A 53836-nucleotide genomic window follows, 5' to 3' on the forward strand; every position below is an offset into this window, starting at 1 on the left:
CGGGCTCCGGCTCCGGGTCCGGGTCCGGGTCGGGCTCCGGGTCGGGCTCGCCCTCGGCGTCGGTCGGGCACTCGCTGACCGGCACGTCGCGCGCCTGCTCCCCCACGTTGGCGAAGCGGAGGGCCAGGGAGTCGTGGGCGTCCGGGAACTGCCAGGGAAGCGTCACGCCGTCCCAGCCCGTCAGCGTGTTGATGCTGACGATCACGATGTGGTCGAGCACACCGCCCGGCGTCGAGACGTACTTGCAGACGACGACCTTCTTCTCGTTGACGTCGTCCTGGACCGCGGCGGCCGCGACCTGCCGCGCGCCCTGCTCGGCAACCTCGCCGGCCGGCGGGGCGTCGGCCTCGGGGGCGGGGTCGGGCTCGGCATCCTGCGCGGCCGGAGCCGGGTCGGGCTGCGGTGCAGGGGCCGGGTCCGGCTCGGGAGCCGGGTCGGGCTCCGGGGCCGGCTTCGGCTCGGGCTCGGGGGCGGCCTTCGGCTCCGGCGCGGCCTCGGGCTCGGGCGCCGGGGTCTCCACCTCGGCCGAGGCCGCGGCGCCACTGGTGTCGGCGTCGTCGGCGTGGCCGGGTGCGGTCAGGGCCGTGACGGCCAGGAGGGCGGCCGGGAGCGTGAGTGCGACACGCATCCCCAGGCCGCGCCGCGCGGGCGCGCGGCGGAGGGTGCGGCCGACAGGCCGCGGTGACTTCATCATGTTGTTGTCCCCATGTCGTGGTGTCGGCCGTGCTGCAGCACGGCCTCGGGAGCTTCCGGTGACGGGTTCGGCCGAAAACCGACAGAGGGAGCGTCGAACCAGGGCCTCGCCGATCGGGCGCGACCCAGTCCAGCACTCCCTCCCACCGACCACGCCCCACGCGCAGCCGGCCCCGCGTCGGAGACTAGGGGCCTTTACCCGGCCGTCAAGGCCGAATTCGGCGATCTTTACCGAGCACGACGTCCTCACATCCGATGGTTGTCGGATGCATCACACACCCGCGCGACCGCCGGTCTGCGTCTCGCTCAGGCCAGCCGGTCCTCGGGGCCGCGCGGCAGGAACTGCTCGGTGAGCACCGGCCAGGCGTGGTCGATGAGCTCCTCCATGTCGAGGTGGGTGGCGCGCTGCACGTAGGGCTTGGCCAGCTCGGTGTCGATGACCTTGAGCACGAACCGGCGCAGCTCGGAGTCGAGCCCGGTCATCCGGCGCAGGATCGCGCCGCGCCGGGTGTCGGTGCGCAGCTCGAGGCCGATCTGGTCCTCGGTCGGGGTCCGCAGCTCCAGGCGCAGCCGCAGCGGGTCCTCGGTGTGCACGACGAGCACCAGCGGCACCTGCACGTCGGCGGCGAAGTGGAGCTGGTCGAGCGGCAGGTCGAGCTGGAAGACGACGCTGATCGGCAGGTTCAGCGCGTAGGTGAGCAGCTCGGCGGGGACCTCCTCGCCGGTGGTCGGCCCGAAGGTGCCGGTGAAGCTGACGCTCGCGAACGCCCGGCCGGGGCCGGCACCGATCGGCCCGAGCGAGATCTGGTCGCCGAGGACGGCGTCCACGGTGCGCAGGATGCGCTCCTTGTGCAGCACGCGCCGCACCCACTGCACCCCGAAGCGCTGGTAGGACGCGGGGCCGGCTGCCACCTCCACCCGGGTGTCGACCACGGCTCCCCCTTGCTCGTTGTCGGTCCTGCGGGCAGCAAAGCCGCGCCAGGACTGGCGATTCTCGTACATCCTGCCTGACAGGGAGGCGCCGGGGTGGCAGGCGCCGCGCCCGTCGTACCGGCCTTCCCCGGCTCGGTCCGGGCGGTGCCCTCGTGGCAGGATGGGCCGCTCGCCGACGACAGGAGCCCCCGGATGACCGAGGCCGTGGCCGTGCGCTACCCGACGCCGACCCTGGTCAGGACTGCGGACTGCATGGCGAAGGGTCTGCTGGTGGTGCTGCTGCTGGCCGCGGTGGTCGACCCCGAGGGCAGCAACCTGCGCAACAAGGCCGCCGAGGCGCGGGCGATCGGGTACCCGCTGCTGTCGTTCACGATCCCGCTGATCTGGCTGCTGGCGTGGAAGGACCGGGCGTCCTTCCCGTGGCTGGCCGACCTGCTCGTCACGCTGACCTGCTTCACCGACGTCCTCGGCAACCGGATGGACCTCTACGACTCGATCGTGTGGTTCGACGACCTCATGCACTTCGCGAACACCGGGCTGATCGCGGCGGCCGTCGTGCTGCTCACCCTGCACCGCAGCGCGCCGCGCTGCCGCGTCATCGAGCGGGCGCTCGCCGTCGGTGCGACGGCTGCCATCGCCTGGGAGGTCGCGGAGTACTACGCGTTCATCAGCGGCCACGCCGAGCGTGCCTTCGCCTACGAGGACACGCTCAGCGACCTCAGCCTCGGCGTCCTCGGGTCGCTCACCGCCGCGCTGGTCATCCACCACCTGTGGCGGCGCGGCCAGCTGCGCGAGGCCGCGCCCCAGCTGGACGACCGCAGCCTCGTCTGACCCCCGGGTCCCGCCGGCGGTCCCTCACCCCTCGACGGCGACGGGCACGTCCATCGCCCGCGCGGCGGCAGCGATCTGCTGCGCCAGGGCGACGTCCGCGTCGGTGACCGTCCCGGTGTCGTGGGTCCCGAGCCACACCTCGACCTCGGGGTAGCGCAGGGTCACGTCGGGGTGGTGGTTGGCCTCCTCGGCCAGCCGCCCGATCTCGTTGACCAGCGCCAGCCCGGTCGCGAAGCTCCCGGTCCGGAAGCGCACGGTCGCCTGGGCTCCCTCGACGCGCCACTCCGCGAGACCCTCCGCGGCGGTGAACTCCTCAGCGGTCACGGTCTGGTAGCTGCGTGCCATGCTCCCGACCGTACCCCTGGATCTCCGCCGTCACCGGCGGCCGACCCGCAGCGAGGCGTCGACCTGCCGGCCCTCCTCGAGCGGGTCGAGGCCGGCGTCGCGGCGGGCGGTCACCTTCAGCGGCACCAGGTAGCGACCGTCCTTCGGGAAGAGCGCCGTGGTGAACTCGTGGCCGGCGATGGTCACGACGACGGGGACCTGGCCCCAGTACTCGATGCCGCGGGCGGCGTCCTTGATGTCCTCGCTCTCGTCCTCGGGCACGGAGAGGAACCAGTACGGCGCCGGGCCGCGCCACTCCACGACGGTGCCGGTGAAGGAGATGTCCACCCTGCAGTCCTAGCCCGTCGCGGGCCGCGCGGCAACGGGTTCGAGGAGCAGGGCGAGCGTGGGGAGGCCCAGGGGCTTCATCGCGTCGGGTCCGTGACGACCTCGTAGGGGCCGGACGCGACGGCCTCGTCGAACTTGCTGTCGACGTACAGCACGCGTCCGCGCAACGTGGCGGCCGTCGTCAGCACGCGGTCGGCGGCGGTGGCCTGCTGGTCGAGGGCGACCAGGCTGCGGCCGTCGGCGGAGACCCGCAGGGTGGCGACCGCCTTGCTGAAGTTGCGCACGACGGTGAGCCGGTTGCCCTGCCGCACGAGCCCGTCGGCGTCGACGAGGTCGGTGCCGGTGGCGAGCTCGCCGACCGCGCCGGTGCGGGCGTCGAAGCGCCACATCCGGCCGGTGCTGCCCTGCGCGACCACGAAGGCCGAGCGGTCGGCGGTGAGCACGATGCCGCCGAGGTTGAAGCCCTCCTCGCGGGTGATGGTGCCGGTCGCGTCGGCCCACAGCGTCGCCTCCCAGCCGTGCGCGCCGCGCGCGACGCGGAAGAGCTGGGGGTCGTTGGAGTTGGTGAAGTACGCCGCGCCATCGGGGCCGATCGTCACGTCGTTGAGGAAGGCGTCGGTGGTGCCGGGAACGCGCAGCGCGGCGAGCAGCTCGCCGTGGCGGTCGTAGACCCAGAGGTCGGGCCGACCGGTGCCGATGCCGTTGGGGCCGCCCGCGACGTAGACGTTGCCGGCGTCGTCGACGGTGATGCCGCGGGCGGTGAACCGGCCGTCGGTGCCGTCACCAGCCAGCCACTCCTCGGTCGTGGCCGACTGCGCGGTGCCGCGGTGGATCTCCCCGCCGGTCACCTCGCTGACGTAGAAGACACCGCGCCGCTCGTCGGCGCCGATGCCCTCGAACTTCGAGCCGACCGGGCTGTCGGCGTCGCCCTGGAGCAGGTACGACGCCGGGCGGCCGCCGGCGTCGGCAGCGGCGGTCGTCGTACCGGCGAGGGTGCCGGTGGCGGCGGTCGCGAGGGTGAGCAGGAGGGTCGGGAGGACGTGGGTTCGCTTCATGGCTCCAGCCTGCGGCGCGGCGGGCCGCCCGGACGTGGGGTGTGCTGACCGCGGTCGCGCCGTCCTTCGCGTGGTGCGCGGTGCCCGTCGCCTTCGCCGTGCTGCAGGTGCTGCCGTTCGCGTGGGCGGTGGGCTGCGTCGTCGCGATGACCGCCCTCCTGACAGCGGCCTGGCAGCGGATCACCGACGGCGTCGACCCGGTGCAGGTCGCCGGTCCGGTCGGCGTCGGCCTGGTGACCGTGCTGGCCTACCGCGCGCTCGACCTCGAGTCCCGCGCCCGTCAGGCCGTGGCCGGGCAGCTCGCCGAGGAGCAGCACCGCACCGGCGCGCTGGCCGAGCGGACCCGCCTGTCGCGGGAGATCCACGACTCGGTCGGGCAGGGCCTCTCCAGCATCAACCTGCTGCTGCAGGCCGCCGAGCAGGCGTGGGAGGAGCAGCCCGCGACCGCGCGGGAGCACGTCCGGACCGCGGCAGCGACCGCCCGCGGCGGGCTCGAGGAGGTGCGCCGCGTGGTGCGCGACCTCGCCCCGGCGGAGCTGGCCGACGACGCCGGCGGCGCAGCGCTGGCCGACGCCCTGCACCGGGCGGCCGAGGAGTCCGCCCTGGGCTCGACGTGCGGTCTCGACGTCGCGGTGCGCGTGCACGGCGAGCCGGTGCCGGTGGAGGTCGCCCCCGGGATCCCCGTCGACGGCCCGGTCGACGAGCTCGCCGAGCAGGTGCGCGCGCTGCACGTGCGCTACCACCGGGGCCAGCCCGGCTGAGCCGGCTCAGCCCAGCCGGCCGAGGATCTCCTCCGACTCGACGAGCCCGGCGTCGCTCGGCGCCTGCCCCCGGCCGAAGACCCGTTCGTGCTGCTGGCGGCGCCACGCGAGGTGCGCCTCCGCCGGGCGCTCGAAGCCGTGGCGCTCCCGCGCCTCGGCGGGCGTGAGCACCTCCGGGGAGACCGGGGGCACGCCCAGGAGGACCGGGGCCACCACCGGCACCGTGCTCGGCGAGAGCATCCCGAGCACGCGCAGCTGCAGGCGCTTGCTGGTCGACAGCGCGGCGAAGGTGGCGCGCAGGACGGGCCGTGCGGCCAGGTCCATCACCCTGGGCTGCTGGACGTCGCCCATCTCGCGCATCCAGTGCGGCAGGGTCGCGATGACGCCGGCGCGGAAGAACCTGCCGACCACCCACTGCGCGGGGCGCAGCACGAGGGGCGCGTCGACGAGCTGGTCGACGTCCATCAGGTGGCGCATCGCGCGCCGTGCGATCGGTGAGCCGGACATCACCGGGCGCATCCGTTCGTAGTAGGCGTGCAGCTCAGCGCGCGAGCGCGGCACGTCGGCCGGGTCGCAGGTCTGCATCTCGGCCGCGACCGCGCACTCGGCCCAGTACTGCGCCTCCTCGGCCTCGGACAGCTTGCCGGGGCCGTACATCTCGTACGCCTTGAGCACCGAGTGCCAGCCGGTGACGAGGATCCACAGCTGCGAGTCGGGGTCGTTGGCGTCGTACCGCCCGCCGCCGTAGGGCTCGAGGCCGATCGCCTTGCTGTGCACCTTCACCAGCACATCGGCGGCCTGCAGCGTGGTGCGGCTGTCACCGAAGGCGACGAGGGCGAAGTAGCGGATCGTCCGGTCGTAACGGGTCCGCGGCCGCCGGTAGATGTCCTGGGTGCGGTCCACCGAGGCGACCAGGTTCGGGTCGAGCTCCTCGACCACCACCGCCCGGCTGAACCCGATCGTCAGCGACGTCGGGTAGCCCCAGACCCGCCAGGTCACCGAGTCAGGTCCGAAGAACCCGTGGTCGGCGGCGGGCTCGACCTCGGAACGAGTGCGCTTCAGCATGGCGACATATTGCTACACATGTGTAGTAATTGGAAGGCCCTAGGGTGGCGGCGTGTCCCAGCAGCCCCGCAAGCGACGTCCCTACGCCGCGCGGATGCCCATGGAGGAGCGGCGCACCCAGCTGCTCGACGCGGCGCTGCGGGTCATCGACCGCGACGGGTACGACGGCGTCTCCATCGACGCGATCGCGAAGGAGGCCGGGGTCACCCGGCCGGTGGTCTACGGCGCCTTCGACGGCCTCGGCGCGCTGCTGCTGACCCTGCTCGACCGCCAGCAGGCCCGGGCGGTCGGCCAGCTGTTCGCCGCGCTGCCGTCGGGCGAGAGCACCGACCCGGTCGAGGTGGTGGAGCAGGCCTGCCCGGCGCTGCACCGGATGCTGCTCGACGACCCGGTGACCTGGCGCGCGATCCTCCGGTCCCCCGCCAACGTGCCCGACGCGGTGCGCAGCCGGATCGAGGGCGACCGCCAGCAGGTGCGCGAGTTCGTCGAGGGCCTGGTCACCGCCGTGCTCGGCGAGGAGGTCGACGCCGAGGTGGTGGCGCACGGGATCATCGCGCTGCTCGAGCACTTCGGCCGGCTCGTGCTCGAGGACCCGCTGCGCTACGACGCCGCCCGGCTCACTGCCACCGCCCGCTCCCTCGCGGCATCATGGGTCAGGTGACCGGTCGCACCGTCCGCCTCGCCACCCCGGCCGACGCCGGGGTCGTGGCCCGGCTGCTCTTCGACTTCAACACCGAGTTCGAGTCGCCCACGCCGACCGCCGAGGACTTCACGCCGCGCTTCGCACGCCTGCTGGCCCGCGACGACGTGCTCGTGGTGCTCGCCGAGGAGGACGGGCGACCGACCGGCTTCGGCTACCTGACCCTGCGCCCGACCCCGTACGGCGACGGTCCGCTCGCCCAGCTCGAGGAGCTCTACGTCGTACCCGCGCTGCGCGACGGCGGCATCGGCACGGCGCTGCTCACCCGCGCGGTCGACGAGGTGCTGGCCCGCGGCGCGATCGAGATGCACATCAACGTCGACGAGGTCGACACCGACACCCGGCGGTTCTACGAGCGGCACGGCTTCACCAACATCCAGCCGGGCGAGGACTACCGGATGCTCTGCTACATCCGGGAGCTCTGAAGCCGTCCGGGCACCGACTGTCGGTGGGCCGGTGCACGCTGGGTCCATGAGCACCAGCACCTCCCCCATCACCGAGCTCCTCGCCGTCTGCCTCGACACCTCCGACGCCGCGCGGCTGGCGCAGTTCTACGCCGACCTGTGCGGCGGGAAGGTCACCGGCGTCTACCCGGAGTACGGCTACGCCAGCGCCGAGGTCCTCGGCACCACGCTGAACTTCCAGACCGTCGAGGGCTACCGGCGCCCGGAGTGGCCGGGCCAGGACCAGCCGCAGCAGTCGCACCTCGACTTCCGGGTGCCCGACCTAGACGCCGCCATCGAGCATGCCACCGCGCTGGGGGCGACCGTGGCCCCGGGGCAGGACGACCAGCCCGACTGGATGACCTGGCGGGTCATGCTCGACCCCGACGGCCACCCGTTCTGCCTCTGCCCGCCGCAGGGGTGACGCTCAGCCGGTGCGGCGGAGCACCAGGTGGGTGACGTGCGGCGTGTGCCGCACCGACACCGCCTCCATCGCACCGGCCGGCACCCCGTCGAAGAGGCGGGAGCCGGCGTGCCCGTCGGCCACGGAGAAGCCCGACACGTGCGGCGTCACGTGCCAGCGCAGCTCATCGAGCAGGCCGGCGGCCAGGCAGGCGTTGACGGTGGTCGCGCCGCCGGCGACGGCGACGTCGCGCCCGCCTGCCGCGTCCCGGGCGCGGTCCAGCGCGGCCTCGAGGCCGTCGGTCACGAAGTGGAAGGTCGTGCCGCCCTGCATCTCGAGCGGGTCGCGCGGGTGGTGGGTCAGCACGAAGACAGGGGCGTGGTACGGCGGGTCCTCGCCCCACCACCCGCGCCACGAGAGGTCCCACCCGCCCCGGTGGGGGCTGAACATGTTGCGGCCCATGACGAACGCGCCCGCGTCGACGATCGCGTCGACCTCGGCCCGGCTCTCGTCGCCGTGGTCGAACATCCACGCGTGCAGCGGCTGCTCGTCGAGGTCGCCGAACGGTCGCTCCAGCCGCTGCCGCGGCCCCGAGGCGAACCCGTCGAGGGTGGTGGAGATGTCGGCTGTGACGATGCCCATGTCGTGCAGACCGTCCCGCCCGCGGGAATTCAGCGCGCCCGCGGCCTGCGCCGTGGCAGCATCTCTCCGTGCTGGGCATCACCGACCTCTCGACGTACCTCGTCGGCCTGGTCCTCATCATCCTGCTGCCCGGTCCGAACTCGCTCTACGTCCTCTCCGTGGCCGCCCGCCGCGGCGTGGCCGACGGCTACCGCGCCGCCGCCGGGGTGTGGACCGGCGACGCGGTCCTGATGTTCCTCTCCGCAGCTGGCGCGGCGTCGCTGCTGAAGACCAACGAGGTCGCCTTCGCGGTCGTGAAGTACGTCGGCGCCGGCTACCTCGGCTACCTCGCCTTCACCATGCTGCGCGGCGCGTTCGCCCTGTGGCGCGAGCGGCGTCGGGCGGTGCAGGTGGTCGAGGACGGGGCACCGCCGCCGGTCCCCGGCGAGCGCCCCTACCGGCGGGCGCTCGTCATCAGCCTGCTCAACCCGAAGGCGATCTTGTTCTTCGTCGCCTTCTTCGTGCAGTTCGTCGACCCGGCGTACGGCAAGCCGGCGGTGTCCTTCCTCGCCCTGGGCACCCTCGCCCAGCTCGCCAGCGTGCTCTACCTCTCCGCCCTGATCTTCGGCGGCGCCCGCCTCGCCGAGACCTTCCGCCGGCGTCGTTCGCTCTCGGCCCTCGGCACCTCCGCGATCGGCGCGGTCTTCCTGGGCTTCGCGGTCAAGCTCTCCCTCGCCAGCGCCTGACCCGGACCTGACCCGGACCTGACCCGGCAGGGTCACCAGCTGACGTCGTCGCACGCGTCCGAGCGGTGGCCCTCGACCTGGAGGGTGGCGTGCTCGATGGCGTGGTCCTCGCGCAGCGCGGCCTGCCCGGCCCGCAGCGTGGCGGCGGCGTCGGCGCCCTCGGTGAGGACGAGGTGGGCGGTGGCGACGTTCATCCCCGACGTCAGGGTCCAGACATGGAGGTCGTGCACGTCGCACACCCCCGGGACCGCGGCGAGCGAGGCGGTGACCGCGTCGATCTCCATCCCGGCGGGCACGTGCTGGCCGAGCACCGCGAGCACCTCGCGGCCGAGGAGGACGGCCCGCACGGCGACGAAGGCGCCGATGAGGAAGGCGACGGCGGTGTCCCACACGCCGCTCCCGGTGGCCGCGACGAGGACGCCCGCGGCAATCACGCCGACGCTGCCGGCCGTGTCGGCGACGACCTCGAGGTAGGCGCCCTTGACGTTGAGGGACTCCTTCGCACCGGCGCGCAGGAGCAGCAGCGCGACGAGGTTGACCGCCAGGCCGAGGGCACCGACCACGAGCATCGCGCCGGTCTCGACCTCGACCTCCTCGCCGACCCGCCCCACCGCGGCGACCACGACGTAGACCGCGACGCCGAGCATGATCAGCACGGCCAGCCCGGAGGCGAAGACCTCGGCCCGGTAGGAGCCATAGGTACGACGTCCGGTGCTGTCCGCGCGGGTGGCGATCCGCGTCGCGACGAGTGCCGCCCCGAGGGCCACGACGTCGGCGGCCATGTGCCCCGCGTCGGACACCAGGGCCAGCGAGCCGCTGAGCAGGCCGGCGACCAGCTCGACGACGAAGAAGGCCGCGACCAGCGCGAACGAGACCGCGAGCCGCCACCGGTGCCGCCCGCCCGCATGGCCGGCGGGGCCGCCCGCTGGCGGGTGGCCGTGCCCGTGCCCGACGCCCATCAGGACGCCTCGTCGCCGTGCAGCGCGGCGGGCCCGAAGTTCTCACAGAGGACGACGGCCTCCCCCGTCGCCTCCAGCAGGCGCTCGGTCGCGCGCAGAACCTCCGCGGTCGCGGCCGGGTGCGCGAGGGAGAACATCGACGCGCGGCCGCTCGGTCGCGACACCACCAGCCCGCAGTCGCGCAGGCAGGCCAGGTGCTTCGACACGGTCGACTGGGCGAGGCCGAGGTGGTCGGTCAGGTCGACGACCCGGTGCTCACCGAGGGCCAGGTGCTGCAGGATCGCCAGCCGGTTCGGGTCGCTCAGCGCGTGCAGCAGGCACGCCGCCGCGACGAGCGGCTCCACCTCGCGCTCCAGCTGATTCATCGCCATGTGGCGATGTAAGCACCCTTCGGCGTCGTTGGTCAACCGGTCTATGCTCCCCTGCGTGCTGATGCGACCGGCGGAGCTCGAGGCCATCCGGGAGGGACGGGTCGACCTCGCCTTCCGGCGGTGGGACCGCCCGCGGGTGAAGGTCGGCACCCGCCTGCGCACGGCCGTCGGCCTCGTCGAGGTGGTCAGCGTCGAGCAGGTCCCGTTGTCCTCGCTGCGCGCCGAGGACGCACGGCGGGCCGGGGCGCACTCCCTCGCCGCCCTCAAGGACGTGCTCGCCGCCCGCGCCGAGCGGCCGGTCTTCCGGGTCGGGCTGCGCTACGCCGGCGTCGACCCGCGCGAGACGCTGCGCGGGCAGTTGCCCGACCCAGCGGAGGTGGTGGCCATCCTCGCGGGCCTGGACCGCCTCGACGCCGCCTCGCCGGTCGGCCCGTGGACCCGCGACACCCTGCGCCTCATCGACCGCAACCCGGAGGTCCGCGCGCCCGAGCTCGCCGCGCGGCTCGGCCGCCCCACCGCGGAGTTCAAGCGCGACGTGCGCAAGCTCAAGGAGCGCGGACTGACCGAGTCGCTCGCCATCGGCTACCGCCTCTCCCCGCGCGGCGAGGTGGTCCTCGACCACGAGGACGGTCCCCGCGAGCGCGCCCCGCGCCGGGAGGGCACGCCCCTGCCGCGCACCATCGGCGCCCCGGCCACCCGGGCGCTGCGCGCGGTCGACCTGCACACGCTCCAGGCGGTCAGCACGTGGACCCGGCACGACCTGGCCGCCCTGCACGGGGTCGGCCCGATCGCGCTCGACCGGCTGGAGGCCGCGCTGGCCCAGCTCGGGCTGTCGTTCGCCGACCGCCGCCCCGGCTGACCCGCGGGCCGGCCGCCGGACCTGTGCCAGGGTTCAGGTGAGGAGCACCGGCATCAGGTCGTGCACCCGGTGGCGCAGCTCGTCGAGCACGCCCTCCTTGTCGCAGAGGTGCCCGAGCAGGGCCTGCTGGAAGAGGCCGTCGAGGATGCCGTAGGTGACCGCCGAGGCCATCGCGGGAGCGCGCCCCGACAGGTCGGCGTACGTCGTGACCACGCGCCAGACCATGTCCTCGAGGGTCTGGTCGATCTGCAGCACCGCCTCGCGCAGCGACTCCTCGAACATGCTCTGGGAGCGCAGGTCGTACCAGAGCCGGTGCATCGGCGCTTCCTCGACGATCGTCTCGACCAGCTTGTCGGCGAAGCCGGCCACGAGCTCCTCGGGGGTGCGCGAGGTCTCCACCACCTCGTCGTACCGGTGGACGCAGCGCGCCTTGTACTCCCGCACGCAGTAGACGATCAGCTCGAGCTTGTCGCGGAAGTAGTAGTGGACGACGCCGTGGGAGAACTCCGAGTTGTTCGCGATCTCGCGCAGGCTCGCGCGGGCGTAGCCCAGCTCGCCGAGGGTCCGCAGCGCGGAGTCGGCCAGTGCTTGTCGACGCTCGTCGTGCCTGTCGGCGGGGGTACGACGAGCCTGGGCGGTCGTCATCCCTTCGAGGCTACCCCCGGACCCCGCTCCCTGACCCCCGGGCGATGGGCAACAACTGGGCATCCGTCAAGGCAGGTCTTGACGAGTGTCAAGCATCCGGGTTTACCTAGAGGTGCCACTTCGTGGCGAACCCCGGGCACGGCGCGTCGAGCCCTACCGACCGCCGGGCCATCCGGCCGCCCGCGGCACGGACGGCCGTCATCAGCGGGAGTCCCACCCCGCTGATGATGGTCGCCGTCCGGCCCCTGGTCCCTCTTCGCGACGCAGCACCGTCCCGTGTCACACGCGGGCGGTGGCCGGTGTCTCCATGCCAGAACCCGCCAGGAGCGACCTGGCCGACCGAGGAGGAGACACCATGGCCACCACCCCCCGCATCCCCGCCAAGCCCATCACTGGCGTCTACGGCGCGCTCGTGAAGAAGTTCTCCGCCAAGATGTTCGGCCACGTGCCGGAGTCCCTCGGCGTGATGTGGCACCACCTGCCCGCGCTGAAGGCGAGCATGAGCTACGGCCAGAAGCTGCAGAAGTGGGACGAGTGCGACGAGACGCTGAAGACCTACGCGCACATGGCCGTCGCCTCGCTCGTCGGCTGCTCGTGGTGCCTCGACTTCAACTACTTCATGTCCCGCGACAAGGGCCTCGACGAGGACAAGGCCCGCGAGGTCCCGCGCTGGCGCGACTCCGAGGTGTTCAGCCCGCTGGAGCGCCAGGTGATGGAGTACGCCGAGGCGGCCAGCATGACGCCGCCGACGGTCACCGACGAGATGGTCGAGCCGCTGCTCGCCGCACTCGGCCCGGCCGGCCTGCTCGAGCTGACCACCGTCATCGGGTTCGCCAACATGACGACCCGCTCGAACACCTCGCTGGGCATCGAGTCGGAGGGCTTCGCCGCCGCCTGCGGCATGAAGCCGCTCGCCCAGCCGGGCCCGTCGGCGGTCGTAGGCTCGCAGGCATGACGTCTCGGGACACCGACCCCTTCGTCGCCCACCGCAACCTGCTCTTCACGGTCGCCTACGAGATGCTCGGCTCCGCAGCCGACGCCGAGGACGTCGTGCAGGAGACCTGGCTGCGGTGGGCCGCGGTGGACCACGCCGAGGTCGTGGACCCCCGGGCCTACCTCGTCCGCATCGTCACCCGCCAGTCCCTCAACCGCCTGCGCACCCTCGCCCGCCGGCGCGAGGACTACGTCGGCGAGTGGCTCCCCGAGCCCCTGCTCACCGCCCCCGACGTCGCCGAGGACGTGGAGCTCGCCGAGAGCGTCTCGATGGCGATGCTGACGGTGCTGGAGACGCTCGGCCCGACCGAGCGCGCGGTGTTCGTGCTGCGCGAGGTCTTCGACATGCCGTACGACGAGATCGCCGCTGCCGTGGGCAAGACGTCCGCCGCCGTGCGCCAGGTCGCGCTGCGGGCCCGCAACCACGTCGCCTCCCGCCGGCCCCGCAACGAGGTCGACCGCCGCGAGCAGCAGGCCGTCGTGGAGCGGTTCATGGCGGCGGTGCAGACCGGCGACGTGCAGTCCCTGCTCGACGCGATGGCCCCCGACGTGCTGCTCCGCGCCGACGGCGGCGGCATCGCCAACGCGATCCGCAAGCCGCTCTCCGGCGCCGAGCCGGTCGCCCGCCTGCTGGCCAGCTTCACCGTCCTCGCCCCCGACGCCACCCTCGACCTGGTCTGGCTCAACGGTGCCCCCGCCGCGCTGATCCGCGCCCGCGGCGAGCTCACCGCCGTCAGCTTCGCCATCGAGGACGGCCGGGTCACCCACATCTACGTCGTCCGCAACCCGCACAAGCTGACCGCCCTGGACAGCGAGGCGGTGCTGAGCCGGGAGGGGTGAGCCGGCCCCGCGCCTTGACCCGCCCACCATGCTGGTCCCCATGCGCGCCGTGATGCACCACGAGTTCGGAGACCCGACCCGGGTCCTCACCGTCGAGGACGTGGCGGTCCCGGAGCCCGGGCCCGGCGAGGTGCGGGTGCGCACGCTGCTCGCGGCGGTGCACAACCACGACCTGTGGACGATCCGCGGGTCCTACGGCTTCAAGCCGGATTTGCCGGCGCGGGCGGGGACCGAGGCGGTCGGGGTCGTGGAGGCGCTCGGCGAGGGCGTCGCGGGGCTCGAGGTCGGGCAGCGGGTCGCGTCAGGTGGCAGCTTCGGGGCGTGGGCGGAGCACTTCGTCGCCCGCGCGGGCGGGCTGCTGCCGGTGCCCGACGCGATCCTCGACGAGGTCGCCGCCCAGCTGGTGTCGATGCCGTTCAGCGCGATCGCGCTGCTGGAGTCGCTCGACCTCCAGCCCGGCGACTGGCTGGTGCAGAACGCCGCGAACGGCGCGGTCGGGCGGATGGTCGCCCAGCTCGGCGCTGCCCGCGGGGTCAACGTGCTCGGCCTGGTGCGCCGGGCGGACGCGGTCGACGAGCTGGCCGCCCTCGGCATCGGGCAGGTCGTCGCCACGGACGGCGACGACTGGCGCGACCGGGTGCAGGAGATCACCGGCGGCGCGCCGGTCGCGGTCGGCGTCGACTCCGTCGGCGGCCGCGCGAGCGGCGAGGTGCTGTCGCTGCTCGCGGAGAACGGGCTGCTGGTCGTCTTCGGTGCGATGCAGTCGCCGACGATGGAGCTGTCGTCGGGCGACCTGATCTTCAAGCAGGCCAGCGTGCGGGGGTTCTGGGCGAGCACCGTCGCCCGGACGATGCCGGCCGAGCAGCGCAACGCGCTCTACGCCGAGCTCGCGCAGCGCATCGGCGACGGTTCGCTGACGCTGACGCTGCCGGTCGACCGGGTCGTGGCGCTGGAGGACGTGCGCGACGCGGCCGCCGCCAACGCGGAGCCCGGCCGGTCGGGCAAGGTGCTGCTGCGGCCCTGACGAACCCGTCAGGAATCGAGAAGCACCCGAGCACCGACCCCGACGGGTTCGCGTGGGAGCCCGCCGGCGCGGGCGAGCGTGCCGAGCGCTAGAGCCGCTCGAGCACGGCCCGCATCCGGTCCACCTCGGCGCCCTGGCCGATGACCATCTCCTCGGCCATCTCGGTGACCCGCACGTCGCTGCCGCGCCGGGCGACGGCGTCGGCCATCTCGATGGCGCCCTGGTGGTGCTGGATCATCCCCTCGAGGAAGAGGCGGTCGAACTCCGCCCCGCTGGCGGCCTCGAGGGCGCGCATCTGCTCGTCGCTGAGCATCCCGTGCATCGTGGCGTGCCCGTGCTCGCCGTGGTCGTAGGCGCTGGGGTCGTCGGCAGCGGTGGGCACCGAGAAGCCCTTCTCCTGCAGCCACGCGGCCATGGTCAGGATCTCCGGGCGCTGGGCGGCGGAGATCCGGCGCGCGAGCGCCTTCACCTGGCGCGACTCGGCCCGTCCGGGCGCGAGGTCCGACATGACCAGCGCCTGCGCGTGGTGCGGGATCATCATCTGCACGAAGGCGACGTCGTCGTGCGAGAAGTCGCCCTCCGCAGCACCGGCGTCCGGTCCGACGGTCTGCGCCTCCTCGCCGGGGCCGCCCGGCTGGAGCACCACCGGCGCCGGGTCGGACTGCGCCCGCCCGTCGTCCTCGTGGTCGAGGCAGCCCCCGAGGGCGAGCGCTGCGAGCACCGCTGCGGCAGCGAGGACGGCAGGCGGAAGCGACCGAGAACGAGACACCGAGAACTCCTCAAGAGGTCTTGTGGGGCGTCCTCACCATAGGACAGCATCGAGGGCACGGAGCCGTACCAACCTTCTCGGGAGTGAACATGGCGATCCCTGTCCCCCTGCGCCTGCGCAGGCTCGGCGTCTCAGCGCTGGGCGTCCTGGCGCTCGGCCTCACGGCAGTGACCCTGCCGGCCGTGGCCCACGACGACGGCCACGAGGCGCCGGCGAAGTGTCCGCCCGGCCAGGAACGTGCCGCCGAACGGGCCGGCGACAACTTCGACCTGGCCTGCCAGCCCGGCCAGGACCTCGCGCAGCTCGACGACGCGGCGGCGACCCTCGCGCCGGGCGAGGTCGACAAGAGCAAGAACATCAAGCTGCTCGCGAACATCCCGAAGTCCGGGGCGTTCGCCGCCGAGGGCGCGTTCCAGACCGACCTCGCCTTCCAGGGCGACTACGCCTTCCAGGGCAACTACGACGGCCTGTCGGTCTACGACATCCGCAAGCCGCACGAGCCGCAGCTGGTGACCCAGGTGGTCTGCCCCGGCTCGCAGAACGACATCTCCGTGTACGGCGACCTGCTGGTGCTCAGCGTCGACTCGAGCCGCAGCAACGACACCTGCGACAACGTCGGCCAGTCCGCGACGATCAAGGAGTCGTGGGAGGGCATCCGCGTCTTCGACATCAGCGAGCCCACCGCACCGCAGTACGTCGCGTCGGTCGAGACCAGGTGCGGCTCGCACACCCACACGCTCGCCCCGTCGAAGGACGGCAAGGACGTCTACGTCTACGTGTCGTCGTACTCCCCGAACGCGAACTTCCCCGACTGCCAGCCGCCGCACGACCTGATCAGCGTGGTGAAGGTCCCGGTGGACGCGCCGGAGACGGCGGCGGTCGTCAGCGAGCCGGTGCTCTTCCCCGACGGCGGCAACCCGTCCGGCGGCTACTCCAGCACGACCTCGGGCTGCCACGACCTGACGGCCTACCCGGCCAAGGACATCGCCGCGGGTGCCTGCATGGGTGACGGCGTGCTGATCGACATCTCCGACCGGGAGAACCCCGTCGTGACCGAGCAGGTGCGCGACACCGAGAACTTCGCGTTCTGGCACTCGGCGACCTTCAACAACGCCGGAACCAAGGTGGTCTTCACCGACGAGCTCGGCGGTGGCGGCGGCCCGACCTGCAACCCGACGGTCGGTGACGTCAAGGGCGCCGACGGCATCTACGACATCGTCGGCGGCAAGCTGGAGTTCAGGTCGTACTTCAAGATCCCGCGCACCCAGGCCAACACCGAGAACTGCGTCGCCCACAACGGCTCGCTGATCCCGGTCAAGGGCCGCGACATCATGGTGCAGGCGTGGTACCAGGGCGGCATCTCCGTGTGGGACTTCACCGACTCGGCGAACCCGGAGGAGATCGCGTGGTTCGACCGCGGCCCGCTGTCGGAGGAGCGGCTGATCCTCGGCGGCTCGTGGTCGGCGTACTGGTACAACGGCCACATCTACTCCAGCGACATCCAGATGGGCTTCGACGTCTTCAAGGTCAACGACCCGCGCGTGGCCCGGGCCAACGGCGTGACGAGCGACGAGCTCAACGTGCAGTCCCAGACGTCGTACTGACCGGCAGCCCGGCAGCACGACACCGGCAGCACGAGACCGGACCTCCTGGCCCCTCCAGGAGCGGAGCCCCCGTCGACCCGACGGGGGCTCCGTTGCGTCCGGGGGGCGTCCGGCGAGCGGCCGGCGTCAGAGCCAGCCCGTGCCGTCCGCCACGAGCAGGAGGCCGAAGAGCGCGAAGAGTGTCGCGGCGCCATAGGCGATGACCTTCTCGGGCAGCCGCTTGCCGAGCATCGCCCCGACCAGGATCGCCAGCGCGTCGGCGGCGACCATCCCCAGCGTGGAGCCCAGCCAGGTGCCGAACCAGCCCTCCTGGGTGGCGAGGGTGATCGTGGCGAGCATGGTCTTGTCACCGAGCTCGGCGAGGAAGAACGCGACGCCCACGGCGAGGATCGCGGCACCGGTGGCGTTGCGGGCCTTGTCGGCCTCCTCGTCGGTGAGCTCGTCGCCGCGCAGCGTCCACAGCGCGAAGCCGATGAAGGCCAGGCCGGCGACGACCGAGATCGTGCCCTGGTAGTCGGCGAACGCGTCGCCGATCAGCGCACCGATGCCGACCGAGGCGAGGTGGACGAGCGCGGTGGCGGCGGTGATGCCGATGAGCACGTCACGGGCGCGGTAGCGCGCCGCGAAGGTCATCGCCATCAGCTGGCTCTTGTCGCCGAGCTCGGCGACGAAGATGACCGCGGTGGACAGCAGGAAGGCGTACATGGGGTGGATTTCCTCTCGGCGCCGGCCGAGGGGAGTCCGCTCCGGACGCTCTCGACCAGGCGCCCGTCAGGGTCGGCGATCTGGTCGAAAGTCTCGTCCGCCACCTGACTCACCGGTGGCCTGCCGCACCGGACCCGGAGGTCAGTGTGTCGACGCGGCTGTTGGGGACTACTCCCTTTCGCCGTCCACCCTAGCCGGTGCCTGCCGTCGCACCGGAATCACCACGGCAGCCCCGGACGGGTCAGCGGATGGGCAGGCCCTGGATCCGCTGCGCGGTGTCGCCGGAGACGCGGCCGCGCTCCCACTCCGGGAAGGTGGCCCTGGCGTCGAGGTCGGCGCGCGGGTTGGCGCGCAGGTAGTCGGCGACCGCCCGCTCCGGGTCGATCCGCTCACCGTTGACGATGAGCCTCCGGTAGGCGACCAGCTGGCGGACGGACCACGCCCGTCCCGCCTCCATCCGTCGATGATCCCGAGTCATGGGCAGCACGCTAACCGACCGCGTGCGCTCTTCCCAGCGGGGATGGGAGGCTTGGTCACCATGCAGGACGAGCAGCACGCGTACGACGCCGCCGGCACCGGCCCCCGGCTGGCGGCCTGGCTCGAGGAGCTCGGCCTGGCCGGCCAGCTGGCGGAGGCCGGCCTGCCGACCTTCGAGCGCGACCTCGGTGGTGCGGTGCACTGGCGCGACCCCGGCACCGGCGCTCCGCTGACGCCCGAGCAGCTCGCCGACCTCGACCGCGTGCTGCGCCAGGACGGGGACGACCCGGCGCACGCCGTGCCGGTCACGCTGGTGCAGCTGCGCCGCAAGGCGCAGGTCCGCGCCGCGCTGCTGGCCAGCCCCTGCCACACCTACGCGAGCCTGGCCGAGGTGCGCGGCACCTCGGAGAACGCTGCCCGGTTCGCGGTGCACAAGGCGGCCGGGCGCAACGCGCTGCTGGTGGTGCCGCACGAGGGCGGCACGCTGGTGCCGGCCTTCCAGCTCACCGACGCCGGCGAGCTGCGCGACGAGCTCGCGCCGGTGCTCGAGCCGCTGCTGGCGGCCCGGATGGACCCGTGGCAGGTGTGGGCGTGGCTGACCCAGCCGGCTGCGCTGCTCGGCGGCGCGGTGCCGCACGAGGCGGTGCGTGACGAGGAGGAGGCAGCGATCGTGCGCCACGCCGCCGTCCGGCTGGCGGAGGTCTCGGCCGCACCCCAGCGCGGAGGCGCCGCCGGCTGACCCGCAGACCGCCGCCTGCTCAGCCGCGGACCTGCCAGCGCAGCACCTCGAGCGCGACCCAGACCCGCAGCGGGTCCTCCGCGAGCGGGCGGGGCAGCAGCTCGTCGACGCGGGCGAGCCGACGCAGCACCGTGTTGCGGTGCGTGAACAGCCGGGCCGCGGCGGCCGAGGCGTTGCCGAGCTCGGCGAGGTAGACCCGCACCGTCTCGTGCAGCTCGTCCGGGGCGTCGGCCAGCTCGCCGAGCACCTGCGCGACGTACTCCGCCGCGCGGGCCTCGTCGCGCGTCACCAGCGTCGCCAGCTGCACGTCGGCGAAGGCGACGAGCTGGTCAGCGGTGCCCAGCCGCGCCACGAGGCGGCGGGCCTCGACGGCGTCGTGGTGGCTGCGCCGGAAGCCTTCCACCCCGCGGGCCGGCCCACCGAGCGCGACCCGCACCTCCGGGGTGCGCCGCAGGGCGGCCACCAGCTGGTCGCGGTCGGGCTCGGTGGCGACCGGCAGCCACACCCACAGCGTCCCGGCGGCCGCGAGCACGGTCAGCCGCTGCCGGGCACCGCACGCGCGCATCACCGTCTCGGCCGCCCGCTCGAGCCGGCCGAGGTCGCTCTCGGGGTCGGTCGTCCAGACCACCGCCGCCGTGTGGTCACCGTCGAGCGGGTGCGCGAGCACCGACTCGGCCCGGGTCAGCGAGACCGGGGCGCCCTCGAGCACCAGCGCCACCATGTCGCGCCGCTCAGCCTGCGACCCGCGGGTCAGCTCGTCGCGCTCGGCCGCCATCCGCTCGGTCACCGCCTCGATCGTCTCGTCGACGAACGCCGAGATCGACGCGGCGGAGACCTGCAGCAGCTCCTCCAGCTCGTCGGAGTCGCGGGTCAGGCCGAAGCAGATCCGCATCCACGACTCCCACGCCACGTTCTGCCCGGTGCGGTAGGCGTCCAGGCCGACCGCGTCCAGCCCGCGGCGCACCAGATCGCGCGCGACGTCGAGCTGCACCGTGCTGGTGTTGGCCGGCACCGGCTCGCCCGGGGCGCGGACGTTGGCGCTCGCCCAGGCGAAGAGGTTGTCGAAGTTCGCCCGGCGCAGGGCCTCCGCGAGCGCGGGGTCGGCGGCGATCGCGGCGGTCGAGGGGGCGGACAGCGTCGCCTCGTGGACGGCTTCGACCCACTGCTCCTGCGACTGCACCGCCGCCTCCGCAGCCTGCCGGATCAGCTCCCGCGTGCGCGGCGAGGGGTCCGGCCAGCTCATGGCGGGAGCATAGGGCCCGCCGGCCCCGGTCAGGGGGCGCGGAAGACCACGCTGACGAAGACGGTGCCGCTGCCGTCACGCCAGGCGCCGACGCCGGCCTGCCGGAACTTGCGGGTCAGGATCACGTCACGGTGGCTGCGCGAGTGCATCCAGGCGCGGACCACGACGGCCGCCTTGTTGAAGCCGCGGCCGCGGGCGATGATCTCGCCGACGAGGCGGCCTCCGCAGCCGGTGAACACCCGGCGCAGGCCGGGGTAGTGCACCATCCGGTTCTCGTTCGCCATCCGGCGGGCGCGGCTCTCGGCGTACCGGTCGACGCAGGCCGAGGCCTTGACCCCCCGCATGCCGTTGTTGGCACGCCGCTTGTTGATGTGCCGCATCACGTTGCGCTCGTAGGTGTTGCTCTTGGCCACGACGGTGCGGGCCTCCGCGGCGGGAGGCGCGGCGTCAGGCGCCGCGACCAGCGCGGCGGACGCCATCAGGCCGACGGCAGCGGAGCGGAGAAATCTGGTCATGCGAGGTGTTCCTTTCCGAGTCAAGTCCCACCTGTCCCCCCCGGGCATGTCCCTCCGGCGGTACCCGACACCCCCGCGTCGGGAGTCGGGGGCGCACCCGATCGGGTGCACTCCGCACCACCTGCAGGGCGCACACGGGGCCAGATGACCTGCCGTCGTCCACGCAGCGGGACGCACCATGGAGACATGACCAGCAGCCCCGAACACCTCGACGTCCTCGTCGTCGGCGCCGGCATCTCCGGCATCGGCGCGGCGCGCTACCTGCTCACCGAGCGGCCCGGGACCACCTTCGCGGTGCTCGAGGCGCGTGGGGCGTCCGGCGGCACATGGGACCTGTTCCGCTACCCCGGCATCCGTTCCGACTCCGACCTCCACACCTTCGGCTACGAGTTCAAGCCGTGGACCGACCCGAAGTCGATCGCGAGTGCGGACCGGATCCTCGCCTACCTGCGCGAGACGTCCGAGGAGTACGGCGTCGAGCCGCACGTGCGCTACCACCACCGGGTCGTCGACGCCGCGTGGTCGACCGCGGACGCCCGCTGGACGGTGCGGGTCGAGCGCACCGACACCGGCGATCAGCTCACCCTGACCGCGGGCTGGATCTTCGGCGCGACCGGCTACTACGACTACGACGCCGGCTACGCGCCGGACTTCCCCGGACGCGACCGGTTCCGCGGCGAGGTCGTGCACCCGCAGCACTGGCCCGAGGACCTCGACCATGCGGGCAAGCGGGTCGTCGTCATCGGCTCCGGCGCCACCGCGGTCACCCTCGTCCCGGCGCTGGTCGCGGAGGGCGCGGCCCACGTGACGATGCTGCAGCGCACGCCGACGTACGTCATGCCGGTGCCGTCGGAGGACAAGCTGGCCAACCGGCTGCGCTCGGTGCTGGGCGAGCAGCGCGGCTACGCGCTGGCGCGGCGCAAGAACATCCTCAAGCAGCGCCTGGTCTGGCAGTTCTGCCAGACCTTCCCGCGCACCGCGCGGACGCTCATCCGCACGGTCAACGAACGCGCGCTGCCCGACGGGTTCGACGTCGACACGCACTTCAACCCGCCGTACGACCCGTGGGACCAGCGGCTGTGCGCCGTCCCGGACGGCGACCTGTTCCGCACCATCCGCGACGGCCACGCCGACGTGGTCACCGACCGGATCCGCACCTTCACCGAGGACGGCATCGAGCTGGAGTCCGGCGAGCACCTCGCGGCCGACGTCGTCGTCACCGCGACCGGGCTCAACCTGCGCCTCTTCGGCGGCATCGCCATCACCGTGGACGGCACGCCGCTGCACGCGCCCGACCACGTCGCCTACAAGGGGATGATGCTCAGCGGCGTCCCCAACCTGGCCTTCGCGATCGGCTACACGAACTCGTCGTGGACGCTCAAGGTCGGCCTGCTGTGCGAGCACTTCTGCCGCCTGCTGGCGCACATGGAGGAGCACGGCCACGACGTGTGCGTGCCCGAGGCGCCGGAGATGGAGACGCGGCCCCTGCTCGACTTCGCGGCCGGCTACGTGCAACGCTCCATCGACGACCTGCCGCGCCAGGGCGACCGCTACCCGTGGCTGATGTCGATGTCGTACGCCGAGGACGTGCGCCTCGTGCGCGGCGGGCCCGTGGTGGACGAGCACCTGCGCTTCGCCACGCGCGAGCGCGAGGCGGTCACAGCCGGCTGAGCCGGGGGCCGGTCAGGCGGCCTGCTTCGCCGAAACCCGGGCCGGCCACCAGAACCGGTCGCCGAGCAGCACCCCGAGCGCGGGCACGAGCACCGTGCGCACCAGCAGCGTGTCCAGCAGCACACCGAGGCAGACCACGACGCCGAGCTGGGCCAGGACCACCAGCGGCAGCACGCCGAGCACCGCGAACACCGCACCGAGCAGCACGCCGGCACTGGTGATCACGCCGCCGGTCGCCGCCAGGGCGCGCAGCATCCCGTCGCGGGTGCCGTGGGTCCTGGCTTCCTCGCGCGCCCGGGTGACGAGGAAGATGTTGTAGTCGACGCCCAGCGCCACGAGGAAGAGGAAGGCGAACAGCGGCACCGACACGTCGAGCGCGTCGAACCCGAGCGGTCCGGTGAACAGCCACCACGACGCGCCCATGCTCGCCGCGTAGGTCGCGAGCACCGTCGCCACCAGCAGCACCGGCGCGAGGATCGAGCGCAGCAGCAGCACGAGCGCGACCAGCACCACGCCGAGGATCAGCGGCAGCACGACCTTGCGGTCGCGGGAGGCGCCGTCGCGCTCGTCGACCGCGGTCGCCTCCTCCCCCGCGACGTGGGTGTCGTCGAAGTCGGAGAGCGCCTCGCGCAGGTCGCCGATCGCCGCGCGGGCGTCGGCCGTTCCGGGACGGGCGTCGAGCACGACGTCGATCCGGGTGATGCCGTTCCCCTCGCCGGCGACCTGGGCAGACGAGACACCCGGGGCGTCCTCGATCGCGCCGAGCACGGCGTCCGGCCGTTCCCGGGTGAGCACCTCGGTCGGGCTGGAGGTTCCGGCCGGGAAGGACTCCGCGAGCCGCTCGCCGGCGGTGATGGCCTCCGGGGTGTCGAGGAACTGGTCGTCGCGGTCGAGCCCGGTCGAGACGTTCAGCAGGCCGACGGACAGCACGGCGAGCAGCGCGACGGTCAGGCCGGCGAGCAGCGCCGGGCGGCGGCGGACCAGGCCGCCGACGCGGTGCCACAGCGAGGTCTGCTCGGCGAGCGGGGTGGTGCCGACCTTGGGCGTCCGCGGCCAGAAGATCCACCGGCCGAAGAGGACCAGCGCCGCCGGCAGCACCACGAGCACGAAGCTCGCCGCGACCACGATGCCGATCGCGCAGGCCAGGCCCAGGCCGCGGGTGCTCGGCGTGAGCGAGAGCAGCAGCGTGAGCAGGCCGACGATGACCGTGGTCGCGCTCGCGAGCACCGGCTCCGCCGTACGACGCAGCGCGAGGGACATCGCCTCGTGGCGCGACTCGTGGCGACCGAGCTCGTCGCGGTAGCGGGAGATGAGGAGCAGGGCGTAGTTGGTGCCGGCGCCGAAGACGAGCACCGACAGGATGCCGACCGTCGACTCGTTCCACGCGACGTCGAGGGCCGCCATCACCCTGGTGGCGAGGATCGCGGCGAGCCGGTCCGCGATGCCGACGACGGTGAGCGGGACCAGCCACAGCACGGGGCTGCGGTAGGTGATCACGAGCAGGAACGCGACGACCGTGGCGGTGGCCAGCAGCAGCCGGGTGTTGGCGCCGTCGAAGACGTTCGCGAGGTCGGCCTGGATCCCCGCGGGGCCGGTGACGGCCGCGGTGACGCCGTCGGGCACGCCGTCCTCGAGCTCGCCCCGCATCTCCTCAACGAGGTCGGCGGTCGCGCTGGCCGAGGACGCCTCGACCGGCACGATCACGAACGCCGCGCTGGCGTCGTCGGCGACGGTGAGGCTCGGCGGGACGCCGCCGATGGCCTTCACGACCTCCTGCAGGCTGCCGGGGTCGACCTTGCCGCCGTCCTCCGCCGTGAACAGCACGACCGCGACGCTCTGCTCCTCCTCGCCGAGCTCGTCGTCGAGGTCCGCGGCCAGCGCGCTGTCGAAGCCGCGCGGCAGGGAGTCGGTGGGCTGCTGCTCGCGCTCGCCCTCCCCGACCATGCCGATCGCGAGGATCGCCAGCACCAGCGGGACCAGGGCGACGAACCACGCGGTACGCCGCCGGAGCTGCGGGAGGACAGCAGGGCTGCGGTCGACGTCGGTCATGCGGGGAGCTCCTCGGGGTCGGTGTCTGTTGTTAAGATACTTGATAGTCAAGAAAGTGAGACACCTGTGGTGGACGAGAGCCCGGAGGTACCCGCGAGCCGGCCGTGGCATGCGACCGAGTCACTGGAGACGTTGCGCACGCTGCTCGAGGCCGCAGCCCGGCTGCGGCACGTCGTCGCCCGGCGTGCGGGACTGAGCGAGGTCGAGCTCGCCGCGCTCGAGCGGCTCAGCCACGGACCGGTGGGACCGGGGGCCCTGGCCCGCCACCTCGACGTCACCAGCGCCGCGGCGACCGGCATCGTCGACCGGCTCAGCCGCCGCGGGCACCTCGACCGGGTGCCGGACGAGACCGACCGGCGTCGTACGCAGCTGCACATCACCGACAGCGCCACCGCGGAGGTGCAGCGGCACCTCGCGCCGATGTTCGCCGGCCTCGCCCGCCTCGACGCCGGGCTCTCCCCCGACGAGCGCGCGGTCGTCGAGCGCTACCTGCGCGGCGCGCTGGAGTGCATCGAGGTCGTGGTCGCCGACCCCGCCCCGAACAAGGGGGACCGGGGCGGAGCCGACGACGGCTGACGCGACGGCAGGGCCGTCGGCTGCGGGGATCGGCGCCGTCAGGCGCTGTGGAACCAGGGGTGGTGCAGGTCGTGGAAGGTCGCGTCCTTCAGGGCGTAGGCGAGCTCCTGCTGCACCTCGGCCGGCGGCTCGACCTTCTCGCCGGCACGGGCCGCCTCCTCGCCGGCACGGGCCGCCTCCTCGCTGGCGAACGCGACGGTCTCGATGAAGCTGCCGTCCGCCTCGAGCGCGAGGGTCGCGCCGATGATCTCCGGCCGCATCTCGTGCAGCGTCTCGGTGTCGGTCATCATCGCCTTGAGCCGGGACGGGTCGTCGACGCGCCCGCGGATGACCTGGACGAAGCCGGCGTCGTCGGAGCCGCCGTCCAGCATCATCGTGACGTCGTCACAGTCGTGGTACTCCAGCGATCCGTCCATGAGCGCCGTGAAGCGCGCGGCCCACGCACCCTGCTCCGGACGGTCGGAGCTCGCCCGCGCGTCCTCGCGGGACGCGAAGCGGACCACGGCCATCAGCTGGTCGTCGTCGGTGAAGCCGTAGGTGCCGCCCAGCCAGCCGGTCGCCCCCGGGGCGAGGTCGCGGCGCCACTCGTCGATGAGTGCGTGCGCGTCGTCCTGCCGGGTGCAGGGCGCGCAGATCACCTGGATGAACATCGGTTGCCTCCTCGGTCGATGGTGTGCGCGAGACCGGTCGATGCCGCCGAGTGGGCCCCGGCCGGGCCCACTTGGCAACCTAGGACGATCGGGAGGCGGGCGCCATCGTCACATTGAGCCACTGGCACTCTCGACCGGCACTCCTGACGGGCACTCCCGACGCGTCCCTTCTCCGTACGTCGTACGGCACGAGTGCGAGGATGGGGGCATGACGGAGCGGGAGACGGGGCGCGGCGAGCCGAGCCGCACGCTCGCACTGCTGTGGGGCGATCCCTCGGCGGGGCCGCGGCGCAAGGGACCGGGCCGGTCGGTCAGCGTCGAGCAGCTGGTCACCAGCGCGCTCGCCCTTGCCGACGAGCAGGGCCTCGCCGCAGTGACGATGCGGGCGCTCGCCGAGCGGGTCGGCGTCTCGGCGATGTCGGTCTACACCTACGTCCCCGGCAAGGCCGAGCTGCTGGACCTCATGGTCGACGCGCTCTACCTCGCGATGCCGCGGCCCGCCTGGCGCAGCCGCTCGTGGCGCAGCCGCCTCACCGGGGTCGCGGAGGCCAACCGCGACCTCCTGCTCGCGCACCCGTGGCTCACCGAGGTGGCCGCGCTCAGCCGGCCGCCCCTCGGCCCCGGCCTGATGGCGAAGTACGAGCACGAGCTGGCCGCCTTCGACGGCACCGGTCTCGACGACGTGGACGCCGACGCAGCACTCACCTTCCTGCTCGGCTTCGTGCAGTCGCACTGCCGCGCCGCCCACGACGCCGCGCGGGCGACGACGGACAGCGCGATGAGCGACGCCGAGTGGTGGGCCGCCAACCAGCCGGTGCTGGAGCGCGCCTTCGACCCCGAGGCCTACCCGCGCGCGGTGCGCATCGGCGCGGCGGCCGGCGAGGCGCAAGGGGCGGCGTGGAGCGCCGGCCACGCCTGGGAGTTCGGCCTCGCCCGCACCCTCGACGGCCTGGCCGCGCTCATCGACGCTCAGGCGGCGCCGGAGAGCAGGTAGGCCACGGACGCGGCCCGGTCGGCGGTGAACGCGCTCGACGGAGCCGCCGGGTCGCCGTACGGCTGCGGGCGGTCGGGCGACGCGATGCGGTCCCACGACGCGACGACGCGCTCGCGCAGGGTGCGGTCGGCGGCGGGGTGGAAGAAGACGTGCTCGTGGATCGAGCTCTCCTCGAACCTGCCGAACAGGACGCCGAGCATCGCGGTCGACGTGGTGTCGTCCACGAGCGCCTCGACCGCCGCCGGCCAGTCCAGCTCGTGCGCGGCAAGGGACTCCTCGCCGTCCTCACGCAGCCGGACGAACTGCCAGAAGCGCTCGACGACCTGCTCGAGCCGCTCGGCGTCGCGGACCAGGATCGTCATGAGCGCGCGCTCGTCGTCGCCCAGGTCGGCCTCCTCCGGCAGGGCGGCGAGCGTCTCGGCGACCGGCCGCACGCGGTCGGCGACGTCGAACCCGGCCCCGACGAGGCTGACGACGGCGACGTACTGCAACATCCGGTCCTCCGGCGCGACGCCCGCGCAGTCCTCCGGGTCGAGGACGGCGGTCGGGTCGACCAGGCTGAGCCGGCCGAGCAGCGTGTCGTCGCGCTCCTCGACCGCGACGACCGACGCGGCCGCACCGAGCTGGTGCTCGCCGGCGACGAGCTGGGTCCACGCGACGCCGACCTGGTCGGTCTGGTCGTCCGGGACGTAGGAGACGTGGAACGACCCGATGCCGAGGTCGGCGTGGAAGCCCGTGCCGTCCGCGGCGAACTGCCAGGCGTGCTCGAGCTGCCCCTCCTCGGAGAGGACGGTGAGGAAGAGGCCGATCCGGCCGAGGTCGATGGTCATGGGCGCCCCTTGTGCTGTGCCTGCTGCTCGTCCGTGGTGCGACGTGCAGGGGGAACCGTAGGGACGGGGTCCGACAGAACTCCCGGTCGTCCCGGCGCCCCGCCGTATGCCCGGCGCTGCCGCGCTCGGCGCCCTGGTGCTGCCCGGGCGCGAGGCGAGCGGGGCCGGCTCGGGGGAGCCGGCCGCCGCCTGCACCTCAGGTCAGCCGGCCAGCCACTTGTCGGGGCCGAACACCTCGTAGTGGATGGCGTCGCTCGCGACGCCCTTCGCCACCAGCCCGGCGTGCACGGACTCCATGAACGGCAGCGGCCCGCACAGGTAGGCCCGGGCGCCCACGGGGACGTCGACCGCGGCGAGGTCGATCAGCCCGGCGGCCAGGTCGGCGCGCGGGTGGCGGGTGCCGAGGTCCTCGTACCACCGGACCAGCGTGGCGCCGTCGATCGTGCCGACCAGCTCCTTCAGGTCCCGGCGCAGGGCGTGGTGCGAGGGCGACCGGTCGGCGTGGAGCACGGTGACCGCCCGGGTGCTGCCGGAGTGCTTGAGGTGGTGCAGCATGCCGACGATCGGCGTGGTCCCGATGCCGGCGGAGACCAGGACCAGCGGGGCCTCGGAGTCGTCGAGGATCAGGTCGCCGAAGGGCGGCGAGACCTGCAGGGTGTCGCCCTCGAAGACGTTGCGGTGCAGGAAGCTCGACACCTCGCCCTCGGGGATCTCCGTGCCGTCCTCGGAGGTGCGGGCAGCGACGGCCTTCACCGTGATCGTCCACTCGTCCTCGCCGAACCGGACCAGGCTGTACTGCCGGACCTGCCGCGCCCCGTCGGGCAGCCGGACGCCGACGGAGACGTACTGCCCGGGCTGCGCTGCCGGCAGCGGCGTGCCGTCCGGGGCGGCGAGCCGGAACGACACGGTGTCGGGCGACTCCTGGGTGCGCGCAGCGACGACCAGCTCACGGAAGACGTGCTCGGGGTCGGTGCCCGCGGCGGCGTACAGGCCGCGCTCGATGGCGATGAGGTCGCGCGCCATGTGCCAGTAGACCTCGTCCCACGCGGCGGCGACCTCTGCGGTGACCGCGTCGCCGAGCACCTCGACGATCGCCGCGAACAGGTGGGTGTGGACGACCTCGTACTGGTCCTCCCGGACGCCGAGCGAGGCGTGCTTGTGTGCGATCCGCGAGAGCATCTCTGCCGGCTCCGGCGTTGCCGGGTCGACGAGCATCGTGGCGTAGCGGGCGATCGAGGCCGCGAGGGCACGCGGCTGGTCGCCGGCCTTCTGGTTGCCGCGGTTGAAGGTGTCGCGCAGCAGCTCGGGGTGCGCGGCGAACATCTTCGAGTAGAAGAGCGGGGTGATCTCACCGATGGCAGCGCCGACGACAGGCAGCGTCGCGCGGATGACCTCGGTCGAGGTGGGGCTGAGCACAATTCCCTCCAAGGTGTGCTGAGTGGGTTTCCCCGTCGCGGTCACGACGGAAGTCCGGGGGCCGTCACCTCCCGGGCCGCGCGCTGAGCGAGAGCAGCACCGGTCCGGTCGGCGAGGCGGTGAGGTCCTCGAGCGTCCAGGGGTCGAGGGTGGCGAAGAAGGCCTCCTGGGCCTGGCGCAGGAGCCCGCGCAACCGGCACGCCTGCCGGAGGGGGCACGGATGGTCGCCCTCGCACTCGATGACCTCGTCCACGCCCTCCAGCTCGCGGATGAGCCGCCCGACCGACATCGTCCGTCCGGCCGCGGTGATCCGCAGCCCTCCGGCCCGGCCCCGTCGGGTCTCGACAACGCCCAGGGACTGCAACCGGGCCACGACCTTCGCCGCGTGGGCGTACGACACGTTCAGCTGCTGCGCCACCACCTGCGTGGTCATCGGCGCGTCCTCCTCGAGGACGGCCAGACGCATCATCACCCGGAGGCCCAGGTCGGTGAACTTGGTCAGCTCCACGTGCTCACCGTAGTGAAATATGCATCTTGGATACCAAATAAACGCGGCGTGCTCCTCGCCACATCCACTGCCGCTCCCCGGGAGTCAGGCGCGCGCGACGTCCACCTCGACGACGTAGGCGTCGTGGTCCGACAGGGCCGGGGACGGGACGTGCTTCGGACGCTCGAGCGGCTGCGCCGTCGCTCGGACCGGCCGCGTCTCAGGCGGTGATGAGCCCGTACGCGCGTGCCGCCGCCTCGACCTCCGGGCCGAGGTCGTCGAGGCCGTCGTCGAGGCCGTCGTCGCCGGCGCCGGTGATCAGCAGGGGCCCGTTGACCGCGCCACGCAGGCCCGATCCGAGGAAGGTGAGGAAGCTGCTGGCGGTGGTGTTCCACTCCTCCGACCCGTAGCCGACCCACACGATCGTCGTACCGTCGAGCACGACGTGGGCGTCGGTGCTGGCCGCCCGCATCACCCGGCGGACGTCGTCGGCGTCGCGCACCCGAACCACCCGGCTCGGCCCGTCGGGCTCGATCAGGAGGGCGCGCACGCCCTGCGCGTCGTCGGCGCTCACTGGAGGTCCACCGTCGGCAGGCCGACGACACCCCAGCCGCCCCACTCCCCCTCCGCTGCCGGTTCCGGCTCGCCGTGGAACACGGTGCAGCGCAGCTCGATGCTCAGGTCGCGCACGGCGTCGGCGAGGGCGTCGGCGTCAGCAGTGTCGAGGTGGGCAGCCCGGTGTCGAGGATCCTGATCGGCGGACGGTCGTCCAGCAGCGGGGTGACGACCAGCAGGCCGGATCCGCCGGCGAGGCACTGGGCGAAGGCCCGGGCCTCCTTGTGCTTCGCACCGAAGGGGCTGCGCCCCAGGCGGACGTAGGTGGCGGTGTAAGCCAGATCAGACATGCGTCGGGTCCTGTCCACGAGTGTCACCCAACGGCTGGGAGTCCGGGGACGATGTCACCTTTCGCGGGCGTGCGTGAGCGTTTGCGAGAACCACCCACCAAAGGGGGCTGTCAGGCGACGAGGGTGTAGCGACCGTGGCCGGTCTTCACGAAGAGCGGGGTGCGCCAGCCGGGTGGCGCGGGCGCGCGGGATCGGTAGCGGTGGCCGGACGGGGTGACGGTCTCGACGGTCCCGTCGGGCTCCACGTGCTGGCGCCAGCCGGGGGCCTGCTTGGCGTGGTTGCAGGCCGCGCAGGTGCCCTGGCCGTTGTCGGCGGTGGTGGGTCCGCCGTCGGCGTACGGCTCGACGTGGTCGAGGTGCCGGATCGGGGCGCCGCACCACGGGGTACGGCAGATTCCCTGGTCGCGGACCGAGAGGAAGTCGGCCAGGCCGGCGGGGAAGATGCGTTGCTTGCTGGCCATCGCGACGAGGCGCCCGGTGTGGTCGGCGTAGAGCTGGCGGAACCACGTGTCGAGGCCCGCGTCGAGAGAGGCCGCGACGAGCAACCGCGCCATCTCGGCCGGCACCGGCTCGGCGTCGACGAGGCCGGGCGCGTGCCCGCCCGCGAGGGTCGTGGCAGGGAGCGTGAGGGTCACGCCGACCGGGACCGCGGGCGGCTGCGGTCCGTCGCCGACCGGCACCCCGGTGGTGCGGGCGACGAGCAGGTCGGCCATCAGCTGGCCCTTGCGGCGCTCGTCTCCGGTGGCGGTCATCGTCGCGGCGTCCCGGGTGAGCTGGGCGTGCAGTGCCACGCCCTGGGCGACCGGCAGGAGCGCGGTGAGGCGGACCATCGTGTCGGGCGCGGGGCGGATGGACACGTGGCGGTCCCTCACCGCGTTGCTAGCGCGCTCGGCGATCGAGGCCGGGTCGAGCTCGTAGGCGATGGTCCGCACCCGCGCGACCAGGGCGCGGGTGCCGATGCCGTCGAGGGCGTCCGGGTCGGCGAACAGTTCTTCGTCGACCAGTGCCCGGTGGTCGGCCGACAGGCAGGCGGTCTCGCGCAGGGCGAGCATCGCGCGGAACTCGCTGAGCGTGCCGTCGGCGAGCCGCTCCAGCAGGTGCGGCATCTCGGTGCGGCCCACCTTCGCGAACGCGAGCAGCGCCTGGCCACGATGCACCGACTCGCGGCGGGCGAGGGCGAGCTCGGCGGCGACCCCGCGTCCGCGGTGGGCAGCCGGAACGCCCCCGAGCTCCTCGTCCTCGCGCCGGGCCGCGTCGTACGCCACGGCCGCGTCTGCCTGGCGCGCGCAGATGGTCGACTTCAGCGCCTCGAGCTCGGCCACGAGGCCGATCAGCTCGCCCGGCTCATCGGGCAGCTCGCCGGCAGCCAGCGCCGACCGCAGGTCGGCGACCTGTGCTGCGGAGAGGGTGGGCCCGAGTGCCATGCTCCATCCTATCGAACATGTGTTCGATAAACAAGGACTTTCGTCATCCCGTCCCGGCCACTTGCGCCACCTGCACCAGGTGCCCGTCCGGGTCCTCGACCCACGCGATGAGCAGGCGGCCCAGCCACTCGCTCGGCTCCTTGACCGGACGGGCGCCGAGCTCCTGCAGGCGTGCGTACGCCGCGCGGGTGTCATCCGTCCAGAGCACGACGGCTGCCCGTTGGCCGGAGGCGACGGGGGCAAGGCCGTGGTCGTCGCGGGTCGAGGCCTCGCTGGCGAGGCCGAGGCGGTAGCCGTCGAGGACGAGGTCGACGTGGATCGGCGGTCCCTCCGCAGGCGTGCGGAACACCTCCTCGAACCCGAGGCCGCGGTAGAACGCGGCTGCCCGCTCGGGGTCCGGGGTGAACAGGACGACCTGCGGGGTGCGGAAGAGGCTCACCCGACCACCATCACAAACCGGCTCTCCACGGCCGCGGCGCCACTCCGCGCACCGGGCTGCCTGCCGAGCCGGCCGCGCGACGGCCTGCACTGGCTCCGGTCCGGGGCGGCGTTCTACGCGACGGGTGGTCGCTCGCACTGCATCCTGTTGCCGCGGGCGCTGCGGAGCTTCGGCAAGAAGGTCTGGGTCCACGACTCCGCGCGGCGCGGACGGCCCTTCCAGGTCCGGGTGGTGAACCTGGCGAAGCTGAAGTCGCGGACCGCGTGCGGCAAGGCCGCCGGTCTGGCCATGCTCGTCTGGGACGGGCCGAAGGTCGGGGTCCACGTCGACGGCCTCGACAACCCGCCACACCGACGGCTCGCGACTGCCTAGGCTGGACCGGTGCCTGACCACGCCCTGGAGCTGAGCTTCGACGAGGCCTCCGCGCACGCGGTCGAGGCGCAGTGGGAGGCCCTGCGGCACGCAGGGCTGCCGTCCCAGGCCGACCACCGGTCGATGACCAACGCCCCGCACCTGACCCTCGTCGCCGCGATGCCGATCGACCCGGGCGTCGTCGGTCCGGCCGTCGACCTCCTCGGCCCGTTGCTGCCCACCGTGCTCAGCGTGCGCGGCCTGCTGGTGCTCGGGGACGGTCCGCGGGTCACGCTCGCCCACCTCGTCGAGCCCGACGCGGCCGTGGCCGACGCGGTGGCATCCCTGCGTGCCCTGGTGCCCGGCGTGCGGCACCCGGTGTGGACGCCACACGTCACCCTCGCCCGCCGGGTGCCCCGGCGCCGGCTGGCCGACGCGATCGAGGTGCTGCACGACGCGTCACCGGTGCGCGAGCTGGTCGCGGACCGGCTGCGCTGGTGGGACCCGGACCTGCGCGTGGTCGAGACAATCTCCGGTCAGACCGGCGAAGCGCACACAGGCTGAAACCCACCCCAGACGGGCCATTGACGACCACCACATTTGGTGTTCGTCTTGTGAACATGAAAAGGGCGTACGTCCAGACCGCCCGGGCCGAGGCCGCCGAGGAGACCCGGCGCCGCATCCTCGCCGCTGCTCTTGACTGGTTCACCCGGTCGTCGTACGACGACGTCACGCTCGCGCAGATCGCCGACGACGCCGGGGTGACGGTGCAGACCGTCGTGCGTCGCTTGGGCTCCAAGGACGGCCTGGTCGAGGTGCTGGTCGAGGAGACGCGCGAGCAGGTCGCCGGCGAGCGCGGCGCGGCGCCGGTCGGCGACCTCCCCGCCGCGGTCGCGAACCTCGTCGCGCACTACGAGGAGCACGGCGACACGGTCGTGCACCTGCTCCGCCAGGAGGACCGCGTGCCGGCCTTCGCCGCGGCGTGCGACGCGGGGCGCGCCCTCCACCTGGCGTGGTGCCGGCGGGTCTTCGCGCCGTGGCTGGCCGAGCGGTCGGGGCGGGACCGGCGCCGCCTGCTGGCCCAGCTCGTCACGACCCGGCGATCGAGGAGGTCCGGCACGACGACTACCTGGGCCGCACCTCGGTCGCGTCGCTGCGCCGCTCGACCCGGGTGTTCGTCGAGCGCGGCCGGTTCGAGCTCGACGACCTGCGCTCCGCGATCACCGCCGAGGCGCCCGACGTCCTCGTCGTCGACACCAACGCCTGGGGAGCAGCGGCCGTCGCCGACGCCTGGGACCCGCGGGCCGCGCCGTTCGACGTTCCGCCCGGGCCGGTCGCGCTGGTGACCACGAGCTCGGAGTTCCAGGACGACGGCGTGCTGGTCCGGACCGCGCTGCACGCGCTGGACGGCACCGACCTCACGGTGCTCGCCACCATGCCGGCCGGCGCGAGCGTCACGGACGTGCCGCGCAACGCACGGGTCGACGAGTTCGTCCCGCACTCGCAGGTCCTCCCCCACGCCGCCGTGGCCGTCACCCACGGCGGGATGGGCGCGACCCAGCGGGCGCTCGCCGCCGGCGTGCCGGTGGTCGTCGTCCCGTTCGGCCGCGACCAGGCCGAGGTCGGGCGCCGGGCCGAGCGCGCCGGGGCCGGCGTCCTCCTCCCCCGCCGTCGGCTGACCGCACCCCGGTTGCGCGCGGCCGTCCGGCAGGCCCGGACCCTGCAACCCGCGGCGCAGCGCCTCGCCCGGGCGATGGCCGAGGAGGCGGGCGCCGCGGGCGCGGCCGACCGCCTCGAGGCGCTGGTCCGGGACTGGCGCTGAGCCCCTAGCCGGAGGCGATGTCGCGTCGACGGAAGCCGGCGATCCCGGCCGCGGTCAGCGCGGCCGCGACGACGACCAGGGCCAGGCTCGGCCACGCCTCCCAGCTCTCCCGGGGAACCTCCGCGAGGTGCGAGTACGGCGAGACCGCCTCCGCCCAGTCCGGGAGGCCGAGCAGCTCGCCGAGCATGACCTGCACAGCGACGTACGCGAGCAGGGCCCAGGCCAGCGCCCCCGCACGGGGCACCGCACCGTGGAGCGCGACCGCGACCGCGCCGACCACGAGCGTGCCGGGCAGGTAGGCCACCTGGCCGCCGACGTGCCCGGTCAGGTGTTCCCAGTCGCCGGAGCCGAGCGCGTACCCCACCGCCAGGCCCGCGCCCATGAGCACGGTCAGCACCGCCGTGACCAGGAACGTGAAGGCCGCCGTGGCGCCGAGCCAGGCGGACCTGCGCACGGGCGTGCCGAGCACCAGCTCCGCGCGCCCGGCCTCCTCCTCGGCCCGGAGGCGGAGCACCGCCGACACGGCGAAGCCGCAGGACACCACCGCCATGAAGAGGAAGATGTAGGCGAGGAAGGCGTCGACCAGGGCCTCCCCGCCCGCCGCGGCGCCGACCACGTCAGCCATCTCGGGGTTGGACTCGACCAGCTCGGGGATCGACGGGACGACGGCGCCGTACAGCGCACCCAACAGGGTCAATCCGACCGCCCACCCGAGTGCCGTGCCGCGCCGCAGCCGCGCGGACAGCCCGAACGGCGTCGCCAGCCCACGGCGTGCGGTCGGGCGCCCCGGACGGGCCGCCAGCACTCCTCCACCGAAGTCGCGGCGGGTCATCAGCCACCCGGACGCTGCGAGCAGGAGCGCGGTCGCCGCGAGGAGGAGCAGGGCCGGCCACCACTGCTCGCCCCCGAACGCGTCCATCCGCTGCGCCCACCCGAACGGCGAGGCCCACACCAGCGCGTTGTCCTGCACCGCGCCGACGCCACGGACCACGTACCCGAGCGCGATGACGGCGCCCGCCAGGCCCAGGGCGCCGCGTGCCGTGCTGGACAGCTGGACGGCGACGAGGGTGACCGCGGTGTGCACCACCCCCAGCAGCGCGAGCCCGGCGCCGTACGTGAGGCTGCCGGCGACCGGGAGGCCCACCGACAGCATGGAGACGGTCGTGACCGCGGCGATGAGGACGGCGGCGAGGACGCCGTAGGCCAGTCCGGCCACGGTGGCGGCGTGGCGCCCGAGCACGGTGGACCGGAGCAGCTCGGCGCGACCCGACTCCTCCTCGGCGCGGGTGTGCCGCACGACCAGGAAGGCCACCATCAGGCACACGCCGAGCTGGGCGAACTGCGAGATCTCGTTGGCGACGATGCCGCCGAGCGAGTCGATGCCGGCCTGTCGGCCGGACATCAGGTGGCTCACGGGGCTCGTCCCGACGACCCGTGCGTACCCGGCGACCTTCTCGGGGGTGTCGTACAGCGGCGGCACCGCCAGGGCGCTCACCGCGATCGTGCCGCCGAGCCCCAGCACCCACAACGGCAGGCGCACGCGGTCCAGGCGCGCGACCAGCCGCAGCTGGTGGGAGACGCCGGTGACCGAGCTGGAGCGCGACCGCGACACGGTCACACCTGCACGTCCTCGCCGTACTGGCGCAGGAACAGCTCCTCCAGGGTCGGCGGGTGAGCCACCAGCGAGCGGACGCCGAGACCCGACAGCACCGCGACCACGTGCTCGAGCTGGTCGGAGTCGACGGCCATGCTGATCCGGTCGTCGACGACCTCGAGGTCGTGGACCCCGGGGAGGTCGGCGATGCCGGCGGCGGGCCGGGCGGTCTGCGCGACGACGGTGGTGCGGGTGACGTGGCGCAGGTCGGCGAGCGTCCCGGACTGCACGACGCGGCCCGCCCGGATGATGCTGACGCGATCGGCGAGCGCCTCGACCTCCGCGAGGATGTGGGAGCTGAGCAGCACGGTCGCCCCCTCCTCCCTGAGCTCGCGCACCGCTGCCTGGAACTCCGCCTCCATCAGCGGGTCGAGCCCGGAGGTCGGCTCGTCGAACAGGTAGAGGTCCACCCGGCTCGCGAGGGCTGCCACCAGCGCGACCTTCTGCCGGTTGCCCTTGGAGTACGAGCGCGCCTTCTTGGTCGGGTCCAGCTCGAACCGTTCGAGCAGGCTGCTGCGCCGTGCCTCGTCGAGCCCGCCCCGCATCCGGGCGAGCACGTCGATGACCTCTCCGCCCGTCAGGTTCGGCCACAGCGAGACGTCACCGGGAACGTAGGCGAGCCGGCGGTGCAGCGGCGCAGCATCTCGCCACGGGTCGCCGCCGAGCAGCCGCACGGTGCCCGAGTCCGTGCGCAGGAGGCCCAGCAACACCCGGATCGCGGTCGACTTCCCGGCACCGTTCGGCCCGAGGAAGCCGTGCACCTCCCCCTCGACCACGGACATGTCGAGGTGGTCCAGCGCCCGGGTGGCCCCGAAGGTCTTGACGACGTCCTGCAGCTCGATGACTGCCACGCCACGAGTGTGGCACGGCCGACGAGCCGACAGCCGCAGCCTCGTGTCCAGTGCGCCATGTCGACGAAGCGGCTGTCATGGCCTGGAGGGCGACCACGATGTCCCGGGTCGCGCCGTCGCGGTGCTGGGCGACGATCAGGTCGGCCTCGCCGGGGCGGGTCGACTCCTTCTCGTGGACGTCGTCGCGGTCGAGCAGGACGCTCACGGGCAGCCCGGCCCCTTCGGGATGACCCCGGTCCGCACGGTGGTCCCGTCGCTGACGCTCGCCTCGAAGTAGGCGTTGCGCGCCGAGCAGGAGATGGGGAAGCCGAGCGGCCCGCCCTCGAGGCGGACGCCTCCGGTCCCGCTCTCCTCCATCATCCCCGCGCGCTCCGGCTCGCCCGGCACGCCGTCGTACTCCGCGTGGAGGTAGACGATCGTGCCGGGCTCCAGCGACCGGGCGCTCATGCGCGGCGCCCACCAGCTCGTCACGTCGTTGGGCCGCGGCTCGCTGACGAAGTAGAGCGCCGGTGCGTCGCCCGGTGGCTCCTCGGGCGGAGCCACCGGCTCCAGCGCGGTGACCCGCGCCTCCAGTGCAGCGATCCGCTCGGCCGTCTCCGTCTCGTTGTCCGCGACCTGCTCCTCCAGCTCGGCGACCCGGTCCGCGAGCGCGGCCAGTTCCTCGGCCACCCGGTCGTTGCCGGCGTCCCACTGGAGCGGCGTCTCGTGGGCCTTGCACGACTCGCCCTCGGCGACGAACCGCAGGTCGCCCTTGGTGTAGGTGTGCCCGCCGTTGCCGAGCAGGACCTGGACGAGGTTCTGCCTCGGGGCGTCGGCCCTGGCGTAGCAGGCGTGGATGACCGGGTCGTCGGGTGCCGCGGCGTAGGCGATCGTGGTCGCGCCGACCAGGACGAGCGCACCGGAGGTGACGGAGAAGGAACGCGAGAACCGCACGGGAGGACCTCCTGGGGAGCGAAGGGAGCCCTCGGACAGTCCCACCTCACCGACCCGACGGGAAGAGGCCGCACCACCGGACTTCACGCGACGACCCCCGGTCTTTCGCACGGGGTACCCGGGGGATATCGCCTCCCTGCTCCCCCGGACCAGCTCCGGCCAGCCTCAGTGCGCCATGTCGACGAAGCGGCTGTAGTGGCCCTGGAAGGCGACCACGATGTCCCGGGTCGCGCCGTTGCGGTGCTTGGCGACGATCAGGTCGGCCTCGCCGGGGCGGGTCGACTCCTTCTCGTAGACGTCGTCACGGTGGAGCAGGACGACCATGTCGGCGTCCTGCTCGATCGAGCCGGACTCACGCAGGTCGCTGACGGCGGGACGCTTGTCGGCGCGCTGCTCGGGACCACGGTTGAGCTGCGAGAGCGCGATGACCGGGATCTCGAGCTCCTTGGCCAGCAGCTTGATCTGGCGGGAGAACTCGGAGACCTCGAGCTGGCGGGACTCGACCTTCTTGCCGGAGCTCATCAGCTGGAGGTAGTCGATGACCATCAGCCGCAGGTCGTGCTTCTGCTTGAGCCGGCGGGCCTTGGCCCGGATCTCGGTCATCGTCATGTTCGGGGAGTCGTCGATGAACATCGGCGCGGCCGAGACCTTGGCGACGTGGCGGGCCAGGCGGTCCCACTCCTCGGTGCCCATCTTGCCGTTGCGGATGTGGTTGAGCGGGATCCGCGCCTCGGCCGAGAGGAGTCGCATGACGATCTCGGCGCGCGTCATCTCCAGGCTGAAGAAGGCGGCGGTGAGGTTGTTGTGGATCGCGGCGGCGCGGCAGAAGTCGAGCGCGAGCGTCGACTTGCCCATCGCGGGACGGGCGGCGACGACGATCATCTGGCCGGAGTGGAAGCCGTTGGTGAGCTCGTCGAAGTCGGCGAAGCCGGTCGGCACGCCGTAGATGCCGGCCTCACGGTTCTCGATCGCCTCGATCTCGTCGAGGACCGAGTCCATGATGTCGCTGAGCGGGGCGTAGTCCTCGGACTTGTTGCGGTCGGTGACCTTGTAGATCTCCGACTGCGCCTCGTTGACGATGCCGTCGATCTCGCCCTCGCCGGCGTAGCTGATCTGCACGATCTTGGTGCCGGCGTCGACCAGGCGGCGCAGGATCGCCTTCTCGTAGACGATCTCGGCGTAGAAGCCGGCGTTGGCGGCGATCGGGACGTTCGCGGCGAGGGTGTGGAGGTACGCCGCACCGCCGACCTTCTGCAGCTCGCCGCGGCGCTGGAGCTCGCCGGCGACGGTCACCATGTCCGCGGGCTCGCCGCGGCCGAAGAGGTCGAGGATCGCCTCGTGGATCATCTCGTGGGCCGGCCGGTAGTAGTCGACCCCGCGGATCACCTCGACGACGTCGGCGATCGCGTCCTTGGAGATGAGCATCGCGCCGAGCACGGACTGCTCGGCGGCGAGGTCCTGCGGTGGGACCCGTCCCCCGGTGGGCGCCTCGCCCGGTGCGTACGGCGCCGGGCCGTCGCCCCAGTCGTCCGGCGGCTGAGCGGTCCAGGACGGCGGGTCGTCGGTGAGGCTCACGGTCTCCGGCTCCTCCTGACTCGATCGCGGTGGGCGCCGTCGCGGCGCCGCGGGGACGTCGTACGGTGACGAGCATGCCGAGGGGGTCCGACCCATCCCTGCCCGTCGAACCTAGGGGCTGGCACGGCCGCCCCGATAGCCGGCGCGACCGAGTTGTCCACAAGCCTTGGGGATAACTGGGGCGAGGTCGTGGACGACACGCGGACATGGTGTGCAAGGGCTGGGGAGGAGGTTGTGGAAGAACGATGTGGAGAATCGACGAAGTGTCCGCTGACCTGCGCAAACGCTGGTGCACAGCTGTGGAGTGGAAATACTTCGGCGGTGTCGCCGTTCACCCGGCGGTCCTCCGCCGTTCCTGGTGGGGCCACCCCGGCGACCGATCTTCCGCCGCTCCCGAACCCGGGTTTCCACAGCTGGGGTCAAGTTTTCCACCGGCGCTTGACATGGCCCGGCCGGATACGGCATGAACCGCCGCGCCCTCGACCGGGAGATCGCCCGGCTCGCGGTCCCGGCGTTCCTCGCGCTGGTGGCCGAGCCGCTGTTCCTGCTCGGTGACGCGGCCGTCGTCGGCCACCTCGGCACCCGCGAGCTCGCCGGCCTCGGCCTCGCTGGCACGGTGCTGTCGACGGTGGTCGGGCTGTGCGTCTTCCTCGCCTACGGCACGACGGCCGGGGTCGCCCGCCAGCTCGGTGCCGGCCGGCGCCGCGAGGCGCTCGCCCAGGGCGTCGACGGGCTCTGGCTCGCCGTCGCGATCGGCGTGCCGGTCACCGTGGCGACCAGCCTGCTCGCCCGTCCGCTGGTCTCCGTGTTCGGGGCGTCGGGCGGGGTCGAGGACGCCGCGACGACCTACCTGCGCATCGCCGCGCTCGGCACCACCCCCCTGCTCCTCGTGCTCGCGACGACCGGTGTGCTCCGCGGCCTGCAGGACACCCGCACGCCACTGGTGGTGGCGGTCGCCGGCAACGCCGCCAACCTCGCCCTCAACATCCTCCTCGTGTACGGCGTCGGGCCGGCGCCGCGGCTCGAGCTGGCCGGGTCCGCGGTCGGGTCCGTGCTGGCCCAGGTCGCGATGGCGGTGGCGCTGGTGGCGGTCGTGGTCCGTGCCGCACGCCGAGAGGGCGCCAGCCTGCGCCCGCACGCGGCGGGGATCCGGGCGGCCGGTCGCGCCGGCGTGCCCCTCCTCGTGCGCACGCTCACGCTGCGCGCGTCCTTGCTGGTCACGACGGCCGCGGTGGTGCTGGCGGCGGGCGAGGCCGCCGACGCGGGCGCGGTGGCGGCCGGCTCGGGCGACGCGGTGCCGATCGCGACGCACCAGCTGGCGCTGACGATCTGGAACTTCCTGGCCTTCGTCCTCGACGCGATCGCGATCGCGGCGCAGGCGATCACCGGGCGCCACCTCGGTGCCGGTGACCGGAAGGCGGCGCGCGAGGTCACCGACCGGATGGTGCAGTGGGGCGTGCGCAGCGGGGTCGCCACCGGCGTGCTGCTCGCCGTGGCCAGCCCGTGGCTCGGCGCGCTGTTCACCCCCGACGCCGCGGTCCGGGACGCACTGGTCCCGGTCCTCCTCGTGGCAGCCGCCTTCCAGCCGGTGGCCGGGGTGGTTTTCGTGCTCGACGGCGTGCTCATCGGCGCCGGTGACGGCCGCTACCTGGCCGTGGCAGGGCTGGTCGTCCTGGGCGGCTACGCTCCGCTCGTGCTGCTGACGAGTGCGCTGGGTGCCGGCCTGACCGTGGTGTGGGTCGTGTTCGGCCTGGCGTTCATGGGCGGCCGGCTCGCGACCCTGCTCCGCCGGTCGCGCGGCGAGGAGTGGCTGGTCACCGGGGCGGCCGCGTGAAGCCGCTGCAGGCGGTCGGGCTCGGCCTGGTCCTGATCGCGCTCGGCCCGGTCGAGGCGGAGCCCGGCACCTTCGACCCGCTGCCCGACCCGCTCGGCTGGTTCCTGGTCCTGGTCGGCCTGCACGGGGTCGGCCCCTCGCTCGACGAGCGCCGGCTGCCGTTGCTGCGCCTGCTCGGCGGGCTCGCCTTCGTCGTCTCGGTCGCGCTGGTCGTGCCGACGGTCGCGCGCTGGCTGGAGACCGACCCGTCGCTGGGCTGGGCGGCCGACGTGCCGCGCTTCGCGTTCTTCGCCCTGGTGTGCCACGAGCTCAGCCAGGCGGCCCTGCGCGCCCGCGCGACCGGCGGGGCGAGCAGCTTCAGCATCGCCGCGCTGACCCTGTTGTTCGTGCTCGCCGCCCCGCCGCTCGCCTTCGGCGCCGGCTGGGACGGCGTGGGTACGGCGGGCGAGGTGGCCGCGCAGGCGGTCCAGATCGCCCTCGTGGTGCTGTGCTTCGTCTTCGCCGGGCGCAGGTGGGCGGGGGCCCCGGAGGTCGACGCCCCCGAGGCCCCCGCCGCCTGAGACCGGCCGGCCGGCGGGCCTGCTCAGCCCTGCAGGTTGTTGAGCACGTGGGTCGCGATCTGGGCGGCCTGCTGGCGCGGGTCGCCCTCGTAGTCGACGCCGTCCTCGTACTCCATCTCCACCTCGACGTTCGCCGTCGCGGAGCAGGCGCGCAGCTCGGCCTCGAGCGGCGGCGCGTCGCTGACCTTCCACCAGCCGTCGGTGGCGCCGGGGATGTCATCGGCCGGCTCGACGATGGAGGCGATCTCGCTGGGCTGCGAGCAGCCGAAGGTGCCCTTGACGAAGTCGGAGGGGCCGGTGACCTTGATGGTCACCTCGACCAGGTCCTCGGCCTCGAAGGAGCAGTTGTCGCTGCGCCACTCGAGGTCCTGCTCGCTGGTCGTGCCGCCCCCGGGCTCGGCCGGGCCGAAGGTGATGCCCATCGCCTTCGCCAGGTCGTCGCCGGTGATGAGGTCGCACGCGGCCGGCAGCAGGTCGGCCGCCGGCGGCTCGCTGGTCGGCTCGCTGGTGGCCTGGGTCGGCTCCTCGGTCGCCGAGGTGGCCTCCGTCGGCGACGGGGCCTGCGAGGACGGCTCGGTGGCGTCGTCGTCGGGCTCGTTGTCGTCGTCGCCGCAGGCGGCGAGGACGGGGGTGAGGGCGATCAGGGCAGCAGGCCAGAGTCGGCGCAGGCGCATCGGGGGTCTCCTGGGGAAGGGGGGAGAGGTACGTGCCCAAAAATGCCACGTGGCCGGCCCCGCGAGGGACCGGCCACGCCGATGATCGTGCGCTGCGTCAGGCAGGGATCACGTTCAGCGTCACGGCGACGGAGACGTCGTCGTGCAGCTTGACGGAGACCGCGTGGTTGCCCAGCGACTTGATCGGGTTGCCGAGGACGATCGTGCGCTTGTCGATCGACTCGCCGGCGGCCTCGCCGAGCGCGGCGGCGATGTCGGCGGGGGTGACCGCACCGAACAGGCGGCCGCCCTGGCCGGCCTTCACCTTGACGTCGACCGGGGCGCCCTCGAGCTTGGCCTTGATCTCGGCGGCGTGCGCCTCGTCGCGGACGGCACGCGCAGCGCGGGCCGCCTTGATCGAGTCGGCCTGGGCCTGCGCACCGCGGGTCCAGCGGATCGCGAAGCCACGCGGGATGAGGTAGTTGCGGCCGTAGCCGTCCTTGACCTCGACCACGTCGCCAGCAGCGCCGAGGTTCTCGACCTCCTGGGTCAGGATGATCTTCATGAGTTCAGCTCTCCTTCTCTAACCCGAGCTCAGCGGCCGCTGGAGGTGTAGGGCAGCAGCGCGACCTCACGGGCGTTCTTCACCGCGATCGCGACGTCACGCTGGTGCTGGACGCAGTTGCCGGTCACCCGACGGGCGCGGATCTTGCCGCGGTCGGAGATGAACTTCTTCAGAAGGGCGGTGTCCTTGTAGTCGACACCGGTGGCCTTCTCCTTGCAGAACTGGCAAACCTTCTTCTTCGGCTTGCGAACGACTGCCTTCGCCATTGTGGTGCTCCTCCTCAGAGCCCGGCCGCGTCAGTCAACGACGGCCGGAATGGTTGGTTGATGTAGCTCAGAACGGGGGCTCGTCGCCACCGGAGACACCCGGGGCAGCCCAGGGGTCACCGGCCGGCGCGCCGCCACCCGTGTTGGATCCGCCGGAGGCCGGCTGGCTGCCCCACGGGTCGCCACCCGCGGGACGTCCCCCACCCTGGTTGCCGTAGCCACCCTGGTTGCCACCGAAACCGCCCTGGCCGCCGCCCTGCTGGCCGCCGCCGCCGTAGCCCCCGCCACCGCCGGAGCGGTTGGCGCGGGTGACCTTGGCGGTCGCCCACGTCAGCGAGGGGCCGACCTCGTCGACCTGCAGCTCGTTGACGGTGCGCTTCTGGCCCTCGCGGTCCTCGTAGGAACGCGACACGAGCCGGCCCTGGACGATGACGCGCATGCCCTTCTGCAGGGACTCGGCGACGTTCTCCGCGGCCTGGCGCCAGACCGAGCAGCGCAGGAACAGGGTCTCCCCGTCCTTCCACTCGTTCGTCTGACGGTCGAACGAGCGCGGGGTCGACGCCACCGTGAAGTTGGCAACCGCAGCGCCCGACGGGGTGAAGCGAAGCTCCGGGTCGTCGGTCAGGTTGCCGATAACGGTGATGACGGTGTCGCCAGCCATGGTGGTCTCCTGGTGAGTGGGTTCAGTGGCCCGCCCGGGTCAGCCCCGGGCAACGGCCCCCATCGTGTCCGGTGGGGCCGACATTGAACAGGCGGCATCCACAGGACGGGTCGAGTGCCTCAGACGGTGGGGCGCAGGACCTTGGTGCGGAGCACGGACTCGTTGAGGGTCAGCTGACGGTCGAGCTCGTCGATCGTCGCCGGCGCCGCGGTCAGCTTGATGATCGCGTAGATGCCCTCGGCGTGCTTCTTGATCTCGTACGCCAGGCGGCGCTTGCCCCACACGTCGACGTTGTCGACGGTGCCGCCGTCGTTGCGGACGACGTTCAGGTACTTGTCGAGCGACGGCTGAACCGTCCGCTCGTCGAGGCTCGGGTCGAGGATGACCACGACTTCGTAGTTGCGCAAAGCGGTCTCCACCTCCTCTGGACTGACGGCCACGGACTCTCCGTGGCAGGAGGGCTCTGCATGCCTGCACCGGTTCGGCCGGGCAGACGGGGTGCTGCAGTACGGCGCCTGTCGGCACCGGACAGGAGAGGTTAACAGCGCGCGGGGTGCTGGACCCAATCCCGGTCCGGGCGCTCCCCGCTCACTGGAACCAGACCGGGTTCTCGATGGAGGTCTCCCCGACCACCAGCACGGCGTTCGCCCCGTCGAGCCCGGCCGGGAGCTCGAGCTGGACCTGGGCGCACACCTCGCCGGCGCCGAGCGACCACACGCCGTCGAGCGAGCCGAGCTTGGTCGCCTGCGGGTCGTAGACGTCGATGCGGAACGGCGTCCCGTCGGGCAGCCCGTTCACCGCGAAGTGGGCGTAGAGCGTCCCGGGCAGGCTCACCCCGGACAGGGTCTGCGGGGAGTCGATGGTGCTCGGGACCGAACAGTCGTTGCCTCCGTCGAGCGACCACCCGGCGCCGCTGGCCGACGCCTCGCCGCCCATCGGGTCGGCCGGCTGGTCCGGCAGCTCCTCCAGGAAGGGCGAGACGTACGACGGGTCGCCGCCCTCCTGGGCGATCTCGATGATGTCGCGGGCGAAGTTGACCGGCCGGATCCGCGCGGAGCCGCCGGTGAACGCCCCGCCCTCGCCGCTGCCGCCGACGGTGGCCTCGGTGACGACGGCGGTGTTGATGCCGATGATCTCGCCGTCCTCGTTGATCGAGGCGCCGCCGGAGTTGCCGGACCCGATCCGGATGTCGGAGTCGATCCAGGCGCGGCTGTCGTGGATGGGCCGCTCCTGCAGGAAGGTGGACACCACGCCACGGGTGACGGTCAGCGCCCGTCGCTCGAACTCCTCGCCGGTCGCGACGTGCGCGATGGCGGGGTAGCCGAGGGCCGTGATCTGGTCGCCGGTGCGGACGTCGTCGCTGTCGGCGAGCTCGAGGGGCTCGGGCAGGTCGAGGTCGTCCTCGTCGATGGCGTTGCCCTCGGCGTCGCCGGTGATCTTCATGACCGCGAGGTCCAGCACGCCGTCGGACACGATGGTCTCGGCGGTGAAGGACGGAGCGGCCGGCTCGTCGTCGCTGGGGGAGACCAGCGCGATCTTGTAGCCGGCCGGCTCCTCGCCGGGCGGGTTCTGCCCGGGCGCGTCCGGGTCGGCCACGTGCGCGTTGGTGAGGATCAGCCCGTCCTCGCTGATGACCGAGCCCGAGCCGTTGCCGAGCACCTGGCCGTCGGGGCCGACCGCGAGGATCAGCACGCTGGCGAGCTTGGCCCGGTCGAGCTCGGCGGTGCTGAGGCCGGGGTCGTCCGACCTGCCGGGTCCGTCCTTGCCGTCGTCGCCGGTGAGCACCACCGCGGTGCCCACGCCGGCCGCGGCGATGACCGCGACGGCGGCGATCCCGGCGACGAGGGTGCCGCGGCCCTTGCGCTTCTTCCGCGCGATCGAGCGCTGCGCCTGGCTGGCGTCCACGACCGGCACCACCTCGACCTCGACCCCGGCAGTGGGGTGGCCGAGCACCAGCGTGGTCGGCTCGTCCAGCCGGAGCTGGGTGACCCGGTCCGCGTCGCGCCAGGTGCCGGCGGAGGAGCGGTCGACGTACCACCAGCCGTCGGGGCGGCCCTCGACCACGCCGTGCAGGCGGGAGACCGACGGGTCGTCGACGACGACCTCACCGGCCGGGTCGCGCCCGATCCGCACGGCGCTGCCCGGCGGGAAGCGGTGCGTCGTGCCGCCGACCCGCACCACGACGCCGGGGCCACCCACGTAGCCCGGCCCCGTCGGCCCGGTGCCCGGCAACACCGTCTGCGCGAGACCGGGCGCCACGCCGGTCGGCAGCACCGGGGCGGCCGGCCGCTGCGCGGCCCCCTCGGGCACGAGCACCAGCGCCGGACCGTCGATCGCGCCGAGCCGGACCTCGGTGTGCGCCGCGACGCGCACCTCGGTGACCCGGACGCCGTTGAGCCACGTGCCGCCGCTCGAGCCGGTGTCGACCAGGACCCACCCGGTGCCGTCGTGGCGCAGCTGGGCGTGGTTGCGGGAGACCCGCGGCTCGTCGACCTGGACCGTGCTGCCGGGGTCGCGGCCGACGGTCGCGCCCTGGGCGGGGGTCAGGGTCCAGGTCCGGTCACCGATGCGGGCGGTCAGGTTCTGCACCCGCGGGACGCTAGTGCGCGCGCCGATCTTCTGGCACTGGTTTACCGAAATACCCGTGTTCTGGGGATCGGACCCGGGCGGGACACCTCGATCGGGCACGAGCTGCACCTCCGGCCGGCGTGTCGCCTGCAGTTCCTGCCCGAACGACGCAGCGGCGGCCGCTTGCGGCGGCGCGGGCGGAGCCCGTGCCGACTCCGCGCCGACAGCCGACCGGCCGGGGGACGGTCGGCTACGCGCGGCCGCCGATGCCACCACGCGGCAGACCCCCTGTCGGAGCCGCTTCCTACGATGGACCCCATGAGCCTGCGCATCGGAGCCCACGTCGACCAGACCGACCCGATCGCGGAGGCGGCTGCGCGCAACGCGCCGCTGGTGCAGTTCTTCCTGGGCAACCCGCAGTCGTTCAAGGGCCCGGTCGTGGCCTACGAGGGTGGGGCCGAGGGGCTGCGCAAGGACGCGGAGGCGGCGGGCGTGGACCTCTACGTGCACGCGCCGTACCTGATCAACGTCGCGACCACGAACAACCGCCAGCGGATCCCCAGCCGCAAGCTGCTGCAGCAGCACATGGACGCCGCGGCCGAGATCGGCGCGAAGGGCCTGATCGTGCACGGCGGGCACGTCACCGACGAGGACGACCCGGCCAAGGGCTTCGACAACTGGCGCAAGGCCGTCGAGGCGACCGACATCAAGGTGCCGCTGCTGATCGAGAACACCGCCGGCGGCACCAACGCGATGACCCGCTACCTCGACCGGATCAAGGGCACGTGGGAGGCGATCGCCAGCGCCGAGGGCGCCGACATGGTCGGCTTCTGCCTCGACACCTGCCACGCCCACGCGGGCGGCAACGCGCTGGAGACGATCGTCGACGACATCCGCGCCATCACCGGCCGGATCGACCTGGTGCACGCCAACGACAGCCGGGACGCCTTCGACTCCGGCGCCGACCGGCACACCAACTTCGGCGCCGGCAAGATCGACCCCGACCTGCTCGCGCAGGTGGTCCGCGACGCCGGGGCGCCGGTCGTCTGCGAGACGCCCGGCCCGGCCGAGGCGCACGTCGCGGACTTCGAGTGGCTGCGGGAGCGGATCGGCGACGCCTGAGCGCCGGCGCCCCGGCCCGGGGCCGGCCCTCGGCTCAGTCCCCCAGCCAGCCGAGGCTCCGCGCGATCCGTTCGAGGGTGTCGAGCAGGGCGTCGTGCTCCTCGGGCGAGAGGTCCGCGGTCGCCCGGTCGGCCACGGCCTGCACCGGCCCGGCGCGCAGCTCGTCGACGCGCTCGTGGCCGGCGGGGGTGAGCCGGTACTCCTGGCTGAGCTCCTCGGCGAGCCCGTCCGCCACCAGTGAGTCCAGCACCTCGGCAGGCGCCTGCCCGCCGGCGTACGGCGAGAGCAGCTCGGGCGCGTCGTCGACCTGCACCGACCCGCTGGCCAGCCGGTCCAGCACCCGCCACTGCGGTCGGGTCAGCCCGGCCGCCGCGACGGCGTCCTCCACCTGCTCGTCGATGAGCCGGCTGACGGTGCTGGTCCAGTAGGGGAGCGGGCGCGGTGCGGTCATGCCCGGGCGGTACCCGTCGACGGGGCGGGCACCCGGGCCACCCCCCGGCCGATAGCCTGAGGGACATGCCGAGCGTGCGCCCGAACCCCGTCCGCACCGTCCGCACCATCACCGCCGCCGAGCACAGCGCGCACCTGGCCTCGCTCCCGTCGGCGAGCTTCCTGCAGACCCCCGGGTGGGGGAAGGTGAAGGCCGAGTGGCGCCACGAGTCGATCGGCTGGTTCGACGCCGAGGACCGCCTCGTCGGCGTCGCGCTGGTGCTCTACCGCCAGCTGCCGAAGCTCAAGCGCTCGCTGGCCTACCTGCCCGAGGGCCCGGCCATCGACTGGGACGGCGACGACCTCGCCGCGTGGCTGGAGCCGATGGTCGCCCACCTCCGCAAGGCCGGGGCGTTCGCGGTGCGGATCGGTCCGCCCGTGCCCACCCGGCGCTGGTCGACCGCCCAGGTCAAGGAGGGCATCGCCGATCCCGACGTACGCCTGCTCAGCCAGCTGCCGCCCGAGGAGCGCAGCCCCGTCGGCGCCCGCGTGGTGGCCCAGCTGCACGAGCTCGGCTGGCGCCACCAGGGCGTCGAGGGCGGCTTCGCCGCCGGCCAGCCGCAGTTCGTGTTCCAGGTCCCGCTGCGCCACCCCGACGGCACGCAGCGCACCGAGGACGAGGTCCTCAAGGGCATGAACCAGCTCTGGCGCCGCAACATCAAGAAGGCCGCCAAGTCAGGCGTCGAGGTCACCACCGGCGGCCGCGAGGACCTGAAGGCCTTCCACGAGCTCTACGTCCACACCGCGCAGCGCGACCACTTCACCCCGCGCCCCCTGCGCTACTTCGAGACGATGTACGACGCCCTGCGCGCCGACGGTGACGAGCGGTTCACCCTCTGGCTGGCGCGCCACGAGGGCGACCTGGTCGCGGCCACCATCGCGATCCGGGTCGGCGAGCACGCGTGGTACTCCTACGGCGCCTCGTCGACCGAGAAGCGCGAGGTCCGCGGCTCCAACGCCGTGCAGTGGGCGATGATCAGCGACGCGATCGCGGCCGGCGCGGCGGTCTACGACCTGCGCGGCATCACCGAGACCCTCGACGCCGACGACCCGCACGTCGGTCTCATCCAGTTCAAGGTCGGCACCGGCGGCGAGGCCGTCGAGTACGCCGGGGAGTGGGACCTGCCGGTCAACCGCGCCCTCTACAAGGCCTTCCAGATCTACCTCTCCCGGCGGGGGTGACCCGATGTCCCTGACCCTCACCGTCGACGGCTCGCGCTGGCGGGCCCACCTCGAGTCCGTCGCCGACGCGCACCCGGGCCTGGTGCCCGTCGCCAAGGGCAACGGCTACGGCTTCACCCTGGGCCGCCTCGCCCGCAAGGCGCAGTGGCTGGCCGACCGCGGCCACGACGTGCGCACCCTCGCGGTCGGCACCTACGACGAGCTGCCCGAGGTCGCGCAGCGCTGGCACGGCGACCTGCTCGTGCTGACCCCGTGGCGGCCGTGGGTGCCGCTGCCCGACGCGGCCCTGGCCCGGCGCCTGGTCCACACCGTCAGCCGGGTCGACGACCTGCGCGCCCTGCTGCACGCCGACCCCGGGGCGCGGATCGTGCTGGAGCGGATGACCTCGATGCGCCGCCACGGCATGGCCGCCCGCGAGCTGTGGGAGGCCGGCGAGCTGCTCCGCAAGCACCCCGGCGCCCACGTCGAGGGCCTGGCCCTGCACCTCCCCCTCGGCCAGGGCGGCCACGTCGGGGAGGTGACCCGGCTGGTCAACGACTACGTCGCCGCCGAGGTCCCCACCCGCGGCACTCCCCAGGTGTGGGTCAGCCACCTCACCGACGCCGAGCTCGCCACCCTGGGCGGCCAGTACGCCGACTTCCGGTTCCGCCCGCGCATCGGCACCGGTCTCTGGCTGGGCGACCGGGGCGCGCTGAAGGTGAGCGCGACCGTGCTCGACGTGCACCCCGTCGAGCGCGGCGACGCGTTCGGCTACCGCGGCCGCACCGCCCCCAAGTCCGGCCACGTGCTGGTCGTCAGCGGCGGCACCGCCCACGGCATCGGGCTCGAGGCGCCGACCGGCGAGCAGACCATCAAGGCCCGCGCCGCCACCCTCGCGCGCGGCGGCCTCGACGCGGTCGGGTTCGTCCGCTCGCCGTACTCCATCGACGGCAAGCAGCGGCTCTTCGCCGAGCCGCCGCACATGCAGGCGTCGATGCTCTTCCTCCCGCACGGCGCCCGGGTGCCCGAGGTCGGGGAGGACGTCGACGTGCGGGTCCGCTACACCGCGACGGCGTTCGACCGGGTCGTCATCACCGGCTGACCGTCGACCCGGGAGCCGGCACCGACCAGCTCCGCCTCCCGCACCGGGTCGCGGTCCGGGCGGTACATGTCGCGCACGATCACCGCCGCCAGGTAGAGCTCGCCCAGCACGCGCACGGTGATGCCGACCCAGTAGAAGCCGGCGTCGCCGCCGCCCGCGGGGGCCAGGTAGCCGCCGAGGTACCACCAGATCGTGCAGAAGTAGAGGACCTCGCTGGCCTGCCAGACCAGCTGGTCGCGCCAGCGCGGCCGGGCCAGCACCGCGAGCGGCAGCAGCCACAGCACGTACTGCGGGGAGTAGACCTTGTTGACCAGCAGGAAGCCGACCACGACCAGGTAGCCGAGCTGTGCCAGCCGGGGCACGGCCTGCTCGGGACGGACCTTGCGCCCGGCGGTCATGCCGAGGACGAAGACCACCGCGCACCAGACCCCGAAGAGGATCCACGACCACAGGTTGATGGTGTGCGCCGAGAACCCGACGTCGGCAGCCTGGTCGACCAGCATCCACACCGACCCGAGGTCGGCGGTGCGCTCGGCGTTGAAGGTCCAGAAGACCTCCCACTGCTCGCGGCCGGTGAGGTACGCCGGCGCGTTGGCCAGCACCCACGAGCCCGCCGCCGCGGCGATGGTCACCAGCAGGTCACGCCAGCGGCGCTGGCGCAGGCAGATGATCAGCAACCCGCCGAGCAGGAAGAGGGGGTAGAGCTTGGCGGCCGTGCCGAGGCCGACCATCACCCCGGTCAGCACCACCCGGTCGCGCGACCACGCCCACAGCGCCCCGGCCACCAGCGCGACCGCGATCAGGTCCCAGTTGATCAGCCCGGTCAGCAGCAACGTCGGGGAGAGGGCGAACGCCGCCGCGTCCCACGGCCGCACCCGGTGGGTGCGTGAGAGCAGCCAGGTGGCGACCAGCGCGAGCGCGCCGAACCCGAGCGCGTTCACCAGCAGGAAGATCGTCTGCTCGTCGTCGACCTCCGGGTCGTCGTACAGCTGGGCGACGGGGGCGCGGTAGCGCTCCTCGAGGTCGGGCGAGCCGTTGAGCCAGTGCGTCACCCACGCCGTGCCCCACGCCCAGTAGGCGATGCCGACGGGGTACTCCATCACCTCGTAGCGCGACCGCGTCTGCGGGTCGCCCGAGTAGGGCCACGCCGCCTCGGCCATGCCCCGCGGCACGTAGAGCGGCCGCAGGTCGGTGTAGCACATGTGGGAGTAGACCCAGTTCTGGTCCTTGCCCTCCGCCAGCGAGCACGGCGCCTTCTGCACCAGCCCGAGGGCGAACGTGAACGCCGTCAGCAGCAGCAGCACCCGCAGCGGCGTCCACCACCGGTGCGGCCGGGCGCGCTCGCCCATCGGCCCGCCCACGACCTCGCTGAGGCCGGTGACGACCGGGTCGTCGAGCGTGGGGTGGACGTGCGGCGCGCGCTCGGCCATGCGTCAGGCGGCGGGACGCCGGCGAGGGCGCGGCGACGCGGACGCCCCCGGCGACCGGCCGTTGCCGGGCGGCGGCGTCGACGTCGGCGACGACGGCGAAGACGGGTCGTCCGTCGGGTCCGGGTCGGTCGGGTCCCCGGTCGGCAGGTCGGTCGGCAGCTGGGTCGTCGGGTCGTCGGACGGGGTCTCCACCGGAGCGGTGGTCCGGGGCTCCTCGGTCTTCCGGTCCTTCTTGGGCTTCTTCGTCTTCTTCGGCGGCGGCGGGGCCGGCTCGTGACCGTCGCTGGGCGCCTCGCCCTTGACCCACGCCGCACCCGGCAGCTGCTCGACCGGCTCGCCCTCGAGCGCCTTCTGCATCACCGACGTCCAGGTGGCGGCCGGGTAGCCGCTTCCGAAGTACGACGGCAGCCAGTCCTTGAGCTGCTCGTTGCCCTTGCCGCGCACGTACATCACCGCGGTCGACAGCTGCGGGGTGTACCCGACGAACCAGGCGGAGGAGACCTCCCCCTTGCCGTTGGTCGCGGTGCCGGTCTTGCCGCCGGCCGGACGGCCGAGTCCGAGCGTGGTCCGGCCCGACCCGGCCTTGACGACCTGCTGCAGCGCGTAGCCCACGTCGTCGGAGACGCCCTCGGGGATCGCGCGCCGGTCGGTCACCTTGTGCGTGTAGCGGACCACGCCGTCGGCATCCACGACCTTCTCGATGATGTAGGCGTCCGCGGCCACGCCCCGGTTGGCGATGGTCGCATAGCCGTTGGCCATGTTGATCGGGCTGACGGTCTGCGAGCCGAGCGAGACACCGGTCTGCGGCTCGAGGCCCGGCGACGAGGTCGGGAAGCCGAACGGCGGGTTCGCCGGCTCGGCCGGCGGGATGCCCATCCGGTTGGCGACCTCGATGATCTCCTTCGGGCCGTTGTCCATCGCGAGCGTCATGTCGATGAACGCGGTGTTGATGGAGTCCTGGGTCGCCTTGATCAGGTTGACCCGGCCGTAGTCGGCGTTGCCCTGGTTCTCGAACGGACGCCCGCCACCCGGCAGCTCGTAGGGCGAGTTGCCGTCGAAGGTGTCCTTGAGCTCGAAGCCGGCCTCGATGCCCGCGGCGACCGCGAACGGCTTGAACGTCGAGCCGGCCTGGCCGCCCTCGACGGCCCAGTTGAGCTGCGACTTGAGGTAGTCCTGCCCGGCATAGATGCCGCGCACCGCACCGGTGCCCGGCTCGACCGAGGCGACGGCGACGTGGAGGTTCTTGCCGAAGCCCTCCGGCCGCTCCTCCTTCACGCCGTCACGCGCCGCGTCCATCGCCTTCTTGGTGAACGTGGTCGTGACCTTGAGCCCGCCGCCGTTCACCTCCTGCTCGCTGAACCCGAGGCGGAGCAGCTCCTTGCGGACCATCGTCAGCACGTGGCCGCGCTGTCCGCCGTACTGCGCGTCGGAGCGGATCCTCGGGAACTTCGGCAACGACTTGCGCACCGCCGCGACGTCGGCGGCCGTCGCCGTCTCCATCTCCTCCATCGAGTCGAGCACGTACTGGTAGCGGCCGAGCAGCCGCCGCTCCGCGTCCTCGCCGTTGTCGGGGTCGAGGGCGTAGGGGTTGTTCAGGATCGCAGCGAGCGTCGCCGACTGCGCGAGGTCGAGGTCCTTGGCGTCACGACCGAAGTAGGCCTGCGCCGCCGCCTGGATGCCGTAGGCGCCCCGCCCGAAGTAGATCGTGTTGAGGTAGCCCTCGAGGATCTCCTTCTTGCTGAGCTGGTTCTTGATCTTCAGCGAGAGGATCGCTTCCTTCGCCTTGCGCTTCCAGGTGCGCTCCTGGGTCAGGTAGAGGATCTTCACGTACTGCTGCGTGATCGTCGACGCACCCTGCGTGGAGTTCCCCTGGGCGTTGCTGAACGCCGCCCGCAGGATGCCCTTCGGGTCGAGGCCCGAGTCGGTCCAGAAGCTCTGGTTCTCCGCCGCGACGACGGCGTCCTTCACCGTCTGCGGCATCTCGTCGTACTCGATCGAGTCACGCTTCTGGATCGCGAACTGCCCGATCTCCTTCTTGCCACCCTTGTAGTAGACGCGGGTGGTCTGGGTGAGGAACTCGGCGTTCTGGTCGGGGATGTCGATCGCCCGGTACGCGATCCACAACCCGAGCA

Annotated in this window: 59 protein-coding genes and 2 pseudogenes (1 of these 61 cut by a window edge); 24 read left to right on the top strand and 37 right to left on the bottom strand. The window is 73.1% G+C overall.

Going from position 1 to position 53836, the window contains the following annotated elements:
- Positions 1–628, bottom strand: a pseudogene (locus NOCJ54_RS29540) (hypothetical protein); the annotation flags it as partial.
- A 371-nt stretch (positions 629–999) separates the two neighbouring features.
- A complete protein-coding gene (locus tag NOCJ54_RS0116850; RefSeq protein ID WP_028656424.1) occupies positions 1000–1626 on the bottom strand; it encodes a hypothetical protein in 627 nt (208 codons plus the stop codon).
- A gap of 192 nt (positions 1627–1818) precedes the next feature.
- On the opposite strand from NOCJ54_RS0116850, the gene NOCJ54_RS26485 reads away from it, so the two are divergent.
- Complete coding sequence (locus NOCJ54_RS26485; protein ID WP_051485981.1) at positions 1819–2457, top strand: hypothetical protein; 639 nt, start codon at positions 1819–1821, stop codon at positions 2455–2457.
- Positions 2458–2481: 24 nt separating this feature from the next.
- Here the strand turns inward: NOCJ54_RS26485 and NOCJ54_RS0116860 are convergent, their stop codons facing one another.
- The 3 genes from NOCJ54_RS0116860 to NOCJ54_RS0116870 all read right to left on the bottom strand — a co-directional run bounded on the left by NOCJ54_RS0116860 (position 2482) and on the right by NOCJ54_RS0116870 (position 4184).
- Complete coding sequence (locus NOCJ54_RS0116860) at positions 2482–2802, bottom strand: 4a-hydroxytetrahydrobiopterin dehydratase (RefSeq protein WP_028656425.1); 321 nt, start codon at positions 2800–2802, stop codon at positions 2482–2484.
- 30 nt (positions 2803–2832) lie between these two features.
- Complete coding sequence (locus NOCJ54_RS0116865) at positions 2833–3129, bottom strand: DUF1905 domain-containing protein (RefSeq protein ID WP_028656426.1); 297 nt, start codon at positions 3127–3129, stop codon at positions 2833–2835.
- A 77-nt stretch (positions 3130–3206) separates the two neighbouring features.
- Positions 3207–4184 (bottom strand): SMP-30/gluconolactonase/LRE family protein, encoded by a 978-nt coding sequence (locus tag NOCJ54_RS0116870; RefSeq protein WP_028656427.1) that lies wholly within the window; start codon positions 4182–4184, stop codon positions 3207–3209.
- 41 nt (positions 4185–4225) lie between these two features.
- Between NOCJ54_RS0116870 and NOCJ54_RS26490 the strand changes: the two genes are divergently transcribed.
- Positions 4226–4945: a sensor histidine kinase gene (locus tag NOCJ54_RS26490; protein ID WP_051485982.1), complete on the top strand. Its 720-nt coding sequence runs from the start codon at positions 4226–4228 to the stop codon at positions 4943–4945.
- A 6-nt stretch (positions 4946–4951) separates the two neighbouring features.
- Here the strand turns inward: NOCJ54_RS26490 and NOCJ54_RS0116880 are convergent, their stop codons facing one another.
- Positions 4952–6010: an oxygenase MpaB family protein gene (locus NOCJ54_RS0116880; RefSeq protein ID WP_028656428.1), complete on the bottom strand. Its 1059-nt coding sequence runs from the start codon at positions 6008–6010 to the stop codon at positions 4952–4954.
- Positions 6011–6062: 52 nt separating this feature from the next.
- On the opposite strand from NOCJ54_RS0116880, the gene NOCJ54_RS28465 reads away from it, so the two are divergent.
- The 3 genes from NOCJ54_RS28465 to NOCJ54_RS0116895 are packed head-to-tail and all read left to right on the top strand — an operon-like array spanning position 6063 to position 7577.
- Positions 6063–6671, top strand: a complete 609-nt coding sequence (locus NOCJ54_RS28465; RefSeq protein ID WP_084255362.1) for a TetR/AcrR family transcriptional regulator — start codon at positions 6063–6065, stop codon at positions 6669–6671.
- A complete protein-coding gene (locus NOCJ54_RS0116890; protein WP_028656429.1) occupies positions 6659–7135 on the top strand; it encodes a GNAT family N-acetyltransferase in 477 nt (158 codons plus the stop codon). The genes NOCJ54_RS28465 and NOCJ54_RS0116890 overlap by 13 nt, the downstream gene beginning before the upstream one ends.
- 46 nt (positions 7136–7181) lie before the next feature.
- Positions 7182–7577, top strand: a complete 396-nt coding sequence (locus tag NOCJ54_RS0116895) for a VOC family protein (RefSeq protein WP_028656430.1) — start codon at positions 7182–7184, stop codon at positions 7575–7577.
- Positions 7578–7580: 3 nt separating this feature from the next.
- Here the strand turns inward: NOCJ54_RS0116895 and NOCJ54_RS0116900 are convergent, their stop codons facing one another.
- Positions 7581–8198 carry a dihydrofolate reductase family protein gene (locus NOCJ54_RS0116900; RefSeq protein ID WP_028656431.1) on the bottom strand — a complete coding sequence of 206 codons (618 nt, stop codon included), beginning with the start codon at positions 8196–8198 and terminating at the stop codon, positions 7581–7583.
- A gap of 68 nt (positions 8199–8266) precedes the next feature.
- On the opposite strand from NOCJ54_RS0116900, the gene leuE reads away from it, so the two are divergent.
- Entirely contained in the window at positions 8267–8923 is a 657-nt protein-coding gene (gene leuE / locus NOCJ54_RS0116905) for a leucine efflux protein LeuE (RefSeq protein ID WP_028656432.1), read from the top strand.
- A 32-nt stretch (positions 8924–8955) separates the two neighbouring features.
- Here leuE and NOCJ54_RS0116910 read toward each other — a convergent pair whose 3' ends face one another.
- Together NOCJ54_RS0116910 and NOCJ54_RS0116915 are read right to left on the bottom strand one after the other, a co-directional pair.
- A complete protein-coding gene (locus tag NOCJ54_RS0116910; RefSeq protein WP_028656433.1) occupies positions 8956–9882 on the bottom strand; it encodes a cation diffusion facilitator family transporter in 927 nt (308 codons plus the stop codon).
- Positions 9882–10253: an ArsR/SmtB family transcription factor gene (locus tag NOCJ54_RS0116915; RefSeq protein WP_028656434.1), complete on the bottom strand. Its 372-nt coding sequence runs from the start codon at positions 10251–10253 to the stop codon at positions 9882–9884. Before NOCJ54_RS0116915 ends, NOCJ54_RS0116910 begins: the two co-directional genes overlap by 1 nt.
- Positions 10254–10308: 55 nt before the next feature.
- On the opposite strand from NOCJ54_RS0116915, the gene NOCJ54_RS0116920 reads away from it, so the two are divergent.
- Positions 10309–11112, top strand: a complete 804-nt coding sequence (locus NOCJ54_RS0116920) for a hypothetical protein (RefSeq protein WP_028656435.1) — start codon at positions 10309–10311, stop codon at positions 11110–11112.
- 33 nt (positions 11113–11145) lie between these two features.
- Here the strand turns inward: NOCJ54_RS0116920 and NOCJ54_RS0116925 are convergent, their stop codons facing one another.
- A complete protein-coding gene (locus NOCJ54_RS0116925; RefSeq protein WP_028656436.1) occupies positions 11146–11757 on the bottom strand; it encodes a TetR/AcrR family transcriptional regulator in 612 nt (203 codons plus the stop codon).
- A 355-nt stretch (positions 11758–12112) separates the two neighbouring features.
- On the opposite strand from NOCJ54_RS0116925, the gene NOCJ54_RS0116930 reads away from it, so the two are divergent.
- The 3 genes from NOCJ54_RS0116930 to NOCJ54_RS0116940 are packed head-to-tail and all read left to right on the top strand — an operon-like array spanning position 12113 to position 14614.
- Positions 12113–12712 carry a carboxymuconolactone decarboxylase family protein gene (locus NOCJ54_RS0116930; RefSeq protein ID WP_028656437.1) on the top strand — a complete coding sequence of 200 codons (600 nt, stop codon included), beginning with the start codon at positions 12113–12115 and terminating at the stop codon, positions 12710–12712.
- Positions 12709–13590 (top strand): RNA polymerase sigma-70 factor, encoded by an 882-nt coding sequence (locus NOCJ54_RS0116935; protein ID WP_028656438.1) that lies wholly within the window; start codon positions 12709–12711, stop codon positions 13588–13590. The genes NOCJ54_RS0116930 and NOCJ54_RS0116935 overlap by 4 nt, the downstream gene beginning before the upstream one ends.
- 40 nt (positions 13591–13630) lie before the next feature.
- Positions 13631–14614: a zinc-binding dehydrogenase gene (locus tag NOCJ54_RS0116940; protein ID WP_028656439.1), complete on the top strand. Its 984-nt coding sequence runs from the start codon at positions 13631–13633 to the stop codon at positions 14612–14614.
- Between the two features lie 88 nt (positions 14615–14702).
- Here NOCJ54_RS0116940 and NOCJ54_RS0116945 read toward each other — a convergent pair whose 3' ends face one another.
- Complete coding sequence (locus NOCJ54_RS0116945) at positions 14703–15383, bottom strand: DUF305 domain-containing protein (RefSeq protein WP_028656440.1); 681 nt, start codon at positions 15381–15383, stop codon at positions 14703–14705.
- Positions 15384–15472: 89 nt separating this feature from the next.
- On the opposite strand from NOCJ54_RS0116945, the gene NOCJ54_RS0116950 reads away from it, so the two are divergent.
- Positions 15473–16987 carry an LVIVD repeat-containing protein gene (locus tag NOCJ54_RS0116950; protein WP_036518440.1) on the top strand — a complete coding sequence of 505 codons (1515 nt, stop codon included), beginning with the start codon at positions 15473–15475 and terminating at the stop codon, positions 16985–16987.
- A gap of 126 nt (positions 16988–17113) precedes the next feature.
- Here the strand turns inward: NOCJ54_RS0116950 and NOCJ54_RS0116955 are convergent, their stop codons facing one another.
- Together NOCJ54_RS0116955 and NOCJ54_RS0116960 are read right to left on the bottom strand one after the other, a co-directional pair.
- A complete protein-coding gene (locus NOCJ54_RS0116955; protein ID WP_028656442.1) occupies positions 17114–17692 on the bottom strand; it encodes a TMEM165/GDT1 family protein in 579 nt (192 codons plus the stop codon).
- Between the two features lie 241 nt (positions 17693–17933).
- Positions 17934–18170 carry a hypothetical protein gene (locus NOCJ54_RS0116960; protein ID WP_145726107.1) on the bottom strand — a complete coding sequence of 79 codons (237 nt, stop codon included), beginning with the start codon at positions 18168–18170 and terminating at the stop codon, positions 17934–17936.
- A 60-nt stretch (positions 18171–18230) separates the two neighbouring features.
- Between NOCJ54_RS0116960 and NOCJ54_RS0116965 the strand changes: the two genes are divergently transcribed.
- Positions 18231–18908 (top strand): hypothetical protein, encoded by a 678-nt coding sequence (locus NOCJ54_RS0116965; RefSeq protein ID WP_157514940.1) that lies wholly within the window; start codon positions 18231–18233, stop codon positions 18906–18908.
- Positions 18909–18927: 19 nt separating this feature from the next.
- Here the strand turns inward: NOCJ54_RS0116965 and NOCJ54_RS0116970 are convergent, their stop codons facing one another.
- Both NOCJ54_RS0116970 and NOCJ54_RS28470 read right to left on the bottom strand, forming a co-directional pair.
- Positions 18928–20151, bottom strand: a complete 1224-nt coding sequence (locus NOCJ54_RS0116970) for a PucR family transcriptional regulator (protein WP_028656445.1) — start codon at positions 20149–20151, stop codon at positions 18928–18930.
- 29 nt (positions 20152–20180) lie between these two features.
- Complete coding sequence (locus tag NOCJ54_RS28470; protein ID WP_186449932.1) at positions 20181–20666, bottom strand: CAP domain-containing protein; 486 nt, start codon at positions 20664–20666, stop codon at positions 20181–20183.
- Positions 20667–20852: 186 nt separating this feature from the next.
- Here NOCJ54_RS28470 and NOCJ54_RS0116980 point away from each other — a divergent pair, with 186 nt between their 5' ends.
- A complete protein-coding gene (locus NOCJ54_RS0116980; RefSeq protein WP_028656447.1) occupies positions 20853–22337 on the top strand; it encodes a flavin-containing monooxygenase in 1485 nt (494 codons plus the stop codon).
- A 12-nt stretch (positions 22338–22349) separates the two neighbouring features.
- Here the strand turns inward: NOCJ54_RS0116980 and NOCJ54_RS0116985 are convergent, their stop codons facing one another.
- Entirely contained in the window at positions 22350–24386 is a 2037-nt protein-coding gene (locus NOCJ54_RS0116985; protein ID WP_036518431.1) for an MMPL family transporter, read from the bottom strand.
- 69 nt (positions 24387–24455) lie between these two features.
- On the opposite strand from NOCJ54_RS0116985, the gene NOCJ54_RS26505 reads away from it, so the two are divergent.
- On the top strand, positions 24456–24962 hold the full coding sequence (locus tag NOCJ54_RS26505) for a MarR family winged helix-turn-helix transcriptional regulator (protein ID WP_051485988.1): 507 nt from the start codon (positions 24456–24458) through the stop codon (positions 24960–24962).
- Between the two features lie 38 nt (positions 24963–25000).
- Here the strand turns inward: NOCJ54_RS26505 and NOCJ54_RS0116995 are convergent, their stop codons facing one another.
- The gene (locus NOCJ54_RS0116995) at positions 25001–25612 is read right to left on the bottom strand and encodes a hypothetical protein (protein ID WP_028656449.1); all 612 of its coding nucleotides are present in this window, start codon (positions 25610–25612) and stop codon (positions 25001–25003) included.
- Between the two features lie 208 nt (positions 25613–25820).
- Here NOCJ54_RS0116995 and NOCJ54_RS0117000 point away from each other — a divergent pair, with 208 nt between their 5' ends.
- The gene (locus NOCJ54_RS0117000) at positions 25821–26606 is read left to right on the top strand and encodes a TetR/AcrR family transcriptional regulator (protein WP_028656450.1); all 786 of its coding nucleotides are present in this window, start codon (positions 25821–25823) and stop codon (positions 26604–26606) included.
- On the opposite strand, the gene NOCJ54_RS0117005 is transcribed toward NOCJ54_RS0117000, so the two are convergent.
- The 7 genes from NOCJ54_RS0117005 to NOCJ54_RS26515 form a co-directional block, all read right to left on the bottom strand.
- Positions 26582–27436 (bottom strand): hypothetical protein, encoded by an 855-nt coding sequence (locus NOCJ54_RS0117005; RefSeq protein ID WP_028656451.1) that lies wholly within the window; start codon positions 27434–27436, stop codon positions 26582–26584. The genes NOCJ54_RS0117000 and NOCJ54_RS0117005 overlap by 25 nt on opposite strands.
- A 201-nt stretch (positions 27437–27637) precedes the next feature.
- Positions 27638–28852, bottom strand: a complete 1215-nt coding sequence (locus tag NOCJ54_RS0117010; protein ID WP_028656452.1) for a globin domain-containing protein — start codon at positions 28850–28852, stop codon at positions 27638–27640.
- Between the two features lie 64 nt (positions 28853–28916).
- Positions 28917–29360 carry an RrF2 family transcriptional regulator gene (locus tag NOCJ54_RS0117015; protein WP_028656453.1) on the bottom strand — a complete coding sequence of 148 codons (444 nt, stop codon included), beginning with the start codon at positions 29358–29360 and terminating at the stop codon, positions 28917–28919.
- Between the two features lie 199 nt (positions 29361–29559).
- Positions 29560–29913: a hypothetical protein gene (locus NOCJ54_RS0117020; protein ID WP_028656454.1), complete on the bottom strand. Its 354-nt coding sequence runs from the start codon at positions 29911–29913 to the stop codon at positions 29560–29562.
- Between the two features lie 103 nt (positions 29914–30016).
- Positions 30017–30244: a hypothetical protein gene (locus NOCJ54_RS0117030; protein WP_028656455.1), complete on the bottom strand. Its 228-nt coding sequence runs from the start codon at positions 30242–30244 to the stop codon at positions 30017–30019.
- 110 nt (positions 30245–30354) lie between these two features.
- A complete protein-coding gene (locus tag NOCJ54_RS26510; RefSeq protein ID WP_084255369.1) occupies positions 30355–31668 on the bottom strand; it encodes an HNH endonuclease in 1314 nt (437 codons plus the stop codon).
- A 43-nt stretch (positions 31669–31711) separates the two neighbouring features.
- On the bottom strand, positions 31712–32107 hold the full coding sequence (locus NOCJ54_RS26515) for a VOC family protein (RefSeq protein WP_036518433.1): 396 nt from the start codon (positions 32105–32107) through the stop codon (positions 31712–31714).
- 147 nt (positions 32108–32254) lie between these two features.
- Between NOCJ54_RS26515 and NOCJ54_RS0117045 the strand changes: the two genes are divergently transcribed.
- The 4 genes and pseudogenes from NOCJ54_RS0117045 (at position 32255) to NOCJ54_RS30360 (ending at position 34280) form a co-directional block, all read left to right on the top strand.
- The gene (locus NOCJ54_RS0117045) at positions 32255–32479 is read left to right on the top strand and encodes a hypothetical protein (protein ID WP_028656456.1); all 225 of its coding nucleotides are present in this window, start codon (positions 32255–32257) and stop codon (positions 32477–32479) included.
- 9 nt (positions 32480–32488) lie between these two features.
- Entirely contained in the window at positions 32489–33022 is a 534-nt protein-coding gene (locus NOCJ54_RS0117050) for a 2'-5' RNA ligase family protein (protein WP_028656457.1), read from the top strand.
- 56 nt (positions 33023–33078) lie between these two features.
- A pseudogene (locus NOCJ54_RS30730) lies at positions 33079–33213 on the top strand (hypothetical protein); the annotation flags it as partial.
- A 281-nt stretch (positions 33214–33494) separates the two neighbouring features.
- The gene (locus NOCJ54_RS30360; RefSeq protein WP_051485985.1) at positions 33495–34280 is read left to right on the top strand and encodes a glycosyltransferase; all 786 of its coding nucleotides are present in this window, start codon (positions 33495–33497) and stop codon (positions 34278–34280) included.
- A gap of 4 nt (positions 34281–34284) precedes the next feature.
- On the opposite strand, the gene NOCJ54_RS0117060 is transcribed toward NOCJ54_RS30360, so the two are convergent.
- The 4 genes from NOCJ54_RS0117060 to dnaB all read right to left on the bottom strand — a co-directional run bounded on the left by NOCJ54_RS0117060 (position 34285) and on the right by dnaB (position 39293).
- Positions 34285–35898: an ABC transporter permease gene (locus tag NOCJ54_RS0117060; RefSeq protein ID WP_051485986.1), complete on the bottom strand. Its 1614-nt coding sequence runs from the start codon at positions 35896–35898 to the stop codon at positions 34285–34287.
- Complete coding sequence (locus NOCJ54_RS0117065) at positions 35895–36785, bottom strand: ABC transporter ATP-binding protein (RefSeq protein ID WP_028656459.1); 891 nt, start codon at positions 36783–36785, stop codon at positions 35895–35897. Before NOCJ54_RS0117065 ends, NOCJ54_RS0117060 begins: the two co-directional genes overlap by 4 nt.
- Positions 36786–36986: 201 nt before the next feature.
- The gene (locus tag NOCJ54_RS0117070) at positions 36987–37718 is read right to left on the bottom strand and encodes a hypothetical protein (RefSeq protein WP_028656460.1); all 732 of its coding nucleotides are present in this window, start codon (positions 37716–37718) and stop codon (positions 36987–36989) included.
- 165 nt (positions 37719–37883) lie between these two features.
- Entirely contained in the window at positions 37884–39293 is a 1410-nt protein-coding gene (gene dnaB, locus NOCJ54_RS0117075) for a replicative DNA helicase (protein WP_028656461.1), read from the bottom strand.
- Positions 39294–39756: 463 nt separating this feature from the next.
- On the opposite strand from dnaB, the gene NOCJ54_RS0117080 reads away from it, so the two are divergent.
- Both NOCJ54_RS0117080 and NOCJ54_RS0117085 read left to right on the top strand, forming a co-directional pair.
- The gene (locus NOCJ54_RS0117080; protein ID WP_028656462.1) at positions 39757–41127 is read left to right on the top strand and encodes an MATE family efflux transporter; all 1371 of its coding nucleotides are present in this window, start codon (positions 39757–39759) and stop codon (positions 41125–41127) included.
- Positions 41124–41687, top strand: coding sequence for a hypothetical protein (locus NOCJ54_RS0117085; protein ID WP_028656463.1), 564 nt, complete (start codon positions 41124–41126; stop codon positions 41685–41687). Before NOCJ54_RS0117080 ends, NOCJ54_RS0117085 begins: the two co-directional genes overlap by 4 nt.
- A gap of 23 nt (positions 41688–41710) precedes the next feature.
- Here the strand turns inward: NOCJ54_RS0117085 and NOCJ54_RS0117090 are convergent, their stop codons facing one another.
- The 6 genes from NOCJ54_RS0117090 to NOCJ54_RS0117115 form a co-directional block, all read right to left on the bottom strand.
- Positions 41711–42361, bottom strand: a complete 651-nt coding sequence (locus tag NOCJ54_RS0117090) for a hypothetical protein (protein ID WP_028656464.1) — start codon at positions 42359–42361, stop codon at positions 41711–41713.
- Positions 42362–42458: 97 nt separating this feature from the next.
- Positions 42459–42905 (bottom strand): 50S ribosomal protein L9, encoded by a 447-nt coding sequence (rplI, locus tag NOCJ54_RS0117095; protein ID WP_028656465.1) that lies wholly within the window; start codon positions 42903–42905, stop codon positions 42459–42461.
- A gap of 29 nt (positions 42906–42934) precedes the next feature.
- Positions 42935–43171 (bottom strand): 30S ribosomal protein S18, encoded by a 237-nt coding sequence (gene rpsR / locus NOCJ54_RS0117100; protein ID WP_028656466.1) that lies wholly within the window; start codon positions 43169–43171, stop codon positions 42935–42937.
- 67 nt (positions 43172–43238) lie between these two features.
- Entirely contained in the window at positions 43239–43832 is a 594-nt protein-coding gene (locus NOCJ54_RS0117105; RefSeq protein ID WP_028656467.1) for a single-stranded DNA-binding protein, read from the bottom strand.
- Between the two features lie 119 nt (positions 43833–43951).
- Entirely contained in the window at positions 43952–44239 is a 288-nt protein-coding gene (gene rpsF, locus NOCJ54_RS0117110; RefSeq protein ID WP_028656468.1) for a 30S ribosomal protein S6, read from the bottom strand.
- A 181-nt stretch (positions 44240–44420) separates the two neighbouring features.
- Positions 44421–46421: an FHA domain-containing protein gene (locus NOCJ54_RS0117115; RefSeq protein ID WP_028656469.1), complete on the bottom strand. Its 2001-nt coding sequence runs from the start codon at positions 46419–46421 to the stop codon at positions 44421–44423.
- A 297-nt stretch (positions 46422–46718) separates the two neighbouring features.
- Here NOCJ54_RS0117115 and NOCJ54_RS0117120 point away from each other — a divergent pair, with 297 nt between their 5' ends.
- A complete protein-coding gene (locus NOCJ54_RS0117120) occupies positions 46719–47522 on the top strand; it encodes a deoxyribonuclease IV (RefSeq protein ID WP_036518436.1) in 804 nt (267 codons plus the stop codon).
- 34 nt (positions 47523–47556) lie between these two features.
- Here NOCJ54_RS0117120 and NOCJ54_RS0117125 read toward each other — a convergent pair whose 3' ends face one another.
- Positions 47557–47973, bottom strand: a complete 417-nt coding sequence (locus tag NOCJ54_RS0117125) for a MarR family winged helix-turn-helix transcriptional regulator (RefSeq protein WP_028656471.1) — start codon at positions 47971–47973, stop codon at positions 47557–47559.
- Positions 47974–48038: 65 nt separating this feature from the next.
- On the opposite strand from NOCJ54_RS0117125, the gene NOCJ54_RS0117130 reads away from it, so the two are divergent.
- Together NOCJ54_RS0117130 and NOCJ54_RS0117135 are read left to right on the top strand one after the other, a co-directional pair.
- Positions 48039–49193 carry a lipid II:glycine glycyltransferase FemX gene (locus tag NOCJ54_RS0117130; protein WP_036518437.1) on the top strand — a complete coding sequence of 385 codons (1155 nt, stop codon included), beginning with the start codon at positions 48039–48041 and terminating at the stop codon, positions 49191–49193.
- Positions 49194–49197: 4 nt separating this feature from the next.
- Positions 49198–50274: an alanine racemase gene (locus NOCJ54_RS0117135; RefSeq protein WP_028656473.1), complete on the top strand. Its 1077-nt coding sequence runs from the start codon at positions 49198–49200 to the stop codon at positions 50272–50274.
- On the opposite strand, the gene NOCJ54_RS0117140 is transcribed toward NOCJ54_RS0117135, so the two are convergent.
- Both NOCJ54_RS0117140 and NOCJ54_RS26525 read right to left on the bottom strand, forming a co-directional pair.
- Positions 50232–51704 carry a glycosyltransferase family 87 protein gene (locus tag NOCJ54_RS0117140; RefSeq protein WP_028656474.1) on the bottom strand — a complete coding sequence of 491 codons (1473 nt, stop codon included), beginning with the start codon at positions 51702–51704 and terminating at the stop codon, positions 50232–50234. The two genes, NOCJ54_RS0117135 and NOCJ54_RS0117140, sit on opposite strands and share 43 nt — an antisense overlap.
- A 3-nt stretch (positions 51705–51707) precedes the next feature.
- Positions 51708–53836, bottom strand: the 3' portion of a protein-coding gene (locus NOCJ54_RS26525; RefSeq protein WP_051485987.1) for a transglycosylase domain-containing protein. Its footprint extends 157 nt past the window's final position; the window shows 2129 of its 2286 coding nt (coding positions 158–2286); the start codon falls outside the window, past its right edge — the gene reads right to left on this strand; it ends in the stop codon at positions 51708–51710.

Source organism: Nocardioides sp. J54, assembly GCF_000519005.1.
GTDB lineage: Bacteria > Actinomycetota > Actinomycetes > Propionibacteriales > Nocardioidaceae > Nocardioides.

What these genes read in the sequence shown, in the direction of transcription:
- NOCJ54_RS26485 (WP_051485981.1), top strand. Translation starts at nt 1,819, where the DNA reads ATGACCGAGGCCGTGGCCGTGCGCTACCCGACGCCGACCCTGGTCAGG.
- NOCJ54_RS0116860 (WP_028656425.1), bottom strand. Translation starts at nt 2,802, where the DNA reads ATGGCACGCAGCTACCAGACCGTGACCGCTGAGGAGTTCACCGCCGCG.
- NOCJ54_RS0116870 (WP_028656427.1), bottom strand. Translation starts at nt 4,184, where the DNA reads ATGAAGCGAACCCACGTCCTCCCGACCCTCCTGCTCACCCTCGCGACC.
- NOCJ54_RS0116880 (WP_028656428.1), bottom strand. Translation starts at nt 6,010, where the DNA reads ATGCTGAAGCGCACTCGTTCCGAGGTCGAGCCCGCCGCCGACCACGGG.
- NOCJ54_RS0116890 (WP_028656429.1), top strand. Translation starts at nt 6,659, where the DNA reads ATGGGTCAGGTGACCGGTCGCACCGTCCGCCTCGCCACCCCGGCCGAC.
- NOCJ54_RS0116895 (WP_028656430.1), top strand. Translation starts at nt 7,182, where the DNA reads ATGAGCACCAGCACCTCCCCCATCACCGAGCTCCTCGCCGTCTGCCTC.
- NOCJ54_RS0116900 (WP_028656431.1), bottom strand. Translation starts at nt 8,198, where the DNA reads ATGGGCATCGTCACAGCCGACATCTCCACCACCCTCGACGGGTTCGCC.
- NOCJ54_RS0116910 (WP_028656433.1), bottom strand. Translation starts at nt 9,882, where the DNA reads ATGGGCGTCGGGCACGGGCACGGCCACCCGCCAGCGGGCGGCCCCGCC.
- NOCJ54_RS0116915 (WP_028656434.1), bottom strand. Translation starts at nt 10,253, where the DNA reads ATGGCGATGAATCAGCTGGAGCGCGAGGTGGAGCCGCTCGTCGCGGCG.
- NOCJ54_RS0116925 (WP_028656436.1), bottom strand. Translation starts at nt 11,757, where the DNA reads ATGACGACCGCCCAGGCTCGTCGTACCCCCGCCGACAGGCACGACGAG.
- NOCJ54_RS0116930 (WP_028656437.1), top strand. Translation starts at nt 12,113, where the DNA reads ATGGCCACCACCCCCCGCATCCCCGCCAAGCCCATCACTGGCGTCTAC.
- NOCJ54_RS0116935 (WP_028656438.1), top strand. Translation starts at nt 12,709, where the DNA reads ATGACGTCTCGGGACACCGACCCCTTCGTCGCCCACCGCAACCTGCTC.
- NOCJ54_RS0116940 (WP_028656439.1), top strand. Translation starts at nt 13,631, where the DNA reads ATGCGCGCCGTGATGCACCACGAGTTCGGAGACCCGACCCGGGTCCTC.
- NOCJ54_RS0116950 (WP_036518440.1), top strand. Translation starts at nt 15,473, where the DNA reads ATGGCGATCCCTGTCCCCCTGCGCCTGCGCAGGCTCGGCGTCTCAGCG.
- NOCJ54_RS0116955 (WP_028656442.1), bottom strand. Translation starts at nt 17,692, where the DNA reads ATGTACGCCTTCCTGCTGTCCACCGCGGTCATCTTCGTCGCCGAGCTC.
- NOCJ54_RS0116960 (WP_145726107.1), bottom strand. Translation starts at nt 18,170, where the DNA reads ATGACTCGGGATCATCGACGGATGGAGGCGGGACGGGCGTGGTCCGTC.
- NOCJ54_RS0116965 (WP_157514940.1), top strand. Translation starts at nt 18,231, where the DNA reads ATGCAGGACGAGCAGCACGCGTACGACGCCGCCGGCACCGGCCCCCGG.
- NOCJ54_RS0116970 (WP_028656445.1), bottom strand. Translation starts at nt 20,151, where the DNA reads ATGAGCTGGCCGGACCCCTCGCCGCGCACGCGGGAGCTGATCCGGCAG.
- NOCJ54_RS28470 (WP_186449932.1), bottom strand. Translation starts at nt 20,666, where the DNA reads ATGACCAGATTTCTCCGCTCCGCTGCCGTCGGCCTGATGGCGTCCGCC.
- NOCJ54_RS0116980 (WP_028656447.1), top strand. Translation starts at nt 20,853, where the DNA reads ATGACCAGCAGCCCCGAACACCTCGACGTCCTCGTCGTCGGCGCCGGC.
- NOCJ54_RS0116985 (WP_036518431.1), bottom strand. Translation starts at nt 24,386, where the DNA reads ATGACCGACGTCGACCGCAGCCCTGCTGTCCTCCCGCAGCTCCGGCGG.
- NOCJ54_RS0116995 (WP_028656449.1), bottom strand. Translation starts at nt 25,612, where the DNA reads ATGTTCATCCAGGTGATCTGCGCGCCCTGCACCCGGCAGGACGACGCG.
- NOCJ54_RS0117000 (WP_028656450.1), top strand. Translation starts at nt 25,821, where the DNA reads ATGACGGAGCGGGAGACGGGGCGCGGCGAGCCGAGCCGCACGCTCGCA.
- NOCJ54_RS0117005 (WP_028656451.1), bottom strand. Translation starts at nt 27,436, where the DNA reads ATGACCATCGACCTCGGCCGGATCGGCCTCTTCCTCACCGTCCTCTCC.
- NOCJ54_RS0117030 (WP_028656455.1), bottom strand. Translation starts at nt 30,244, where the DNA reads ATGTCTGATCTGGCTTACACCGCCACCTACGTCCGCCTGGGGCGCAGC.
- NOCJ54_RS26510 (WP_084255369.1), bottom strand. Translation starts at nt 31,668, where the DNA reads ATGGCACTCGGGCCCACCCTCTCCGCAGCACAGGTCGCCGACCTGCGG.
- NOCJ54_RS0117080 (WP_028656462.1), top strand. Translation starts at nt 39,757, where the DNA reads ATGAACCGCCGCGCCCTCGACCGGGAGATCGCCCGGCTCGCGGTCCCG.
- NOCJ54_RS0117090 (WP_028656464.1), bottom strand. Translation starts at nt 42,361, where the DNA reads ATGCGCCTGCGCCGACTCTGGCCTGCTGCCCTGATCGCCCTCACCCCC.
- rplI (WP_028656465.1), bottom strand. Translation starts at nt 42,905, where the DNA reads ATGAAGATCATCCTGACCCAGGAGGTCGAGAACCTCGGCGCTGCTGGC.
- rpsR (WP_028656466.1), bottom strand. Translation starts at nt 43,171, where the DNA reads ATGGCGAAGGCAGTCGTTCGCAAGCCGAAGAAGAAGGTTTGCCAGTTC.
- NOCJ54_RS0117105 (WP_028656467.1), bottom strand. Translation starts at nt 43,832, where the DNA reads ATGGCTGGCGACACCGTCATCACCGTTATCGGCAACCTGACCGACGAC.
- NOCJ54_RS0117120 (WP_036518436.1), top strand. Translation starts at nt 46,719, where the DNA reads ATGAGCCTGCGCATCGGAGCCCACGTCGACCAGACCGACCCGATCGCG.
- NOCJ54_RS0117125 (WP_028656471.1), bottom strand. Translation starts at nt 47,973, where the DNA reads ATGACCGCACCGCGCCCGCTCCCCTACTGGACCAGCACCGTCAGCCGG.
- NOCJ54_RS0117130 (WP_036518437.1), top strand. Translation starts at nt 48,039, where the DNA reads ATGCCGAGCGTGCGCCCGAACCCCGTCCGCACCGTCCGCACCATCACC.
- NOCJ54_RS0117135 (WP_028656473.1), top strand. Translation starts at nt 49,198, where the DNA reads ATGTCCCTGACCCTCACCGTCGACGGCTCGCGCTGGCGGGCCCACCTC.
- NOCJ54_RS0117140 (WP_028656474.1), bottom strand. Translation starts at nt 51,704, where the DNA reads ATGGCCGAGCGCGCGCCGCACGTCCACCCCACGCTCGACGACCCGGTC.